The organism is Pannonibacter sp., from assembly GCF_051860505.1.
Lineage (GTDB): Bacteria > Pseudomonadota > Alphaproteobacteria > Rhizobiales > Stappiaceae > Pannonibacter.
In genome coordinates this window covers 115,344-171,667 of the sequence record NZ_JBHYDX010000003.1, presented here as the reverse complement: position 1 = coordinate 171,667, position 56,324 = coordinate 115,344, and the positions used below count along the sequence as shown (strand labels likewise).

The 56,324-nt window shown below is 64.7% G+C and carries 51 protein-coding genes (2 of these 51 cut by a window edge); 26 read left to right on the top strand and 25 right to left on the bottom strand.

Annotation, left to right across the window (positions count from 1 at the left end; genetic code table 11):
- The 6 genes in view from lpxK to ACTIFE_RS03370 are tightly spaced (at most 49 nt apart) and all read right to left on the bottom strand, a layout consistent with a single transcriptional unit that may run on beyond the window.
- A protein-coding gene (gene lpxK, locus ACTIFE_RS03395) for a tetraacyldisaccharide 4'-kinase (protein ID WP_439527756.1) crosses the window boundary here: on the bottom strand, positions 1–601 show its 5' portion. Its footprint begins 422 nt before the window's first position; only the first 601 of its 1,023 coding nucleotides appear in the window; the start codon lies at positions 599–601; its stop codon lies off the left edge, out of view.
- Positions 601–1,941, bottom strand: coding sequence for a 3-deoxy-D-manno-octulosonic acid transferase (locus tag ACTIFE_RS03390; protein WP_439527755.1), 1,341 nt, complete (start codon positions 1,939–1,941; stop codon positions 601–603). The genes lpxK and ACTIFE_RS03390 overlap by 1 nt, the downstream gene beginning before the upstream one ends.
- Entirely contained in the window at positions 1,934–2,632 is a 699-nt protein-coding gene (locus ACTIFE_RS03385) for a lysophospholipid acyltransferase family protein (protein ID WP_439527754.1), read from the bottom strand. The genes ACTIFE_RS03390 and ACTIFE_RS03385 overlap by 8 nt, the downstream gene beginning before the upstream one ends.
- A gap of 42 nt (positions 2,633–2,674) precedes the next feature.
- The gene (locus ACTIFE_RS03380; RefSeq protein ID WP_106754903.1) at positions 2,675–2,914 is read right to left on the bottom strand and encodes a DUF4170 domain-containing protein; all 240 of its coding nucleotides are present in this window, start codon (positions 2,912–2,914) and stop codon (positions 2,675–2,677) included.
- A gap of 49 nt (positions 2,915–2,963) precedes the next feature.
- Positions 2,964–3,776, bottom strand: coding sequence for a 3'(2'),5'-bisphosphate nucleotidase CysQ (locus tag ACTIFE_RS03375; protein ID WP_439527818.1), 813 nt, complete (start codon positions 3,774–3,776; stop codon positions 2,964–2,966).
- A complete protein-coding gene (locus tag ACTIFE_RS03370; protein ID WP_439527753.1) occupies positions 3,769–5,112 on the bottom strand; it encodes a TldD/PmbA family protein in 1,344 nt (447 codons plus the stop codon). Before ACTIFE_RS03370 ends, ACTIFE_RS03375 begins: the two co-directional genes overlap by 8 nt.
- A 242-nt stretch (positions 5,113–5,354) precedes the next feature.
- Here ACTIFE_RS03370 and ACTIFE_RS03365 point away from each other — a divergent pair, with 242 nt between their 5' ends.
- Both ACTIFE_RS03365 and ACTIFE_RS03360 read left to right on the top strand, forming a co-directional pair.
- Entirely contained in the window at positions 5,355–5,945 is a 591-nt protein-coding gene (locus ACTIFE_RS03365; RefSeq protein WP_439527752.1) for a DUF6101 family protein, read from the top strand.
- Positions 5,946–6,067: 122 nt separating this feature from the next.
- Positions 6,068–7,381, top strand: a complete 1,314-nt coding sequence (locus ACTIFE_RS03360) for a GGDEF domain-containing protein (protein WP_439527751.1) — start codon at positions 6,068–6,070, stop codon at positions 7,379–7,381.
- A 50-nt stretch (positions 7,382–7,431) separates the two neighbouring features.
- Here the strand turns inward: ACTIFE_RS03360 and ubiA are convergent, their stop codons facing one another.
- The 3 genes from ubiA to ACTIFE_RS03345 all read right to left on the bottom strand — a co-directional run bounded on the left by ubiA (position 7,432) and on the right by ACTIFE_RS03345 (position 10,309).
- Complete coding sequence (gene ubiA, locus ACTIFE_RS03355; RefSeq protein WP_439527750.1) at positions 7,432–8,385, bottom strand: 4-hydroxybenzoate octaprenyltransferase; 954 nt, start codon at positions 8,383–8,385, stop codon at positions 7,432–7,434.
- A 60-nt stretch (positions 8,386–8,445) separates the two neighbouring features.
- Complete coding sequence (locus ACTIFE_RS03350) at positions 8,446–9,720, bottom strand: diguanylate cyclase (RefSeq protein ID WP_439527749.1); 1,275 nt, start codon at positions 9,718–9,720, stop codon at positions 8,446–8,448.
- Between the two features lie 118 nt (positions 9,721–9,838).
- On the bottom strand, positions 9,839–10,309 hold the full coding sequence (locus ACTIFE_RS03345; RefSeq protein ID WP_439527748.1) for a GNAT family N-acetyltransferase: 471 nt from the start codon (positions 10,307–10,309) through the stop codon (positions 9,839–9,841).
- A gap of 134 nt (positions 10,310–10,443) precedes the next feature.
- Here ACTIFE_RS03345 and purD point away from each other — a divergent pair, with 134 nt between their 5' ends.
- From purD to ACTIFE_RS03325, 4 genes are all read left to right on the top strand, one after another.
- Positions 10,444–11,718, top strand: a complete 1,275-nt coding sequence (gene purD, locus ACTIFE_RS03340) for a phosphoribosylamine--glycine ligase (RefSeq protein WP_439527747.1) — start codon at positions 10,444–10,446, stop codon at positions 11,716–11,718.
- A 164-nt stretch (positions 11,719–11,882) separates the two neighbouring features.
- Positions 11,883–12,896 carry an alpha/beta fold hydrolase gene (locus ACTIFE_RS03335; protein ID WP_439527746.1) on the top strand — a complete coding sequence of 338 codons (1,014 nt, stop codon included), beginning with the start codon at positions 11,883–11,885 and terminating at the stop codon, positions 12,894–12,896.
- Positions 12,897–12,924: 28 nt separating this feature from the next.
- The gene (locus ACTIFE_RS03330) at positions 12,925–13,782 is read left to right on the top strand and encodes a patatin-like phospholipase family protein (protein ID WP_439527745.1); all 858 of its coding nucleotides are present in this window, start codon (positions 12,925–12,927) and stop codon (positions 13,780–13,782) included.
- Positions 13,783–13,927: 145 nt separating this feature from the next.
- The gene (locus ACTIFE_RS03325; protein WP_106754911.1) at positions 13,928–14,281 is read left to right on the top strand and encodes a hypothetical protein; all 354 of its coding nucleotides are present in this window, start codon (positions 13,928–13,930) and stop codon (positions 14,279–14,281) included.
- Between the two features lie 128 nt (positions 14,282–14,409).
- Here ACTIFE_RS03325 and ACTIFE_RS03320 read toward each other — a convergent pair whose 3' ends face one another.
- A complete protein-coding gene (locus ACTIFE_RS03320; RefSeq protein ID WP_439527817.1) occupies positions 14,410–14,847 on the bottom strand; it encodes a nucleoside deaminase in 438 nt (145 codons plus the stop codon).
- A 225-nt stretch (positions 14,848–15,072) separates the two neighbouring features.
- Between ACTIFE_RS03320 and ACTIFE_RS03315 the strand changes: the two genes are divergently transcribed.
- Complete coding sequence (locus ACTIFE_RS03315; RefSeq protein WP_439527744.1) at positions 15,073–17,271, top strand: pseudouridine synthase; 2,199 nt, start codon at positions 15,073–15,075, stop codon at positions 17,269–17,271.
- Between the two features lie 15 nt (positions 17,272–17,286).
- Positions 17,287–17,838, top strand: a complete 552-nt coding sequence (gene rsmD / locus ACTIFE_RS03310) for a 16S rRNA (guanine(966)-N(2))-methyltransferase RsmD (RefSeq protein WP_439527743.1) — start codon at positions 17,287–17,289, stop codon at positions 17,836–17,838.
- A gap of 50 nt (positions 17,839–17,888) precedes the next feature.
- On the opposite strand, the gene ACTIFE_RS03305 is transcribed toward rsmD, so the two are convergent.
- Entirely contained in the window at positions 17,889–18,152 is a 264-nt protein-coding gene (locus ACTIFE_RS03305) for a hypothetical protein (RefSeq protein ID WP_439527742.1), read from the bottom strand.
- 373 nt (positions 18,153–18,525) lie between these two features.
- Here ACTIFE_RS03305 and ACTIFE_RS03300 point away from each other — a divergent pair, with 373 nt between their 5' ends.
- A complete protein-coding gene (locus ACTIFE_RS03300; protein ID WP_439527741.1) occupies positions 18,526–19,704 on the top strand; it encodes a porin in 1,179 nt (392 codons plus the stop codon).
- Positions 19,705–19,783: 79 nt separating this feature from the next.
- Here the strand turns inward: ACTIFE_RS03300 and mutL are convergent, their stop codons facing one another.
- Positions 19,784–21,664: a DNA mismatch repair endonuclease MutL gene (gene mutL, locus ACTIFE_RS03295; protein WP_439527740.1), complete on the bottom strand. Its 1,881-nt coding sequence runs from the start codon at positions 21,662–21,664 to the stop codon at positions 19,784–19,786.
- A 179-nt stretch (positions 21,665–21,843) separates the two neighbouring features.
- Between mutL and ACTIFE_RS03290 the strand changes: the two genes are divergently transcribed.
- Complete coding sequence (locus ACTIFE_RS03290) at positions 21,844–22,716, top strand: TIGR01459 family HAD-type hydrolase (RefSeq protein ID WP_439527739.1); 873 nt, start codon at positions 21,844–21,846, stop codon at positions 22,714–22,716.
- Between the two features lie 265 nt (positions 22,717–22,981).
- Here ACTIFE_RS03290 and ACTIFE_RS03285 read toward each other — a convergent pair whose 3' ends face one another.
- Both ACTIFE_RS03285 and ACTIFE_RS03280 read right to left on the bottom strand, forming a co-directional pair.
- On the bottom strand, positions 22,982–23,656 hold the full coding sequence (locus tag ACTIFE_RS03285; RefSeq protein WP_208983826.1) for a protein phosphatase CheZ: 675 nt from the start codon (positions 23,654–23,656) through the stop codon (positions 22,982–22,984).
- A gap of 187 nt (positions 23,657–23,843) precedes the next feature.
- Positions 23,844–24,227: a response regulator gene (locus ACTIFE_RS03280; RefSeq protein WP_106754919.1), complete on the bottom strand. Its 384-nt coding sequence runs from the start codon at positions 24,225–24,227 to the stop codon at positions 23,844–23,846.
- A gap of 250 nt (positions 24,228–24,477) precedes the next feature.
- Between ACTIFE_RS03280 and ACTIFE_RS03275 the strand changes: the two genes are divergently transcribed.
- The 8 genes from ACTIFE_RS03275 (at position 24,478) to xseA (ending at position 34,072) form a co-directional block, all read left to right on the top strand.
- On the top strand, positions 24,478–24,924 hold the full coding sequence (locus tag ACTIFE_RS03275) for a MaoC family dehydratase (protein ID WP_439527738.1): 447 nt from the start codon (positions 24,478–24,480) through the stop codon (positions 24,922–24,924).
- 131 nt (positions 24,925–25,055) lie between these two features.
- The gene (locus tag ACTIFE_RS03270; RefSeq protein ID WP_439527737.1) at positions 25,056–26,051 is read left to right on the top strand and encodes a bifunctional riboflavin kinase/FAD synthetase; all 996 of its coding nucleotides are present in this window, start codon (positions 25,056–25,058) and stop codon (positions 26,049–26,051) included.
- Complete coding sequence (locus ACTIFE_RS03265) at positions 26,048–26,971, top strand: DMT family transporter (RefSeq protein WP_439527736.1); 924 nt, start codon at positions 26,048–26,050, stop codon at positions 26,969–26,971. The genes ACTIFE_RS03270 and ACTIFE_RS03265 overlap by 4 nt, the downstream gene beginning before the upstream one ends.
- Positions 26,972–27,130: 159 nt before the next feature.
- On the top strand, positions 27,131–27,394 hold the full coding sequence (locus tag ACTIFE_RS03260) for a hypothetical protein (RefSeq protein WP_439527735.1): 264 nt from the start codon (positions 27,131–27,133) through the stop codon (positions 27,392–27,394).
- 473 nt (positions 27,395–27,867) lie between these two features.
- Positions 27,868–30,939, top strand: coding sequence for an isoleucine--tRNA ligase (gene ileS / locus ACTIFE_RS03255; protein WP_439527734.1), 3,072 nt, complete (start codon positions 27,868–27,870; stop codon positions 30,937–30,939).
- 12 nt (positions 30,940–30,951) lie between these two features.
- Positions 30,952–31,542 (top strand): signal peptidase II, encoded by a 591-nt coding sequence (lspA, locus tag ACTIFE_RS03250; RefSeq protein WP_439527733.1) that lies wholly within the window; start codon positions 30,952–30,954, stop codon positions 31,540–31,542.
- 57 nt (positions 31,543–31,599) lie between these two features.
- Positions 31,600–32,325 carry a hypothetical protein gene (locus ACTIFE_RS03245; RefSeq protein WP_439527732.1) on the top strand — a complete coding sequence of 242 codons (726 nt, stop codon included), beginning with the start codon at positions 31,600–31,602 and terminating at the stop codon, positions 32,323–32,325.
- 148 nt (positions 32,326–32,473) lie between these two features.
- Entirely contained in the window at positions 32,474–34,072 is a 1,599-nt protein-coding gene (gene xseA, locus ACTIFE_RS03240) for an exodeoxyribonuclease VII large subunit (protein WP_439527816.1), read from the top strand.
- 286 nt (positions 34,073–34,358) lie between these two features.
- Here xseA and ACTIFE_RS03235 read toward each other — a convergent pair whose 3' ends face one another.
- Both ACTIFE_RS03235 and ACTIFE_RS03230 read right to left on the bottom strand, forming a co-directional pair.
- Positions 34,359–35,522: an alpha-hydroxy acid oxidase gene (locus ACTIFE_RS03235; protein ID WP_439527731.1), complete on the bottom strand. Its 1,164-nt coding sequence runs from the start codon at positions 35,520–35,522 to the stop codon at positions 34,359–34,361.
- Positions 35,523–35,527: 5 nt separating this feature from the next.
- Positions 35,528–36,424, bottom strand: coding sequence for an FCD domain-containing protein (locus ACTIFE_RS03230; protein WP_439527730.1), 897 nt, complete (start codon positions 36,422–36,424; stop codon positions 35,528–35,530).
- Between the two features lie 190 nt (positions 36,425–36,614).
- Here ACTIFE_RS03230 and ACTIFE_RS03225 point away from each other — a divergent pair, with 190 nt between their 5' ends.
- A complete protein-coding gene (locus tag ACTIFE_RS03225; protein WP_439527729.1) occupies positions 36,615–37,952 on the top strand; it encodes a DUF3422 family protein in 1,338 nt (445 codons plus the stop codon).
- 154 nt (positions 37,953–38,106) lie between these two features.
- Here the strand turns inward: ACTIFE_RS03225 and groL are convergent, their stop codons facing one another.
- From groL to ACTIFE_RS03200, 5 genes are all read right to left on the bottom strand, one after another.
- The gene (groL, locus tag ACTIFE_RS03220) at positions 38,107–39,747 is read right to left on the bottom strand and encodes a chaperonin GroEL (protein WP_439527728.1); all 1,641 of its coding nucleotides are present in this window, start codon (positions 39,745–39,747) and stop codon (positions 38,107–38,109) included.
- A 59-nt stretch (positions 39,748–39,806) separates the two neighbouring features.
- Complete coding sequence (groES, locus tag ACTIFE_RS03215) at positions 39,807–40,094, bottom strand: co-chaperone GroES (protein WP_439527727.1); 288 nt, start codon at positions 40,092–40,094, stop codon at positions 39,807–39,809.
- 255 nt (positions 40,095–40,349) lie between these two features.
- Positions 40,350–40,751 carry a TIGR03067 domain-containing protein gene (locus ACTIFE_RS03210; protein ID WP_439527726.1) on the bottom strand — a complete coding sequence of 134 codons (402 nt, stop codon included), beginning with the start codon at positions 40,749–40,751 and terminating at the stop codon, positions 40,350–40,352.
- Positions 40,748–42,187 (bottom strand): sigma-54-dependent transcriptional regulator, encoded by a 1,440-nt coding sequence (locus tag ACTIFE_RS03205; RefSeq protein WP_439527725.1) that lies wholly within the window; start codon positions 42,185–42,187, stop codon positions 40,748–40,750. Before ACTIFE_RS03205 ends, ACTIFE_RS03210 begins: the two co-directional genes overlap by 4 nt.
- Before the next feature lie 208 nt (positions 42,188–42,395).
- Entirely contained in the window at positions 42,396–43,328 is a 933-nt protein-coding gene (locus ACTIFE_RS03200) for a hypothetical protein (RefSeq protein WP_439527724.1), read from the bottom strand.
- Between the two features lie 277 nt (positions 43,329–43,605).
- Between ACTIFE_RS03200 and ACTIFE_RS03195 the strand changes: the two genes are divergently transcribed.
- Complete coding sequence (locus ACTIFE_RS03195) at positions 43,606–45,159, top strand: EAL domain-containing protein (RefSeq protein WP_439527723.1); 1,554 nt, start codon at positions 43,606–43,608, stop codon at positions 45,157–45,159.
- 251 nt (positions 45,160–45,410) lie between these two features.
- On the opposite strand, the gene ACTIFE_RS03190 is transcribed toward ACTIFE_RS03195, so the two are convergent.
- Positions 45,411–45,758, bottom strand: a complete 348-nt coding sequence (locus ACTIFE_RS03190; protein WP_439527722.1) for a DUF1127 domain-containing protein — start codon at positions 45,756–45,758, stop codon at positions 45,411–45,413.
- A 247-nt stretch (positions 45,759–46,005) separates the two neighbouring features.
- Between ACTIFE_RS03190 and ACTIFE_RS03185 the strand changes: the two genes are divergently transcribed.
- Positions 46,006–46,884 carry a LysR substrate-binding domain-containing protein gene (locus tag ACTIFE_RS03185; RefSeq protein ID WP_439527721.1) on the top strand — a complete coding sequence of 293 codons (879 nt, stop codon included), beginning with the start codon at positions 46,006–46,008 and terminating at the stop codon, positions 46,882–46,884.
- A 46-nt stretch (positions 46,885–46,930) separates the two neighbouring features.
- Complete coding sequence (locus ACTIFE_RS03180) at positions 46,931–47,608, top strand: glutathione S-transferase family protein (protein WP_439527720.1); 678 nt, start codon at positions 46,931–46,933, stop codon at positions 47,606–47,608.
- A gap of 54 nt (positions 47,609–47,662) precedes the next feature.
- Here the strand turns inward: ACTIFE_RS03180 and ACTIFE_RS03175 are convergent, their stop codons facing one another.
- On the bottom strand, positions 47,663–48,595 hold the full coding sequence (locus ACTIFE_RS03175) for a DMT family transporter (RefSeq protein ID WP_439527719.1): 933 nt from the start codon (positions 48,593–48,595) through the stop codon (positions 47,663–47,665).
- Between the two features lie 217 nt (positions 48,596–48,812).
- Between ACTIFE_RS03175 and ACTIFE_RS03170 the strand changes: the two genes are divergently transcribed.
- The 3 genes from ACTIFE_RS03170 (at position 48,813) to ACTIFE_RS03160 (ending at position 51,376) form a co-directional block, all read left to right on the top strand.
- Entirely contained in the window at positions 48,813–49,517 is a 705-nt protein-coding gene (locus ACTIFE_RS03170; protein WP_439527718.1) for a type 1 glutamine amidotransferase, read from the top strand.
- A 114-nt stretch (positions 49,518–49,631) separates the two neighbouring features.
- Positions 49,632–50,786 carry an acyl-CoA dehydrogenase family protein gene (locus ACTIFE_RS03165; RefSeq protein WP_439527717.1) on the top strand — a complete coding sequence of 385 codons (1,155 nt, stop codon included), beginning with the start codon at positions 49,632–49,634 and terminating at the stop codon, positions 50,784–50,786.
- A gap of 50 nt (positions 50,787–50,836) precedes the next feature.
- Positions 50,837–51,376 carry a GNAT family N-acetyltransferase gene (locus ACTIFE_RS03160; RefSeq protein WP_439527716.1) on the top strand — a complete coding sequence of 180 codons (540 nt, stop codon included), beginning with the start codon at positions 50,837–50,839 and terminating at the stop codon, positions 51,374–51,376.
- A 367-nt stretch (positions 51,377–51,743) separates the two neighbouring features.
- Here the strand turns inward: ACTIFE_RS03160 and ACTIFE_RS03155 are convergent, their stop codons facing one another.
- Entirely contained in the window at positions 51,744–52,271 is a 528-nt protein-coding gene (locus ACTIFE_RS03155; RefSeq protein WP_439527715.1) for a phasin, read from the bottom strand.
- A 370-nt stretch (positions 52,272–52,641) separates the two neighbouring features.
- Positions 52,642–53,025, bottom strand: a complete 384-nt coding sequence (locus ACTIFE_RS03150; protein WP_439527714.1) for a phasin — start codon at positions 53,023–53,025, stop codon at positions 52,642–52,644.
- Between the two features lie 498 nt (positions 53,026–53,523).
- Between ACTIFE_RS03150 and ACTIFE_RS03145 the strand changes: the two genes are divergently transcribed.
- A protein-coding gene (locus tag ACTIFE_RS03145) for an ATP-binding protein (protein WP_439527713.1) crosses the window boundary here: on the top strand, positions 53,524–56,324 show its 5' portion. The gene runs 1,582 nt beyond the window's last position; the window shows 2,801 of its 4,383 coding nt (coding positions 1–2,801); its start codon is at positions 53,524–53,526; its stop codon lies off the right edge, out of view.

Below are 56,324 nucleotides of genomic sequence, written 5' to 3'. Positions count from 1 at the left end.
CATCGGCCCTGTCTCCCTCCCCCACAACAACCAGCGCATCGGCCCGGCGAACCTGCACTGAAAGCGGCGCCCGCAAGGGGCCGGCGGGCAGGACGAAGCCATTGCCAACGCCGACAGCCGCATCCACCAGCGCCAGTGTCAGGTCCTTGGCCAGCGCAGGGTTCTGGAACCCGTCATCCATCAGGATCAGATCCGCATCGAGCGTTTCGGCAAGCCTTGCCCCGGCAGCCCTGTCGGCGGACACAATGGTCGGGGCCGAAGCGGCCAGCAGGAAGGCCTCGTCGCCGATCTGCGCGCTGGAGTGCCGTGACGGATCGACCTGCACCGGTCCCCGTTCACTGCCGCCATAGCCACGCAGCAGGAACACCGGCCTGTGACCGGCCGCCTTCAGGAGATCGGCAAGTTTCAGCGCAAAGGGCGTCTTGCCGGTGCCGCCGACAGTGAAATTTCCGATACAGATGACCGGAAGGCGGCTCTGGTAGGCCGCCGCAGCCCGCATGCGCCGGGCCGCAATGAAACCATAGACGAGAGAAATCGGAGCGAGCAGGAGCGCCTTGGGGCTGAGGCCCGGTTGCCACCAGAAGGATGGCGGGGTCTTCATCAGCTGTCTCCGGTCCTGTGTCCGGTGGTGTCTCCGGGCGCCGCGTCCGGTCCGGAAGGGTAAAGCAAGGGCGCAAGCGCGTCCAATGTCCGCTGCAAGGCCCCTGCTCCCTCACCGGCAACTGCCCTTGCCCGTTCGGCCATTGTCCTTGCTGTCTCGGGATCGGCCAGCAGGGTGCCGACAGCCTCGGCCAGCCGCTCAGGCTCGCCAACCCGTATCGATGCCTTGTTCTCCCACAAGTCCCGATAGATCGCCCGCGCATTGGCGACATGCGGACCGGTCACCAGGGGCACGGCCAGTTGCGCCGGCTCGACCGGATTGTGACCGCCAACCTGGACAAAGGAACCGCCGAGAAACACCACATTGGCCAGGCGCAGCGCCAGGCCCATTTCGCCGAGCGTGTCCATCAGATAGACAGTCTGGTCGGGCTGCGGCAAATCTTCGGCGGAGCGCCGGGCAAAACGCTCGGACCGGCTGGCGAGAAGCGAAGCGACCTCATCGCCACGGGCCGGATGGCGCGGCATGAGCAGCAGCATCAGCTCCGGATAGTGCGCTTGCAACTCGGCATGCGCCTTCAGCGCGATCTCGTCTTCGCCCGGATGCGTCGAGGCCGCAAGCCAGGCCGGACGTCCGGCCAGGTTAGCTGCAAGCTCCGCCAGAGCCGCCGGATCGGCCGCAGGCGGCTCGGCATCATATTTCAGGTTGCCGGGCGAGCGGACCTGCCCAATGCCAAGGCTGCGGTAGCGGGCGGCGTCTGCGTTGCTCTGCGCCAGGCAAAGGTCAACGCAGGAAAACAGCGCCCGCGCCGCGCGTCCGGCCTTGCGCCATCCGCTGAAGGAGCGGGCCGACATGCGGCCGTTGACGATCACCAGCGGCACGCCGCGCAGCGCCAGCAGCGAAAAGGTCGACGGCCAGAGTTCGGATTCCACCACGAGGGCCAGATCCGGTCGCCAGTGATCCAGGAAGCGGCCGACCAGTTGGGGCGCATCGAAGGGAGCAAACTGGTGCAAGGCCCCGGCGGGAAGCCGCTGCGCGGCAATCTCGGCCGACGTGCGGGTCACCGTCGTCAGGAGAACGGTCAGGCCGTCCGCCACCAGTCGCTCAACGAGCGGCAAGATCGAGTTGGTCTCGCCAACGCTGGCCGCATGCACCCACACAAGCCGGCCGTCAGGGCGCGGCAGGCTTGCCTCGCCAAAGCGCTCTCCCTGGCGCGCCGGATCCTCCTTGCCCGCTTTCAGTCGCGACGCATGAACCAGCCGCAGCAGCGGCAGAGACAAGCCGGCAAGCATGCGCCAGCAGCGCAGGGTCAAAGACCGGGCAACCTTGTCCCGGTTAGCCATCATCGCGTCCGACACGCTGATAGGCGCGGCGGGTCACCGCGTTCAGCCCGGTCTCGACCGCAAGCCGCGCCTGTTCCATCTCCTCGTCGCTCGCATCTGCGGCCACGTGGATGAGGTCACCAATGGCGACCGCCGCACGTCCGAAGGGCAGGTTGATGCTCGCCCTGTCCCAGGAATTGAGTTCGATGGAGCGGCTGGTGGCAACGGCAACCGGGACAATCGGCCGGCCCGAATGACGCGCAAGCTGAACGATGCCGGGGCCGGATACCCTTGCCGGGCCCTTCGGCACATCTGCCGTCAGCGCCATGCTGTTGCCTTCGCGCAAGACCCGCATGGCCTCGATGAACCCGCGCAAGCCGCCACGCTTGGTGATCTGGTGTGCCTTCTGGCTGCCCGAAGCCCGGATCAGGCCGACACCCAGCCTTTCGGCCGCAATGGCGTTGATCTCGCCATCGGCGGAGCGCGAGATCATGACATAGGCCGGCAAGTCGTCCGGCTTGGCAAAGGGCATCATGAAATGCTGGCCATGCCACATGGCCACGATGACCGGCAGGTCAGGCCGCAACCGGTCGTAGATGCCTGGCGGATCGATCACCATGCTGTTGGTCCGCCGGACAAAACGGAGCCAGGCCGCCAGCGTCACGCCAACGGCCTTCAGCAGCATCGGATGCCGGCCAATCTTCTTCAGCATGGAGGACCTTCCGCCGCGCTTGCAACCCACACTGCGGCAGGATCAACCCTGCGTATGCGGGTCGAGCAGCCGGTGCATATGCACGATGAAATAGCGCATATGCGCGTTGTCGACGCTGGCCTGAGCCTTGGCCTTCCAGGCCACGAAGGCGGTCGCGTAGTTCGGATAGATGCCGACGATGTCGAGCTTGTCGAGATCGCGGAACGTCAGGCCAGCCGGATCCTCCAGCTCACCGCCAAACACGAGATGCAGAAGCTGTTTGGGCTCGGTATCGGTGCTCATCGTCGGTTCTTGCTCCTCAAGGCCTGTCGGCTGGATCGGTTGCGTCCGGTCAGTGGTCTGCCCGCTCTCGGCCCTGCCGGTCGGCAAGACCGGCGAACAGGCGGACAGCCGGTTCGATCAGGGCGTCTCCGGCGGCAACCAGCTCAGGATGCCGCAGGATCTCGCGATTGTAGCGCAGGGTCGCGCCGCTCAGGTCGGTCAACCTGCCGCCCGCTTCCTGCACCAAAAGATCGGCTGCCGCAAGATCCCAGTCATGCGCGCGGGCGCGGGCGACGGCCACGTCCACATCTGCCTTGGCGACCAGCGCAATCCGATAGGCCAGCGAGCCAATGGTGCCGGCCGGAATGACCCCGGCTGCGGCGGCCGGGGTGAGCATGGCGGGCGGGCCATAGGCACGCGCACCGTCCAGCATCTGGCGCTCGCCGGTCTGGATCAGGCGCCCGTTCAGCCGGGTGCCGCCGCCCTCGACGGCCAGAAACATCTCGCCGCGCACCGGGTTGAACAGGGCGGCAGACCGTGGCCGGCCATCCTCGACCATCGCCAACGAGACGGTCCATTCATCCTTGCCGGCCAGAAAGGCCCGGGTCCCGTCAATCGGATCGACGATGAACAGCCGCCGCCGTCCGAGCCGGTCGGGCGTGTCGGCGGTTTCCTCCGACAGCCAGCCATACTGGGGCCGGGCCTTGCCCAGCGTGTCCTTCAGCCAGGCATCAACCGCCATGTCAGCCTCGGAGACCGGCGAGACCCCCTCCTTCATCCAGGTCTTGGGCCCTTTGCCGAAATACCCCAGCGCGATTTCCCCGGCCTTGCGGGCCGCAAGCTCGAGCAGGGTCAGGTCTTCGGTATGGGCGGGATCAGGCACCGGCAATGGTCAACCCCTCGATGGCAACACTCGGCGTCGCGGTCGAATACCGGGCATCGAGGTCCGATGCCGGACGCAGCCGCGCAAACATGTCCTTGAGGTTGCCGGCAATGGTGATCTCGCTCACAGGCGTGACAATCTCGCCATTCTCGAACCAGAAGCCCGAGGCCCCACGGGAGTAATCCCCCGTAATGCCGTTGACGCCATGGCCGATGAGATCGGTCACCAGCAGGCCGGAGCCGGCTGCGCGCATCATCTCCTCCAGGCTTTCATTGCCGGGATGCAGGGTCAGGTTCGTTGCGCCGGGCGAAGTTCCGGCTCCGCCGCGATGCGCCCGGCCATTGGGGCCAAGCTTCAGTTCCCGCGCTGTCGCGCTGTCCAGGAACCAGTGCCGCAACACGCCGGCGTCGATGAGGTCGAACGCTGTTGCGGCCGTCCCCTCGCCATCGAACGGACGCGTTGCCGCGCCGCGCGACTTCAACGGATCATCGGTAACGCGGATGCCTGGCGCAAACACCGGCTGGTTCATCCGGTCCTTCAAGAAGCTGGTGCCACGGGCAATCGCCGCGCCATTGACCGCTCCAGCCAGATGGCCCAGGAAGCTGCGCGCCGCACGCGCCTCGTAGAGCACCGTCGCCGTGCGCGTGGTCAGCTTTTGCGGCTTCAGCCGGCGCACGGCCCGCTCGCCAGCCCGCCGACCGATCAGGGCCGGATCCTCCATGTCCTCGAAGAAGGTCTGGTAATCGTAGTCGTAGTCCCGCTCCATCCCGGTGCCTTCGCCAGCGACAGCCGTCATCGACAGGCCATGGCGCGAGGTCGTGTAGGAGCCGATGAAGCCGTGGCTGGTGGCCAGCACCATGCCGCCGAGCCGCCAGGAGGCGCTTGCCCCGCCGGACTTCGAGACGCCGGCAACCGCGAGACCGGCAGTTTCGGCAGCCAGTGCCAGGTCCTTAAGCTCAGCAGCCGACATTTCAGTCGCGTCCAGCAGGTCCAGAGCCGGGATCTGCTTCAGGAGCAATTCGGGATCAGCAAGACCGGCGAACGGGTCTTCCGGCGTCACCCGCGCCATGGCCACCGCCCGCTCCGCCAGCGCTTTCGGATCGTCCATGGTGTTGGCCGAGACCGACGCGCTGCGGCGCCCGATGAAAACCCGCAAGGTCACATCGTCGCCTTCGGCCCGGTCGGTCTCCTCAACCTTGCCCTCGCGCACGTCGACCGACAGGGAAACACCCGTGACGGCGACCGCGTCGCAGGCATCAGCCCCCGCCTTCAGCGCCGCCTCGACAAGCCGGGCCGCCCGGGTTTCGAGTTCGCTCTTGTCGATCGCTTCGGTCATCGCGGAATCCCGTCTTGATGTGATGTTCCCTGTTTAGGCGCGCCGGGGGCGCCGAACAAGGGCCGCCTTGGGGCAAAAGACGTTTCCACTCCATTGACCAATTCGGGCAAGCCTTTCGTAACCCTCTTTGAAATCAGGCTTTTTTAACCGTGCCTGTTAAGCGGACCGGCAGAGGTCGCCCCTTAAGGTCAAGTCATCACGAGGCCCAACCCAAAAAAACCATGGGCCCGATGGAGAGGCACTTGGGACGTCAGACAGCCATTGACGGAGCACACGGAACCGGGTCGGGCAGCGCGAAGCGGCTCGACCCGGCCTCCCTGCCGGTCAAATTCGACACCACCATGAGCGCCCCGCCTGCCGGTGGCGCGGCCCGCGTCGCAGCCCGGGTCTATCTTGACCGGGACACGGCCATCATCAAGCGGCCGCTCGCCGGCCTCCCCCTGACCCTTGTGGTCCCGATCCATGTCTTCCTTGGCGTGGCGGTTGAAATTGCTCCCGGCGCGTTGCCGGGCACCCTGAATGCCCGCCTGTTTCTGCGCCATGCCGATCCCGCCCTCTGCGTCACCCTGCGTGAGGCCGACAATGCCGAGGATCTGGCCGACGACTGGGCAATGTGGGGTGAGAGCCTCAAGCTGCCGCTGCAGATGTGCGAACCGGACGGCAGCATTTCCACGATCAGCGACGCACCGGGCTCGGCCTTTCCCCCGCAGCGTCGCCGGGTCTATGCCCTCACCGCGCGTCGCCCCCGCTTTCTGAACCGGCGCAAGACCGGCACGAGGGGAGCGGCCCCCGCGGTGCATCGCGGCGAGCGCGAGATCATCGCCAGATCCTGACAGGACGAAACCATGGGCCGCCGAAAAGCGGCCTATTTTCTTGTCAAAGTACTGGAAAAATTAACGGGCTGGATTTTATCACTGCCCGGACAAGTTGCCCTTCCCCCGAGCACGAGAGATCCATGCGGCTGGACGTTGTCACCTTGAACGCAGCTCTCACCGTCATGCAAATGGTCGGTGCCGGCATGCTGTTCTTCGTGTGGCGCTTTTCCATGCACAAGAGCGGTGCGCAAAAGGACTCCATTCGTCTTTGGTCCATCGCCCTGATGATGGTTGGCTTCGGCATGCTGCTGCTGGCCCTGCGCGGCCAGATCCCGGATGTGATCAGCATCGTCATCGGCAACGCACTTGTGCTGGGAGGCATGGGTATGCGGATCGCCGCGATCGCGGCATTCTGGCGGATCGACCGCTATAATCTCGCGGCAGCGCTGCCAACCTTCGGCTGGCTTGTCCTGTGCCTCTATCCCGCGTTCTACGATTCCTTCATTGCCCGTTCAGTCTATCAGCATGGCATGCTGACGCTGACGTCGGCGGCCGCCATCTACCTGAGCTTCCGCCTCAACACCGAACGCATTCGCGCGGCGCGTTGGCTGAGCTGGGTGATGGTGCTCGAACTGCTGATGCAATGTGTGCTGTTTGTCGGCGTCTACACCAGCGGCATGACCGACTTCAAGCAGGCGCTGACTTCCCCGTTTTTCGCAGCCTACATCCTCTGGATGATCATGGCGGTGATGGCGACGATCATCTGCGCCTTTGCCATGGTGATCGAACAGGAAGAGCGCCTGCTGCGCGAACAGGCAAGGCGCGATCCCCTGACCGGCCTTGCCAATCGCAGGGATTTCTTTGAAAGCGCGGCACTCTGGCTGCAAAATGCCGCCCCCAGGACCGGCCAGTTTGCAGTTGTGCTGTTCGATCTCGACGAGTTCAAGTCCGTCAACGACCGCTTCGGTCATGCCATGGGCGACGAGATGCTGCTGGTCTTCGCGGACTGCTGCACCCAGATGCGGCGCCCCGGTGACATCACGGGTCGGCTCGGCGGGGAGGAATTCGTGGTCTTCCTTCCCGATGCCGACGAGGCGTTCGCCTATGCCTTCGCCGACCGCCTGCGCCAGCGTTTTGCCAACGCTGTCCGCGCCCGCACTGGCGGCATCCTGATCACCACCACCAGCGCCGGCGTCTATGCCGGGCGCGTGCCGACCGGAACGCTTGAAGTTGCAATCGCTAAGGCCGATGCCGCGCTCTACACGGCGAAGCGAAGCGGACGCAACAAGGTGGTTCTCAGTCAAGCTGCCGGCCTGGAGGCGCAACCCGATCCGGACTGGACGGGGTCACCGGCCGAGACGCCTTCAGCGCCAGCACAGGTCTATGACCAGTCGCTGGATCTGGTCCTGCCTATCGATCAACCACAAGATCTGCGTCGCCGCGTTGGCACCTGAAGCCGGTCGAGGGCGATGGCTTTCCGCCCCTCGCCGCGTGTCCGCTGCACTCAGACCGCCGAAATCACCGCTTCCGCGCAAAGCCCGATGAAGACGATCCAGCCATAGGTGGTGTTGGAGCGGAACAGCCGCAGGCACTGGTCCGGATCATCGATATCGAGGACTATGATCTGCCACAAGAGGTGCAAGGCACCGAGCGCCAGGCCTGCAAAGGCGAACGGCCCTGCATCCACAAGCGCTGCAGCCAACATGAACAGCCCCGTCGCCAGACCATACAGAATGCCCAGTGCCGGCTTGGTCCAGGTTCCGAACAGACGCGCCGTGGAGCGGACGCCGACCATGGCGTCATCTTCCTTGTCCTGATGCGCATAGATCGTGTCATAGCCGATGGTCCAGGCGATGCCGCCGGCGTAGAGCAGGATCGGCGCCCAGTCGAGCCGACCGAAAGCCGCCGCCCAGCCCATCAGCGCGCCCCAGGAAAAGGCAAAGCCAAGGAACAGCTGCGGCCAGTCGGTGAAACGCTTCATGAAGGGATAGATCGCCACCACCAGCAGCGACGCGAGCCCGAGCACGATGGTGAAGAGGTTGAACTGCACCAGCACCGCCGCACCAACCAGCGCCTGAACGGCCAGGAACAGCTTGGCCTGGCCCCGGCTGACCTGACCGGCCGGAATGGGCCGTGAGCGGGTGCGCTCGACTTTGGCGTCAATTTCCTCATCGACCAGATCATTGAAGGTACAGCCGGCACCGCGCATGGCGACGGCGCCGATCAGGAACAGCGCCAGATGCCAGGGGTTGGGCCAGGGCGCGCCGCTGTCGATCGCGGCAAGCGCCGCCGACCACCAGCACGGCCACAGCAGCAGCCACCAGCCGATCGGCCGTTCCCAGCGCGCCAGACGGGCGTAGGGGCGCGCCCAGGCGGGTAGACGGGTGTCCACCCAGTGGCTCTTGACCGCGTCTGCGACGGGGCCGGTGTCCTGTGTGCCGAAGATCTTGAAGCTCATGCGGTCTGGTTAGCATGAGGCGGCGCGCCTGACGAGCCCCCGGACGCATGCTGCGGCATCTCAGACCGGGACAGGGACAGGTTCGCTCAAGGGACCAACCACCCGGTTGCGCCCGCCGGCCTTGGCCGCATAGAGCCGCCGGTCGGCGATTTCGAACAAGGTGGCCAGATCGCGCCCTTCCAGGGGGGCGGCGGCAATGCCGATGCTCACGGTCACCGGCTCAAGGAAGGCATCGCGCGTGACGTCCTCGATGGCCCGGCGCAACCGGTCGGAGAAGCTCTGCGCCGCTTCCGCCCCCATCCGCTGGCTGACGATGACAAATTCTTCGCCGCCATAGCGGAAGATGTGGTCATCGGAGCGCTGGTTGTCGCGCAGCACCCGCGCCACGGTGGCCAGGACCTCATCGCCGGCCTGATGACCATAGGTATCGTTGACAGCCTTGAAGTGGTCGATATCGATCAGGATCAGGCTGGCGCAGTGACCATTGGCAGTTGTCGCAAGGATCAAGTCCTGCGCGGTCGTGTCGAACTGGCTGCGGTGGGACACCTTGGTGAGAAAGTCGAGATGCGAGGTCTTCAAGAGATCCTCGTAGCGCTCGCGGTAGGTCAGGACGTCAAACAGGTCCCGAAACCGGCGCGGTCCTGCCTTCTGTTCTCCAGCCGGGAACAAGGCAAGATAGGCCATGAAAAACAGAGCGTAGACGACAGTCGCCAGCATCTTGGCGACCCAGCCGCCGTAGAGGACCGACAAAGGCGCATCTGAAACCAGATGGAGGGCGATGTAGAACCCGAGTTGATCAAAGGTCAGCACCAATGCGCCGCAGATCAGCACGCGCAGCGCGAAATGCCGCCCAAGCCACCGCCCGAGGCGCTCATACAGCAAGATGATGGCGAGACTGTCGATATAGAGCAGGATCGTACCCCAGACCATCAACATGCCCATCTCGTCGACAAAGGCGATGTCCGGCTCGCGTCCGGCAACAACCTGAACCGTCTCGTGATTGCGCAGGATCATCACCAGGCCGACGATCAGGAAATTGCCGAACAGCAGGCCATGGATCGGCTGGCGCACCGTTGCCGCATCTTCCTTCACATAAAGAAGAAGGATCATCAGCAACTTGCCGGAAAACAGCACCGTCGAGCCCGGTGAGATGATGCCATGCGGCAGCTGCACATAGAACACGCTGGCAAGATAGGTCTCGAGGAAATGCATCACGCCCAGCGCGCACATGAACACGCCCAGCCCGATGCTTTTGCGCCGGTGCAGCAGGGTCATCATGACAGTGAAGTAGAGGGCTGCCTGGGCGACAAGCAGCAGTGAATTGGAGACGGCCATGGTTGCTTTCGTAACCTGCACACCCAACAAAACAAGTTAACTTTTGCCAAAACCGAAAAAAGTTGCAACTGCGTGAAACTATCCTCGCGGACTCAGTCAGGTTTATCGCCTGCCTTGCTCAGGCTTGCTGCTCGGAATCGAAGGGTCTCTCGAAAAGCTGCATCTGCGCTGGCAGGAATCCTTCGCTGGCATAAAGGCCAGCGGCAACCGAGTTGCGCGGGGCAAGGGCATGCACCTGCAAAAGGCCGAAGGCTTCAAGGTCCTCGCTGACCGCACGCAGCATCCGCCGGCCGAGCCCGCGACCGCGCATGCGCTCGACAAGAAAGAGATCGTCCAGCAGGGCAACCCGCCCGCCGTATCCGATGGAGTGTCGATACAGCGCCACGGCAAAGCCGACCGGCTCGTTGCGATACTGGGCAAGCCAGGCGCGGCCCAGGCTGGCATCGACCATCAGGGTCCGCAGAGCGTCTTCCTGCCGGCGCGAGAACACCTCCCCTGCCTCCGACCAGAATTGGCGTGCGAGAAGCGTGATCGTCTCACTGGTTCCCGGTCCGCCCAACAGCAGCGAAAAGCCTCCTGCCCTGCTCATCCTGTCTCCCCTGTTGCCGCCTGGCCCAGCCGTGATTGCCGTGAGGGGCGCTGCCATGCTAGAGCCCGGCCATCGCAAGGCAGGGGCATCGGCTCCTGCCGGTTCCCGTCCCCCGAACGGCCGAGACTTTGCCCATGAACATCTTCCTCATCGGATCCGGCGGCCGCGAACACGCCCTCGCCTGTGCCATTGCCGCCTCGCCGCTGACCACCCGCCTCTATGCTGCCCCGGGCAATGCCGGCATCGCGGAAGAGGCCGAGACCGTACAGGTAGACGTCAGGGATGCATCCGCCGTGATCGCGTTCTGCACGGAAAAGGCGATTGATCTTGTGGTCGTCGGACCGGAAGGCCCGCTGGTGGCCGGGATTGTCGATCACCTGACCGCCGCCGGCATCCGCGCCTTCGGACCGGACCAGGCCGCTGCCCGGCTGGAAGGCTCCAAGGGGTTCACGAAGGACCTGTGCACCGAAGCCGGCATTCCGACCGCAGCCTATGGCCGGTTCACCGACACGGACGCAGCTCTCGCCTATGTGCGACAGGTCGGCGCGCCGATCGTGGTCAAGGCGGACGGCATCGCCGCCGGCAAGGGCGTCGTCGTCGCCATGTCGCTTGAGGAGGCCGAAGAGGCCGTCCGCGCCTGTTTCGACGGCAGTTTCGGCGCTGCTGGTGCCGAGGTCGTCGTCGAGGAGTTCATGACCGGCGAGGAAGCCAGTTTCTTCGTTCTCTCCGATGGCCGCACCGGCCTCGCCCTGGCCACCGCGCAGGACCACAAGCGGGTCTTCGACGGCGACAAGGGACCGAACACCGGTGGCATGGGCGCCTATTCGCCCGCTCCCGTCATGGATGAGGCCATGATCGCCCGCACCATGGCCGAGATCATCCAGCCGACCATCGACACGATGGCGCGGCGTGGGACGCCGTTCAAGGGCGTGCTGTTCGCCGGACTGATGATCACCGACGCCGGTCCCAAACTCATCGAATACAACACCCGCTTCGGCGATCCGGAGTGTCAGGTGCTGATGATGCGGCTCGTCGACGACATCGTCCCCCTGTTGCTCGCCACCATCGACGGCACGCTCGACCAGATGACGCCGCGCTGGCGGGACGAGGTCGCGCTGACCGTGGTCCTGGCCGCCAACGGCTACCCCGGCGATTACGCGCGCGGCAGCGAGATCAGGGGGATTGCTTCGGCAAATGCGCTGGAGGGCGTCAAAGTGTTTCATGCCGGCACCCGGGGCGAGGACGGCCGGACCCTCGCCAATGGCGGCCGCGTCCTCAATGTCACGGCCCTTGGATCGACTGTGGCCGAAGCGCAGGCGCGCGCCTATGAAGCCGTAAATCGGATCGACTGGCCGGAAGGGTTCTGCCGCCGGGACATCGGCTGGCAGGCCATCGCGCGCGGCCGGTGAAAGGTCAGGGATCACGGTGAAGCCCCCGCTTCATTTGGTCCATGATGCGCCGACTTGCCGGCCGTGCAACAACATTCCTTTACGGAATGTAATTCCGGCTTGCGCCGGCCTGGCGGGCATCGCAAGCTGTCCGCCAGATTTCGCCGTCGCCGGAGCCTTGAGGCTTGCCCTCCATTCATCCCGTCACCGCTGCGGACCTCTTCCCGCAAACCTTTGAACGCTTTGAGTTTCAGGGCCCGCGCGGTCGCATCTGCGGGCGCCGGGGCGGGTCTGGCCCGGCGCTGCTGCTGCTGCATGGCTATCCGCAGACCCATGTCATGTGGCACCCGCTGGCCGGCGCGCTTGCCGCGCATTTTTCGCTGATCCTTCCCGATCTGCCCGGCTATGGCGACAGCGACCTGCCGGACGGACCGGTCGAGGCGATGAGCAAGCGCCAGCTTGCCCGCGACATGTGCGCCCTGATGGACGCGTTTGGGCACGGCACATTTGCCGTCTGTGGCCATGATCGCGGCGGGCGGGTTGCCTACCGGCTGGCCCTCGACCACCCGGACAGGGTCACCCGTCTGGCCGTGCTCGACATCCTGCCGACCCATGATTACTGGCAACGCATGGACAAGGCCTTTGCCCTGAAAGTCTACCACTGGGCCTTCCTCGCCCAGCCTGAACCGCTGCCCGAGCGGCTGATCGGCGGCGATCCCGGCTACTACCTTGAACACACCATGGCCAGTTGGACCGCGCGCAAGGACTTGAGCGCGTTTCATCCGGCTGCTCTTGCTGCCTACAGGTCGGCCTTTGCCTCCGGCAACTGTGTGCATGCCGCCTGCCAGGACTACCGTGCCGGCGCAACGGCCGATTTCGCCGACGATGCAGCTGATCTGGCCACAGGACGACGCATCTCGGCGCCCCTGCTGGCGCTCTGGGGCGGACACGGAATTGCGCCGGGCGCAGGCACGCCACTGGACGTGTGGCGCAACTGGGCCAATGACGTTCAGGGCCAGGCGATCGACGGCGGTCACTTCCTTGTCGAAGAAAACCCCACTGAAACCCTTTCCGCGCTATTTCCCTTCCTGACCGCTAAAGCGGACCGGTGGTCTCCACGCCGGTCTTCAGGAGAATGCAAGAATGCCAAGGTCCCGGACCGCTCCCCCGCCAGTTCCAGAGACAGACCTGCAGACTGATGCCCATGCTGGCGCGACAAGCGCAAAGTTGCCCGCTTCGACCGCCCTTGGAACCGGTGCCTCCATCGGCCTGGCCCTGGGCGGCGGCGGTGCGCGCGGCATGTCGCATATTCCGGTGCTGCAGGCTTTTGATGATCTGGGCATCAAGCCGGACTTCATTGCCGGTTCGTCAATCGGCGCGCTGCTTGGCGCCGGCTATGCTGCTGGCCTGTCCGGTCAGGATCTGCATGATCTGGCCGTCGAGACCTTCCGCAACCGAAATGCCCTGCTGGTGCGGCTGTGGCAATTGCGGCCCCGCCGCCTTGCCGATGTTTTCGGCAGTGGCCTCGCCCAGTTCGACCCGCTGAAGGTGCTGCACCTCTTTGCCGGGTCGCATCTGCCGGACACCTTCGAGCAACTCTCGATCCCGCTGACCGTGCTGGCGACCGATTTCTATGGCTGCGCCGAAGTCGACATTCGCAGCGGACCGCTGGCGCCCGCCATTGCAGCATCCTTTGCCATTCCCGCCGTCTTCCGCCCGGTCCGGCTGCAGGGCAAGGTGTTAATCGATGGCGGCGTTGCCAATCCCCTGCCCTTCGATGCCCTGCCGCAGCACTGCGACATCATCGTGGCGGTGGATGTTGTCGGCACCCCGGTGCCGCGCCCGGGCAAACATTTTCCGACGACACTTGATGCGCTTTTCGGTGCCTCGCAAATCCTGATGCGCTCGATCACCGCCGAGAAGGTCAAACAACGCATGCCTCATATCCTCGTGCGGCCGGATGTCGGCAACATCCGCGTGCTCGACTTCATGAAAACACGCGGTGTGCTGGATGCGGCGGCTCCGTTGCGGGAAGACGTCAAACGACAACTTGCAGATGCACTCGATAAGCAACTTTCCCGATAAATAAAGATTTTTACCCTGTGAAATGTAACAGTGACGCTATGTAATTATGCTATTCTTTTCGTCAGTTTTTTAACTTATACAGCATTTTAACTTTAGATTAACCGGAGCACCAGAGAATCGGGCTATATCCAGAAGGAGAAAGCGGATGAACCGCGTGGCCCCAGAATCCTTGAATGAGGATATATGCCCGGTCTCTGAAGAGACCTTCCAAGTCCTGATGCGGCAGAACGCGACTTCTGCGGCGTCGGTCGCTCACAGCCTGCCGGAGGACCAGCGTGCCCGGCTCGCGGTCTTCTGCTACCGCAAGGCGCATTTACGGCAGCTTGGCTTTGCCATTGCTGCCAGTTGCAGCCGCCGTGCCCTCGTCGAGGAAGCCGGCCATGCGGGCGAACTCCTGTTTCAACAATCCCGCGCGGTGTCATCCAGCACCGGCGTTGAACCCTATCTGGCCGCCCGGACGCATCGCCGGCCGGTCACGCTTTGCAGCATCAAGGGGTAGGTTCTCCTCCCACCTGCCCCCGACTGGCGCCGCCCCGTTCGTTCTCCCATGTCTTCTCCGGGGCGGCGCCAATTTTTTCCCGATCACCGGCATCCCGCGCGCGGTGCCTCTTCCATAGAACCAGTGCTTCAGCGTTCGTCGCGTCGCTCGCGGAAGAAATCGCGCAACAGGCCGGCGGCCTCCGTCTCGGCAAAACCCGAATAAACTTCCGGAGCATGATGACAGGTTGGCTGGCCATACAGCCGCACCCCGTTGTCGACCGCCCCGCCCTTCGGATCATCAGCGCCATAGTAGAGCCGGCGGATACGGGCAAAGGAGATCGCCCCGGCGCACATCGGGCAGGGCTCCAGCGTGACATAGAGATCGCATCCGGTCAGCCGCTGCGATTGCACCGCGTCGCAGGCGATGCGGATCGCCAGCACTTCGGCGTGCGCCGTCGGATCATTGAGTTCCAGCGTTCGATTTCCCGCGCAGGCAAGGACCTTGCCATCGCGCACCACCACTGCACCAACGGGAACCTCTCCGCGCAAGGCTGCCGCCCGCGCTTCTGCAAGCGCCAGATCCATGAAGCTGGAAACGGTCGACGGCGGGTCGGTTTCCTCCGGCCCCGAACGGGTGGCGCTCATACTGGCAGCAGCATCCTCTTGCGGCGGAACTGACCCGGTTCGGCATGCTGGTCCGGACCAAATGACGCCCGCGTTATAAACCATTTGACAGATCAGGCATGCATTTTGCGCAAAGGCCGCAAATGTCCGATTCCTAAAGTGGGAAACCTCTGCTATGAGGCTGGAATGACCGACAAGAAAATCCCTTCCCGGCCCCGCGGCGGCAAGCCCGGCGGACCGTCCCGTCGTACGGGCGCCTCTGACGGCGCGTCCCGTCCTCCCCGCAAACCCGGCGCGCCCAGCGGCGCCGGCCGGCCGCAGCGCGGCTTTAGCGCCCGCAGCGAAGGCGGCGAGGGCCGTCCGCAGCGCAGCTTTGGCGACCGTCCCGATCGCGGCGATGCCCGTCCGAACCGGGGCTTTGGTGGCCGCAGCGAAGGCGGCGAAGGCCGTCCGCAGCGCAGCTTTGGCGACCGCCCTGATCGCGGCGATGCCCGTCCGAACCGGGGCTTTGGTGGTCGCAGCGAAGGCGGCGAAGGCCGTCCGCAGCGCAGCTTCGGCGACCGCCCCAACCGTGGCGATGCGCCGCGTGGCCCCCGCTCCGACAAGCCCTTCGGGGCCAAGCCCTACGGCGGCAAGCCCTCGGGCGGACGCTTTGATGATGCCCGTCCGGCGCGCGGCCCGCGCAGCGGCGACCGTCCCGGTGGCAAGCCGTTCCCGCGCAAGACGCCGGCAGACCGCCCGGCCAAGGGCACAGGCGTTCCATCCGAAACGCCATCCTCCATCTCCTTTGCCGGCGAAGCCGAGCGCATCGCCAAGGTGATGGCCCGCGCTGGTCTGTGCTCACGCCGGGATGCGGAAGTCTGGATCGAAGCCGGCCGCGTCAGCGTCAATGGCACCGTGCTGACGACGCCGGCCTTTACCGTCACCGAGGACGACACGATCCTCGTCGACGGCCAGCCGATGCCGCAAAGGGAGCGCACCCGCCTGTGGCTCTACCACAAGCCGCGCGGCCTGGTGACGACCAACCACGACCCGGAAGGCCGCCCGACTGTTTTCGATGCGCTGCCGAAGGAAATGCCGCGCGTTCTCTCCGTCGGCCGACTCGACATCAACACCGAAGGCCTCTTGCTCCTGACCAATGATGGCGGTCTCGCCCGGGTCATGGAACTGCCGGCCACCGGCTGGCTGCGTCGTTACCGGGTCCGCGCCTTTGGCGAAGTCACCCAGGAGCAGCTCAACGGCCTTGCCGACGGCATCGCCATCGACGGCGTGCTCTATGCCGGCATCGAGGCGACCCTCGACAAGGTGCAGGGCGACAACGTCTGGCTCACCATGGGCCTGCGTGAAGGCAAGAACCGCGAGGTCAAGCGCGTCCTCGAGCATCTCGGCCTGTCCGTGAATCGGCTGATTCGCCTGTCCTTCGGCCCGTTCCAGTTGATGGAACTGCCGGAAGGTGAAGTGCGCGAGATCCGTGGCCGCGTCTTGCGCGACCAGCTCGGCGAAAAGCTTGCATCTGCCGCAGGCGCCGATTTCGATGCGCCCGTCCTCACCCATATTCCGGGCGAAGAGGGCGACAAGCCGAAGAAGAAAGACCGCCCGGCGCCGCAGAAGCAGGGTCGCGGGGAATGGATGACCGCCCGTGACGGCGCTGCTGCCATCGGTGGCCGCAAGCGGCCGGCCCGCGAGGGCGGCCGCGATGATCGCGGGCAGCGCGATGATCGCCGCGCCAATAGTCGTGACGGGGCCCGCGATGGGGGCCGTGACGGCGCCAGAGATGGCTATCGCGGTGGAAACCGAGACGGCGGGCGTGAGGAACGCGGCGATGCACAGCGGCCGATGAAGGTCTCGCCGCGCAGCCGTTTCCGCCTGACGCGCGAACCGCGCCCTGATGCCCGGCCGCAACAGTCGGATCGGCCCGCACGGCCCCAGCCGCAACGCCGGATCTGGAGCGAGGACGGCATTGTTGCCGACAAGCAGCAGGAATCCCGCATGGGCGCCGACCGCAAGGGTCCGCCGCGTGGCCGGGACGACGCCTACGAAGGCCCGCGCGGCTTCAGCCGTGCGGATCGCCCGGAGCGCAGTGAACGTCCCGACCGTGGTGCCCGCCCTGACCGCAACTTCAGCCGTCCGGACAGAGCCGACCGCCCGGATCGTGCAGATCGACCGAACCGGGGCGATGGCCCAAGCCGTGGCGATCGTCCGGATCGCGGCGACCGGCCAGGTCGCGGCTTCGGCGGCGGCGGTGGTGGCGGTGGCCGTGGCTTCGGTGGTCCCAAGGGTGCAGGGTCCAAAGGCGGCGCGCCGCGCGGTGGCCCGCGTGGTGCCGGTCCCAAGGGCGGCGCACCGCGCGGCAATGGCGGCTCACGCCCGCGCGGCCGCAGCTAAGGCTGGCAGCTGACGATGCGCATCATCGCCGGACGGTTCAAGGGAACCGCACTTGCAACGCCCCGGTCGGACGCCACGCGCCCGACCAGCGACCGCCTGCGTGAGACGATCTTCAACATCCTGGCGCATGGCGTCGGAGTGGATCTGGATGGCGTCCGGGTGCTTGACCTGTTCGCCGGCACCGGCGCCCTCGGCTTTGAAGCGGTCAGCCGCGGCGCCCGGCATGTGACCTTCGTGGAGGAGGCCGTCGAGCCACGCGGCCTCATCCGCCGCAACATGGAAACCATGGGCCTCAACGGCCTCGCCAAGATCCTGCGACGGGATGCAACGAAGCTTGGCCCCGCGGGGACCATCGAGCCTTTCGATCTCGTCTTTGCCGATCCCCCTTATGACAAGGGCATGGGCGAACTTGCCCTTGCTTCGGCCCGGGAAGGCGGCTGGCTGGCGTCGGGCGCCATCTGCGTTCTGGAAGAACGCGCCAACGCGGCTATCGCCATTCCGCAAGGCTTCGAGCTGATTGACCAGCGCAGCGCCGGCGACAGCCAGGTGCTGTTCCTCAAGGCCTGAAACTCCTCCCTTGAGCGTTCAGGGTGCCGCCGCTTCCGGATGCTGGCCGGTCACTTCTGCCGTGGCCGTGACCGTCCGAGGATCCGCGCAAGGCGCAGGGGCGCGCGCTGTTCCAGCCAGGTGAACCATCCGTTGAGCCATCCACTGCCGCGCCGCCGCCGCCGCAGCCACCGTGCCGCGCTCGGGCTCGTCGACAGGATCAGCATGGCACCGCCCGCCAGCAACGGCACCCCGGTCGGGATCGGCAACAGCACCGTCAGCAGACCCAGCACGATCATCACCGCCGCAGCACCCCAGATCGCGATCCGCCACACTTCCGTCTCTCCTGTTGGACGCTGAGCCATGCGACAAAAGCGCGACAATGAGATGACAGGGCATAACCGCCCCTGCCTGCAGCCCGCCACGCCTCTCCTTTTGGCATCTGCAGCATTCTGAGCCGGTGGCGCTGCTCACTGTTTTAGCAAATGCACACTCCCTTTGCATGTAAGGCTAAGTAAATTTCCCGAATGTTGCGTTCTGGCATCTCCCGGTCTGAATTCGCTGACGCGCTGCATTCTCCCATTGGCCAAAAATTATGGTTCACCTACTCTTTTATTCAGGTGGTGGGTGTTTTCACTTGTGAGTCGACAGGGCAACCCTGCGGTATTTGCAAGTGAAGATGTTTTTTGCAAGCATGGGGAACATGTGATGCGCAATATCAGGACTTTGATTGCTTCGGTCGCTGTCGCCACATCGGTTGGTACAACAGGGGCAATGGCTGCAGATTTGCCGGTTGCACCGGAACCCGTTGACTACGTTCGGGTCTGCGATGCCTTCGGCACCGGCTTCTTCTACATTCCTGGCACGGAGACCTGCCTGCGGATATCTGGCCGTGTCCGCGCTGAATACCGTTTCAACAATTACGGTGACGGCCCGAACAACTGGAAGCGCGATGCGAACGGCACATCGACCCGCGCCCGTGGGATCCTGCGCCTGGATGCGCGCACCAACAGCGAGTATGGCCTCGTCCGCTCCTACATCGACATGTACATGCAGCGCGATTCGGGCGGATCGTCCTTTGTCCTCGACCAGGCCTTCATCCAGTTCGGCAACTTCACCTTCGGCCGGACCCAGTCCATGTTCGACTTCTGGACCGGCTACTCCTACGGCAACTATCACACGGTCTACACCGACTATAAGAACTGGATCGCGGCCTACACGGCAGCCTTCGGCAATGGCATGTCGGCCACCCTGTCGGTTGAAGATGGCACCACCCGTCGCTGGAACCTGGTTGGTGGCGGTGACGCCTATGCCGGCCACCGCTATCCGGACCTGATTGCCCATCTGCGCATCGAGCAGGGCTGGGGCAGCGCCCAGATCATGGGCGCCTTGCATGATGTTCGCTATGCTGCGGCGAACACCAAGGGGGATGTGGGCTTCGCCATTGGCGCAGGCGTCCAGTTGAACGTGCCGGTCTTCGGCGCCACCGACAACATCGCATTCCAGGCCGTCTATGCCGACGGCGCGTCCGGTTATGTTCAGGACACCTGGGACGATATCTCCGCGACACCGCAGATCACCGACGCCATCTTTGCCGGTGGCAAGAGCCGCACCACCAAGACCTGGGCCATCGGCGCCGGCTTCCTGCACAATTTCTCTGACCAGCTGGAAGGCTCGATCGAAGCCAATTACGCAAGTGCGGATGCCTTCGGCTCGACGAATGACTTCAGCATGTGGGGCGGCAACATCAACCTGATCTGGAAGCCGGTCGACGGCCTCGGAATCGGCGCGGAAGTCGCCTATCGCGACTTCGACTTCCACCGCAGCTCCGTCCAGAAGGACCGCAACGAGATCTACACGACCATTCGCGTCGAGCGGACGTTCTGATCCAGACGCAGAATTGCGCATGCGAAAGGCGGCCTCGGCCGCCTTTTGTTTTTCCAGATAGCGCCCCAGACGCTTCCGCTCACTTGCGCCCGAACAGCCGCTCGATGTCGGAGAGTTTCAGCTCGATCCAGGTCGGGCGACCGTGGTTGCACTGGCCGGACAGGGGCGTTGCCTCCATGTCGCGCAAGAGGGCATCCATTTCCTCGACCCGCAGCCGGCGGCCGGCGCGGATGGAGCCGTGGCAGGCCATGGTCGCAGCAACGTGGTCCAGCCGCTCCTTCAGCCCGGTTGCGCTGTCCCATTCGGCCAGTTCATCGGCGAGATCCCGGACCAGCGCGCGGACATCAAGCCCCTTCAAGAGTGCCGGCGTCTCGCGCACGGCCACCGCGCCGGGGCCGAATGGCTCCAGCACGAGGCCGGCGCCTTCCAGGGCATCGGCGTGATCGGCCAGACGGCCGACATCCTCCTCGGGCAGTTCCACCACTTCCGGAATCAGCAGCATCTGGCGCGGCACTTCGCGGCGCGCCAGCGCCTCCTTGAGGCGTTCATAGACCAGGCGCTCATGCGCCGCGTGCTGGTCAACGATGACGACACCGTCCAGCGTCTGCGACACGATATAGGTTTCATGCATCTGCGCCCTCGCAGCCCCAAGAGGACGCGCCATCAGATCCTCGGAAATGGCCGCCCCATGCGCCCGCGCATCGGCCGAGGGCCGGGCGAGATCGGCCAGCGGCAGGCTGCCCAGCACGACTGCCATGCCGCCCGGATCCGTTCCGGTGTCGAAGCCTGGCTGGCCGGCTTCTGCAAAACCGGACATTTCGTGCAAGGGCCGATAGGGAGAGGCCTGCCAGTCCTGCACCGGGCCATTCGCCCGCGCCCAGCCCTGCCCGCTCGCGCCCGCTGCCGCCGCACCGCCGGCCCGCAGCACATCGAGAGCGCTGGCCGCATTCGACGTCGAGGAGCGATGCCCGGCCTGGACCAGCGCATGCTTGATAGCCCCCACCAAGAGCCCGCGCACCAGTTGCCCGTCGCGGAAGCGCACATCGGCTTTGGCCGGGTGCACGTTGACGTCGACAAAGGAGGGATCGAGATCGACATAGAGCACGACAACCGGATGCCGGTCGCGGGCCAGCACGTCGGCATAGGCCCCGCGCAGGCCGGACAGGAGCAGCTTGTCCTTCACCGGCCGGCCGTTGACATAAAAGAACTGCTGCTGCGCCGTGCCACGGTGATAGGTCGGCAGACCGGCGAACCCGGTCAGCCGTACGCCTTCGCGCACCGCATCGATGCGCATGGCATTCTCGAGGAAGTCATCGCCAACCACCTGCGCCAGCCGGGCCATGCGCGGGTCTTCGCCGCGCGCGGCGGGCCAGATGATCGACTGCCGGTCAGAGCCGCCAAGGCTGAAGCCCACCTCCGGGTAGGCCAGCGCAATGCGGCGCACGACTTCGGTGATCGCCGCAGCCTCGGCGCGGTCGGTCTTGAGGAACTTCAGACGGGCGGGCGTGGCAAAAAACAGGTCCCGCACCTCGACCTGGGTGCCGAGACTGCGGGCCGCCGGCTCCAGCGGGCTCTCGGTGCCGCCGGCCACCTCGATCCGCCAGGCATGGGCCTCATCCTTGTGCCGTGTGGTGATGGTCAGCCGGGCCACGGAACCGATCGACGGCAGCGCCTCGCCGCGAAAGCCGAGGGTGCGGATGTCGAACAGGTCTTCATCGCGCAGTTTCGAGGTGCAATGCCGCCGGACCGCCAACGCCAGATCGGCAGCGGTCATGCCCGCGCCATCGTCGGACACGCGGATCAGCGTCTTGCCGCCAGCCGCTGTCACGATCTCGATGTTGCGCGCGCCGGCGTCCACGGCGTTCTCGACCAGTTCCTTGACGACGCTGGCTGGACGCTCGATCACTTCACCGGCAGCGATCCGGTTGATGATCGCTTCGCCGAGCTGTCTGACTGCCATGTCCGCTCTCTACCCCTGCGCCACCCGCCGGTTGTTTGCCGAGCCGCCACACAAGGACGCAACGCCCGGCTCGCCGGTGCCGGTTCCGCCCGGCACCAGCTTCGTATATGGTCCGCCGCATCCGGATCGGACAAGAGCCGATTCCCTGCCATCATACCAGATCAGTCCGAGAGAACCCCATGAACGCCATTGCCCCGCTCCTTGTCCCCGGCCTGCGCACACTCGCTCCGGATTACAGCGGGGTCCTCAGCGATGTGTGGGGCGTCCTGCACAACGGCCTGAAGGCCTTTGATGCAGCGCATGAGGCGCTGTCACGCTACCGGGCCGAGACCGGCGGCTGCGTCATCCTCATCACCAACGCGCCGCGCCCGGCCGAGCAGATCCATGAGCAGCTGGCCAATTACGGCGTGCCGCGCGATGCTTATGACGACATCGTCACCTCCGGTGATGTCACCCGCGCCATGATCGCGTCGAAGCCCGGCGGAAAGGTGCTGCACATCGGCGCCGACCGGGATGTGCCGATCTATGACGGTCTGGGCGTTGTCCTGTCGAGCGAGGAAGACGCTGGCCTCATCAGTTGCACCGGCCTCTTCGACGATGAGGTCGAGACACCGGACGACTACCGTGACCAGCTCACCCGGCTGGTTGCGCGTGGGTTGCCGATGGTCTGCGCCAATCCGGATATTGTCGTGGAGCGCGGTGAAAAGCTGATCTGGTGCGCCGGCGCGCTGGCCCGGCTGTACGAGGACCTCGGCGGCACCGTGCATCTCCTCGGCAAGCCGCACAAGCCGATCTACGACGCAGCCCTCTCCCGTATGGCGGAAATCCAGGGCGCGGCTTACTCCCGCGACCGGGTCCTGGCCATCGGTGACGGCCTGCCGACCGACATTCGCGGCGCTGATTCGCAAGGCATTGACGTTCTGTTCGTGACCGGCGGCATTCACGCCGCCGACTTCGGTGCCAGCGACGCACCGGACGAAGCCCTCATCCGCCGCCGCCTTGCGGAAGAAGGCCTCTCCGCCCGCGCCGCCCTGCCGCGTCTCGTCTGGTGAGGGCGACGGCGGCGAAGGACAGATATGAGCGACACGGCAAAGCGCATCCCGTCGTCGCTCCTGCGCAGGCAGGAGCCCAGTAACCACCTGAGTTGATTGGGTTTACTCCGCCTGACAAGACAACCGCCGCCTCGGTTACTGGGCTCCTGCCTGCGCAGGAGCGACGAGGTTTCGGCGCCTTGGCTGACAACAGATCCCGCGATCGCCAGACAAAAAAAGCCGGTGCAGCAACTGCACCGGCCTTTTTGTTGAATCGTGGCAGCTCTCAGGCGAACAGCTTGTCGATGTCGTCCTGACTGTCGCCGAGCATGGCATCGATGTCGGACTGCGACACGCCTTCGCCAGCCATTTGCGGGCCGTGGAGGATCAGCTCGCGCTTGCGGCGCTCCTCGTCGGTTTCCTCAAGCTCGGGTTCCATGTTCTCGATGATGCGCAGCTTCTCGACGAAATTGGTCACCCGCTGATCGATGTAGTTCAGCGTCGACACAACCTTCGAAATACGCTGGCCGGTGATGTCCTGGAACGCGCAGGCTTCGAAGATCTCGATCATCTTGGTGTTGACCAGATCCTGGTAAGCTGCGGCATCCGAGGTGTCCGCACCCATGATTTCTTCGGCGGCCGTCATGATCGTGTGCGTCGCCGATTCGGTCGATTCGACGATGGCATCCAGTTCACGGCCAGCTTCCGGGATCCGCTGCGACTTCATGTCGTTGGCGCGAAGGGAGACGATCTCTTCCTTCATGCGCGTAATCTCGATCGCGATGGCCTTCAACTCGCCGGTCACCGCCGGCTGAACCGCATGCAGAAACTCATGCAGCGATCCGGTCATCACTTCCGCCAGTTGCATGACGTCAGAAAGTCCGACGTCACCGCCGCGATCCCGGTTCTGCTCGAGGAACTCGATCACGCGAACCACGTTCTCACGTGTCATTGTGGCCATTTGTTCAGCCCTCCTGTTTGTATCCGGAGACCGAAAGCCTTGCCCATCTGCCTTGGACGAGGTCGCGTGGTGTAGCTCCCTGCCGGTTATGTGCCATCCGGCTTGCAGGCGCTCGCGAGGTCTTCGAAATCCGGATTTGGCACTCGGGCGGGCGCGCATTTGCGTCCCGCCTGGGTGCAAACACGCATCAGTCCGCGAAAACCGCCTCGATCTTGCCCTTCAGCGTCTGCGCGTTGAACGGCTTCACGATGTAGTTGTTCACGCCAGCCTTCTTCGCCGCGATCACGTTCTCGGTCTTGGATTCTGCCGTAACCATGATGAACGGGGTCTTGGAGAGGCTTGCATCGGCACGAACCTGCTTGAGCAGTTCGTAGCCGGTCATCGGCTCCATGTTCCAGTCCGAAATAACCAGACCGTACTTGCGCTGCTTCATCTTCTCCAGCGCCTCGGTGCCGTCTGCGGCATCGTCGATATCTTCGAAACCCAGCTGCTTGAGCAGGTTCCGAATAATCCGGATCATAGTCTTGTAATCATCGACCACGAGGACCGGCATCTGAAGATCAAGGGCCATCGTCTACTCCATACTGTCAATACGCGACCCCGCACGAGGTCTTATTTGACGCGATCTGACCAATCAGGAGAGAGACACGTTCCTGTGTCCCCGCCTCCCCATACTCTGGTCAATTTAAACGGTGGCCCTGAAAAGAGCGTTAATGACGCGCGGCTTTTTTCTTGGCCGAAAGCCGTATTGAAGCGCACGCGTCTCCCGCCTAGGTTCCGGATACTGCCTGACAGGCTTGCCGGACACAGGACACACCAACATGCTCGAATTACGACGACTGTGTTACGAAGACCTTGCGGTAGGCTTGTCGGAGACATTGACCAAACATGTCAGCTCCTCGGATGTTGTGGGATTTGCCGAGGTGTCGGGGGATCGAAACCCGATCCATCTGTCGGAACATTTTGCTGCCCGCACGCCGTTTCGGACCCGCATCGCCCATGGTCTCTACACCGCCAGCCTGATCTCCGCCGTGCTTGGCACACGTCTTCCCGGACCGGGCGCGATCTATCTGTCGCAGACGCTGAACTTCAAGGCCCCGGTGCGCATCGGCGATGATGTCACCGTCACAGTCACGGTCACCGAACTGCTGGAGCGCGGCAACCGGGCGAAACTGAGCTGTGTCTGCAGTGTCGGCGAGACCGTGGTCCTGGAAGGCGAGGCGATGGTCAAGGTGCCCTCGCGCGACGATGAGGCGCTGCGCATCTGACCCGGACTGGCCCTGCCAAGCTTGACCTTTGGATGTGAAACCGGCAGGGTCCGCGCGCTGCCTGATGTCATGTGTCGCCGCCTGTCGCGGTGCAATCAGGCCGATCCCGTCCCGCCAGGTTTGCATCGCCCATGTCCGACATCCGTCTGCCTTTCGCCCATGCCGAAGACCTCGACCGGTTTCCGCAGCATCTGAAAGGCGGCGTGGTCGCGATCGGCAATTTTGACGGGGTGCACCGGGGGCACCGGGTGGTGCTGCAGCATGCCATCGACATCGCCCATGCTGCCGATGCCCCGGTCTATGCCATGACCTTCGAGCCGCATCCGCGCACGGTGTTCAATCCGGACAAGCCCGTCTTCCGCCTGACGCCGCAGCAGGCAAGAGCGGAAGTGCTGGAAGCCTTCGGGCTCGACGGGGTGCTGGTGCTGCCCTTCTCGCGGGAGTTCGCAGGCCTGGAGGCGGCTGACTTCGTCCGCCGGATCCTGATCGGATCGCTGGGCATTCGCCACGCGGTGACGGGGCATGATTTTCATTTCGGCCGTGGCCGCGCCGGCACTCCGGACTTCCTGAAAGCCGCCGGATCCGAACATGGCTTCGGCGTCACCATCGTCGCGGCGGAAGTCTACGAGGGCCGCGAAGTGATCTCCTCCTCGCGCATCCGCGAAGCGTTGGCGGAAGGCGACATTGCGCTTGCCAATGGGCTCCTCGGCTATCGCTGGTTCGTCGAGGCCGAGGTCCGCCATGGCGAGAAGCGTGGCCGGGAGCTGGGCTACCCCACCGCCAACCTGCGCCTTGCCGATGAGTGCACCCTGCGCCACGGCATCTATGCCGTTCGTGTGCTGGTCGATGGCAAGCCGGTTGATGGCGTCGCCAGCTATGGCCGCCGGCCGACTTTCGACAATGGCGCGCCGCTGCTGGAGGTGTTCCTGTTCGATTTTTCCGGCGATCTCTATGGCAAGAGGCTGCGGGTCAGCTTTGTCTCCTACCTGCGGCCGGAGGAAAAATTCACCTCGCTGGATGCCCTGATTGCGCAGATGGACCGGGACAGCGCCGAAGCGCGGGCCGCACTCGCGTCCCTTTCGCCGCTGTCGCCACTCGACCTTGCGCTCGGCAACGTGCCGTTATGAGCCCGCCGGATCACCGCACCGACAGCCCGCGCGACATTTTTCACGGCATCCTGTTCATGATCGCCGGCATGGGCGTCGTGCCGGTGATGGATGTCCTCGCCAAAGTACTGGCCGGACATATTCCGGCGCTTGAAGTCTCGTTTGCCCGGTTCTTCTTCCAGGCGCTGATCACGATGATCATCGCCCTCGTGTGGACCCGCAGCCTTTCCACGCTGCGGCCGCAGCGCTGGGGCGTCAACCTGCTGCGCGGCGCCCTCCTCTCCGGCGCCACGCTCGCCTTCTTCACCGCCCTCAAAGTGATGCCGGTGGCGGATGCCATCGCCATTTTCTTTGTCGAACCAATGATCCTGACGGCCCTGTCCGCAGTGATCCTCAAGGAAACGGTGGGCCCCCGTCGCTGGGCCGCCGTTGGCGTTGGCCTTGTCGGGGCCATGCTGATCGTGCGGCCGAGCTTTGCGGCCTTCGGCGCCTCGGCGCTGCTGCCGCTGGTCACGGCGACGCTGTTTGCGTTCTACCTCATCATCACCCGCAAACTGGCCGGCGAGGACAGCCTGCTGTCGATGCAGTTCACCACGGCGCTCGGCGGCGGAGCAACCCTGGGCGTGGTGCTGCTGGTCGCCGCAACGACCGGCATCGGCGGCTTTGCGCTGGTGGTTCCGGGCAGTCTTGATCTCCTGATGATGGTCGCAATCGGCCTCATTTCCTTCATCAGCCACGGTTTCATCGTCCGCGCCTTCGCGCTCGCCCCGGCCTCGGTCCTTGCCCCGTTCAACTATCTCGAGATCGTCAGCGCCACCCTGCTCGGCTATCTCGTCTTCCGCGATTTCCCTGATCTGCCCACCTGGGGCGGCATCGCCCTCATCGTTGCCAGCGGCCTCTACATCGCCCACCGCGAACGGCTCCGCGCGGCGCAAAGCTGACACCTCCGCCTAAAAGCGGCATTTCCGAACAGTTCAACCGAGAATTGATCTGGCAATTTGATCCAGATCAACCCAATCTCGCGCAATCTCCCCTTCAATAATTTCCGCAGGGTTAATTCAATAAAAAGAACATACCTGCGAGCAACCAGGGAGATGAACATGAGCAACAACAGCAACACATCTGGGGAATCGGCAAAGGGACTTGTCAGCGACGCCGTAGATGGCGCCCTTCAGGCTGGCGAGAAAGTCGGTGAAAAGATCAACGAGGTCATTGAGGCCTATCAGGGGATGCGGGAAGCGCAGGCAGAACAGGCCCGTGCCGAACGCGAAGCCGAACTCCAGGACCGCGTGGTTGAGGAAAAGCGCCGCAATCCGGACCGCAGCGTGCAGGAGATCCGGGACGAGGTGAACCGGGGCGGCTGAGCCATAGGCCGCGACGGCCAACGCCATCCTGACACCAGAAACCAGGGCCCGGGATTTGACGCGCTTCGCGCGGCTGATGTCTGGATCCCGGCTCGGCGCTTCGCTAACGCTCAGCTGGGCCGGGATGACAGTGAGTAGGTTTGTCAGCAGTCTGAAGCAGGTCCGCCCTACGGCGGACCTGCTTTCTTTTGCTGCAAGACGTTCCCCCCTCGCGGTCCCTGGCCGCAATTGCCGCTTTATTCAGGCCGGCCGGACTGGTAGTAGAGCCAGCATGAGTTTTCCTGCGCTGACCGGCCGCTTCGTGCGCCCCGGTGTCTCACGAATTAGCTGCCCGGCCTTCGGCTGACGCATCCTGCGGCGCCGAGGGACCGGGAGACCTGCCGTGAATTCTCCCGGCCAGCGCCCTCCTGGCGAACCGGGATCCTCCTTGCGATACGGGCGCGGCCAGCGCCCCTTTTCTGCGGATTGCCGTCATGAGCGAAACCACATCCCGCGACTATTCCGAGACCCTCTATCTGCCCGTCACCGATTTTCCGATGCGCGCCGGCCTGCCGCAGAAGGAACCCGAGCTGATCAGCCGCTGGCAGGAGATGGACCTCTACAAGCGCCTGCGTGAGGCCGCTGACGGCCGGCCGAAGTTTCTGCTGCACGATGGCCCCCCCTATGCCAACGGCAACATCCACATCGGCCATGCGCTGAACAAGACGCTGAAGGACATCGTCACGCGCTCGATGCAGATGATGGGCTTCGACAGCAATTACGTTCCCGGCTGGGACTGCCACGGCCTGCCGATCGAGTGGAAGATCGAGGAAGAGAACTACCGCTCCAAGGGCAAGCAGAAGCCGGACCTGAAGAACTCGGTCGCCATGATCGCGTTCCGCCAGGAATGCCGCGCCTATGCCGAGAAGTGGGTGGCCATCCAGCGCGATGAGTTCCGCCGCCTCGGCATTGAAGGCGACTGGGACAATCCGTACCTGACCATGAACTACGACGCCGAGGCGGTCATCGCCGAGGAGCTGATGAAGTTTGCCATGTCCGGCCAGCTCTATCGCGGCTCCAAGCCGGTGATGTGGTCCGTGGTGGAGAACACGGCGCTGGCCGAGGCCGAGATCGAGTATCAGGACTACCAGTCCGACATGATCTGGGTGAAGTTCCCGGTTGTCGAAGCCGGCGGCCAGGACGAGGCCGCCGCCGAGGAACTGCTCGATGCGGCCGTGATCATCTGGACCACCACCCCCTGGACCATCCCGGGCAACCGCGCGATCTCCTATTCCTCTGCCATCTCCTACGGCCTTTATGAGGTGACGCAGGACGGTCTTTCCGACGACAACTGGGTGCAGAAGGGCGACAAGCTCATCCTCGCCGACAAGCTGGCCGAAGAGGTGTTCAGGAACGCCCGCATCACCGATTTCGTGAAGCGGCGCACTGTCACCGCCGACGAACTCGGCGCGCTCACCTGCGCCCATCCCTACAGGGATCTGGATCTGGGCGGCTACCAGTTCGATGTGCCATTGCTCGACGGCGACCATGTCACCGACGACACCGGCACCGGCTTCGTCCACACCGCGCCCAGCCACGGAACAGACGACTTTGAAGTCTGGAACGAGCATGCGAAGCTTGATCTAGAGATTGCTGCAAGCATGGATCGGGAGAATGGGACTACGACAGAATACGATGCAGCTTTGAAGCGTTGGGAGATCCCCTTCACCGTTGCCGACGACGGTTTCTACACCAAGGATGCGCCGGGCTTTGACAGCCACCAGGTCATCACGCACAAGGGCGAGAAGGGCACGGCCAACAAGGCCAACATCGAGAAGCTGAAGGAAGCTGGCGCGCTGATCGGGCTTGCCCGTCTCAAGCACCAGTATCCGCATTCCTGGCGCTCGAAGAAGCCGGTGATCTTCCGCAACACGCCGCAGTGGTTTGTCTACATGGACAAACAGCTGTCTTCTGACCAAATTGAATTCGCTCTTGAGGGCGGGAATCAAGTTCGGACGCCGGACACACTGCGCAACCGAGCCCTAATGGCGATTGCGAACACCCGCTTCGTGCCGGCCACCGGCCAGAACCGCCTGCGCTCGATGATCGCCGGCCGTCCGGACTGGGTGCTGTCGCGCCAGCGGGCCTGGGGCGTGCCGATCACCGTGTTCATTCACAAGGACACCGCCGAAGTGCTGAAGGATCCGGCTGTCAACGCCCGGATCGCCGAGGCCTTCCGGGCGGAAGGCGCCGATGTCTGGTTCGCCGAAGGCGCCAAGGAACGGTTCCTCGGGTCGGACTACGCGGCAGGTGACTGGATCAAGATCGACGACATCCTCGACGTCTGGTTCGACAGCGGCTCGACCCACGCCTTCTGCCTGGAAAAGCGCGCCGACCTCAAGCCGAAGCGCAAGGTCGATGGCGGCAACGACTACGTGCTCTATCTGGAAGGCTCGGACCAGCATCGCGGCTGGTTCCATTCCTCGCTGCTGGAAAGCTGCGGCACGCGCGGCCATGCGCCCTATGACGCGGTCCTGACCCACGGCTTCACCATGGCCGAGGACGGCCGCAAGATGTCGAAGTCCTTGGGCAACCAGGTGTTCCCGCAGGACGTCATCAAGCAGTATGGCGCCGACATCCTGCGCCTGTGGGTGGCCTCCGGCGACTATGCCGAAGACCAGCGCATCGGGCCGGAGATCCTGAAGACCTCCGTCGACAGCTACCGCAAGCTGCGCAACACCTTGCGCTGGATGCTGGGCTCGCTCGCCCACGCCACCGGCGAGACGGTGGCGCTTGCCGACATGCCCGAGCTGGAGCGGCTGATGCTGCACCGGCTGGCCGATCTGGACACGCTGGTGCGCGAGGGCTACGCCGCCTTCGACTACAAGAAGGTGTTCCACCACCTCTTCACCTTCATGACGGTGGACCTATCCGCCTTCTACTTCGATATCCGCAAGGACACGCTCTACTGCGACCCGGCCTCGTCCGTGCGCCGCAAGGCCTCGCTGCAGGTCATCGAGGAGCTGTTCACCTGCCTGGTCGTGTGGATGGCGCCGATGCTGCCCTTCACCATGGAGGAAAGCTGGATCGCGCGGCATCCGGGCGCGGACAGTTCCGTGCACCTGCAGCAGTTCCCGGTGCTGCAGGCGGACTGGCGTGACGAGGCGCTGGCCGCCAAGTGGGACAAGGTGCGCGAAGTGCGCCGCGTCATCACCGGCGCGCTGGAAATCGAGCGCCGCGAAAAGCGCATCGGCTCGTCGCTGGAAGCCCATCCGGTGGTGCATGTGACCGACCCGGAGCTGATGGCAGCGCTCGCCGGCATCGACATGGCCGACATCTCGATCACCAGCCAGCTGACCTTGAGCGATGCCACAGCTCCGGTCGGTGCCTTCACGCTGGACGACGTCAAGGGCGTCGCGGTTGTGCCGGGGCTCGCCGAGGGGCAGAAATGTGCCCGCTCCTGGAAGATCCTGCCGGAAGTCGGCAGCGATCCGGCTTATCCGGACGTGACCCCGCGCGATGCGGCGGCCCTGCGCGAGTGGGATGCGGCGCACAAGGCGGCCTGAGGATACGCGAACATGACCGAGCAGCCGGCCCCCGAGACTGACACGCGCGAAACTCCTCAGCCCGCAACCGGGCCGCAGGGCTTTCGCGAGCGCTGGCTTTGGGGTCCGGCCAGCCGGGGCATTGCCTGGCTTGCCGGCCTGATCTTTCTGCTCGACCAGGCCAGCAAGCTGTGGCTGCTGTTCGTCTATGACCTGCCGGCCCGCCCGCCGGTCGACCTCTTGCCATTCCTGCAGCTTGTCACCGTCTGGAACCGCGGCATTTCCTACGGGTTGATGCAGCAGGAGACGGATTTCGGTCGCTGGGCACTGGCGATCTTCACCATTGTTGCCGCCATCGGCCTCTGGGTCTGGTCGGTCCGTGGTGCGACGCGGGTCGGCGCGATCTGTTTTGGCCTCCTCATCGGCGGCGCGCTCGGCAATGGTGTCGACCGCTTCGCCTATGGCGCGGTCTATGACTTCCTGCATCTCCATTGGGGAGACTTTTCCTGGTACGTCTTCAACGTGGCCGATGCGGCCATCGTTGCCGGCGTCGTCGGTCTCCTGTATGACGGGTTTGCCAGTGGTCCAAATAATGCCTCAAAATCCGTGTCTAAGGCGGATTGACTGGGGCGTGACCGCCCGGCGGCCTTCCGGCCTTTCAGCAACACGGGATATGGCGACGTGCGCTTGATGTATATTGAGAGTGTTTCACGGCTTGGCAGCAAGTCCGCGCGTCGCGCCAGCCTTGCCGTAGTGGCCCTGGCCATCGCCCTTGCCGGTTGCGTGACCGACCCGAACGGCCATGAGGAAGGCGTCGACCAGGCGGCCGTGCGCAAGCTTATGGAAGGCCTTGGCGCCGTTGATCCCAAGCAGCAGCCGATCGACTACAAGCCGCGCGCCCCGCTCGCCATGCCGGCCAAGCTGACCGAACTGCCGCAGCCGGAAACCGCGACCGCCGAACAGGCTGCGAACTGGCCGAAGCCGCAGAACCAGGAACTCAAGGACCTGAAGGCACTCTATGCCAAGGGCAATGGCACCGATCTTTTGTCGCCGGAGCAGATGCGCGGCATTCAGGTCGGCACGTCCAAGCCGCGTGACATCGCTGCGGAAAAGCGCGACGAGGAGATCACGCGCGGCGAGCTGCTGACCCCGGCCGAGATGAAGCAGCAGCACGAAGGCGCCGGCCAGATCGACACCTCGAAGCTGTTCGGCCCCGATGGCCAGCCGGTGCGACGCTATCTCGTCGAGCCGCCGGTGGCCTACTCGACGCCGGCCGCCAATGCCCCGCTCAACAAGCCGAGCGACACCCGTGACGTCCAGCGCCGCGAAACGCTCGAGATGGAAGGCGCGCAGATCAAGATGAACTGCACCCCCTCCCCGACCGAAGACTGCATCCAGCGCCGCTGATCGGGACTTTGCTTTGCTCCTCCTGACGACCGGGCGACCTCACTGGCCGCCTGTCAGGTGCACGCCGGACGGTCTTGTCAGGCACCTGGACCAGGCTTGACCGCCCGGCCTGCGCGGGTCACCTTGACGCTGTTTTCCAGGAACCGGAATCGCACGCGTGGCCGAACCGACTGCCCCCTCGAATGTTGCCGAATACTCGGTCTCCGACATCTCGTTTTCCATCAAGCGGACGCTTGAGGAATCCTTTGGCTATGTGCGGGTGCGAGGCGAGCTGGGACGAATTTCGCGGCCGGGCTCCGGGCATATCTATCTGGACCTCAAGGATGACCGGTCGGTGCTGGCCGCCGTCATCTGGAAGGGCGCGGTTTCCAAGCTGAAGATCCAGCCCGAGCAAGGGCTTGAGGTGATTGCCACAGGCAAGGTGACGACCTTCCCCGGCCAGTCGAAGTACCAGATGGTCATCGATGCGCTGGAGCCGGCAGGCGCCGGGGCGCTGATGGCCTTGCTGGAAGAGCGCAAGCGCAAGCTGGCCGCTGAAGGGCTGTTTGCAGCAGAGCGCAAACGCCCGCTGCCGGCGCTGCCGCGCGTGATCGGCGTTGTCACCTCACCGACCGGTGCCGTGATCCGCGACATCCTGCACCGCCTTGCCGACCGGTTTCCGCTGCATGTGCTGGTCTGGCCCGTGCGCGTGCAGGGCGAGACGAGCGGCGCGGAAGTCGCCAATGGCATTCGCGGCTTCAACGCCCTGACCGAAGGGGGCGCGATCCCGCGCCCGGATCTCATCATCGTGGCGCGCGGGGGCGGCAGCCTTGAGGACCTGTGGGGCTTCAACGACGAACAGGTGGTGCGGGCCGCTGCCGAAAGCGCCATTCCGCTGATCTCGGCCGTTGGCCACGAAACCGACTGGACCTTGATCGATCTGGCCGCCGATCTGCGCGCGCCGACGCCGACGGGTGCCGCTGAACTGGCCGTGCCGGTGAAGGCGGAGCTGATGGCGGCCGTCGATGACCTGTCGCGCCGGCTCAACTCCGGCCTTGTGCGGCTGGTTGGCGCGCGCCGCACCGAATTGCGGGCGGCTGCGGCAGCCCTTCCGGTGCCGCGTGATCTTCTGGCCCTGCCTCGGCAGAGGTTTGACTTTGTCAGCGGCAATCTCGAACGGGCACTGACGGTCAACACACGGGCGCTGCGCACGCGGCTGGTGCGGGCCGAGACGCTCTTGACGCCGGCAACCCTGTCACGCCGCACGCTGCAGGCACGCGACAGGCTGACCGGCCTTGGCGAACGCCAGAGCCGGGCGCTGAGTGTTGCCGTTCAGGCTCAGAAGCAGAAACTGACTGCCGCCGCAAACCGCCTGTCGCCCCAGCCCCTGACCCGGCAGATCCGGCTTGGCGCCGAGCGGCTGGACAATCTGTTTGCCCGGCTGACCCGCGCCGCGGCCCAGGCCAACCAGGACCGCCGGCAACGGCTGGAAGCCCAGGAAAAGCTGCTGAAGTCCCTGTCCTACAAGGATGTTCTGGCGCGCGGCTATGCGCTGGTGCGCGGTCCCGATGGCCAGCCCTTGCGCGATCCGGCGGATGCGCCGGCCGGCACCGAACTGAGCATCGAGGTGGCCGCCGGCCGCCTCAGCGCCATTGTCAGCGATGGCGGTGACGGGGCGCCGGAAGCCGCTCCCACCCCGCGCAAGGCGAAGCCAGTGAGGCCCAAGGCAGAGCCGGGACCGCAAGGCAACCAGGGCTCGCTGTTCTGAAGAGGGTATGTTCCCACCCTCTTCGCCGCTCCTGCGCCTCTCCCGCGTCGCTCCTGCGAAGGCAGGAGCCCAGTAATCGAGGCGGCCAGTTGCAGCGCGTTGGCATCGATGCTCGCGCTGGCATGTGAGCACGGCCGCACCATGCGATCATAAAGACCGGGGATACTGGGCTCCTGCCTGCGCAGGAGCGACGCGTGATTGTGGCCTCTCCGCCCCCCACCCCTCCCCCCTCCCCACGAGGGGGAGGGGAACTGAGAGGCCTAAAAAGCCGGCTGCCAGCCCCCCCTCAGCTCCAGCGCGTGGCAAAATTTTCCGGCAGGAGGACGTTGTGGCGGCCGAGGTCGGCGACGTTGCGTTCGCCGCAGAGGGCCATGGTGACGTCCAGCTCCTTGTGGATCACTTCCAGCGCCCGGGTGACGCCGGCCTCGCCCATGGCACCCAGCCCATAGACAAAGGCGCGGCCGATCATCGTGCCTTTGGCGCCGAGGGCCAGCGCCTTCAGCACGTCCTGGCCCGAGCGGATGCCGCTGTCCAGATGCACCTCGATCTTGTCGCCGACGGCATCCATGATCTGCGGCAGCATGCGGATGGAACTCAGCGCGCCGTCGAGCTGGCGGCCGCCGTGGTTGGAGACGACGATGGCATCGGCCCCGACATCGAGCGCGCGTTTGGCGTCTTCGGCGTCAAGGATACCCTTGAGGATGACCGGGCCGTCCCACCAGCTGCGGAATTCGCGGATGCGGTTCCAGTCGAGCGAGGGGTCGAAGGATTCTGCCGTCCAACTGCCGAGCGACGACGGGTCGGTGACGCCCTTGGCATGGCCGACGATGTTGCCGAAGAAGCGCCGCTTGGTCTGCAGCATTTCAAGGCCCCACGGCACCTTGGTGGCAAGGTTCAGGATCGAGGCGGGCGTCAGCTTCGGGGGGGCGCTGAGGCCGTTCTTCAGGTCCTTGTGCCGCTGCCCCATGACCTGCAGGTCAACCGTGATAACCAGGGCCGAGCACTTCGCGTCCTTTGCCCGGGCAAAGAGGCGCTTCATGAAGTCATCGTCCTTCAGCGTGTAGACCTGGAACCAGAACGGCGCGCTGGTGTGGCTGGCGACATCCTCGATCGAGCAGATCGACATGGTCGACAGGGTGAAGGGCACCCCGAACTTCTCGGCAGCGCGCGCCGCCTTGATCTCGCCGTCCGCCGACTGCATGCCGCACAGGCCAACCGGAGCCAGCGCCACCGGCATGGCGCAGTCCTGGCCAACCATCTTTGACGCGGTGGAGCGGCCGGCCATGTCGACGGCGACGCGCTGGCGCAGGCGGATCTCGTCAAAGTCGGACGAGTTCTCGCGGAACGTCTGCTCGGTCCAGCTGCCGGTCTCCGCGTAGTCGTAGAACATCTTCGGCACGCGGCGCTTGTACAGCCGCTTGAGATCCTCGATCTCCGTGATGATGGGCATGTGGTTCACTCCTCCCCGGATGCGTGGTGCCAGGTGCCTGGCGATGGTTTCAGGTCTTGCTGCTGTGCTGACGGCGCGGCGTCAGCCAGCTGATCTGATACGGGCTGCGGCCTGGTCCGGCTGCGCCGTGGCTTGGGCAGGCCGGCCAGCCGCTGGGTCAGGCGCAGGCTGGAGACAGCGGCGCGGGCGCTGTCCCGTTCTGCCTCCGCCAGCGCATGGCGCACGAACTCGATATGCGCCTCGGCGGCGTCGCGGGCGCTGGCAGCATCGCCAGCGAGGATACCGGCGAGGATACTGCGGTGCTGGGCCAGCAGCGCTTCGCGCGCGCCGGGATGGCCAAACAGCTTCTGCTGGCTGAAATAGACGCCGGTTTCCAGGAGACGATAGCAGGCGCGCAGGGTGTGCAGCAGGACGATGTTGTGCGCCGCCTCGCCGATGGCCTGGTGGAACTCCACGTCGAGCCGGGCTTCGGTGACGCTGTCCTCGGCGGCATAGGCCTCGGCCATGGCCTCGACGATGCGGCTGAGCAGGTCCCGGTCGGCTGTGCTGGCGCGCTCGGCGGCGCGGGCGGCGGCAAGGCCCTCGATGTCGCGGCGGAAGTCGAGATAGTCCTCGATGGCAGCGGGATGGCGGGCAATCAGCGCGACCACGGGCTCGGAGAACACCGTGCCGATGAGATCGGCGACAAAGGTGCCGCCGCCCTGGCGGCTGACGATCAAGCCCCGGGCCTCGAGCGTCTTCAGCGCCTCGCGCAGGATCGGGCGGGAGACATCGACAAGCGCACCAAGCTCGCGTTCGGCCGGCAGACGGTCCCCCGGGCGCAGGACGCCGGCGAGAATCAGACCTTCGATTTGATCCACCACCGCGTCGGCGGTGCGGGCATGATTGATCTTCGTGAACATGCGCGGCTCTCCCTTTCCATAATTGGTCAAATTTTTTGTCCAATTGCAAGGGGTATTGTTCCAACACAGGCGCGCAGAGCCTTCCGCAGCTGGGGCGTGGTGTCGCGGAAGCGGGCCATGGTGATTTCCTGCATGACAGGCAGGGGGTCGCTGCGTCACCTTGTTAAACCACGCGAGGGGGCGGGACGACATGAGCGAAATCTGGGACGCAAACGGCGGCACGCGGCTGCCGGCCTTCGAGCGGCATCCGCTCAGGGCCGCCGTGCTGGGGGAAATGCATGCAAGGCCGTTCCGGTCGGTCGGCTCACCACGGCTGATGCTGCATTATGCCTTCACAGTCGACGCAGCGGCGGCACGTCAGGACCGGTTGTGGTTTGCCGAGCTCTGTGCCAGCCATGGAGCGACGGGACCGGGGGAAAGCGACCGCTCGCATGTGCTGCCGATTGCCGGCGGCACGCTGCGCTGGGAGCAGCATGCCGAATTCATCACCTACACGTTTGATGCGGCCCCCATCGGGGAGCAGCCATTCGGTCCGGTGCCGGCGGGACATCCCTTCGGTGCCAGCTTCCGCGCGCCCGGCCCCATGCTGGCGGCTGCCCGACTTGACGTAATCGAGGCAGGGACGCTTGGTTCAGATCCCGTAGATCCGGCTTCGCTCGCACGCTGGTTCGATGCCGCCAGCCTCACAGCGCTGCAATCCGAAGAAGGCCAGGCGGTTGCCGTGACAGATTTCCGCCAGGACGGCGATGGCCTCACCCGCATCCTGCTCATAAATCGCGGCATGGGCGACAGCCAGACCGGGGCGCTGGCACAGCGGCTGATCGAGGTGGAGACCTATCGCACTCTGGCGCTTCTCGGCCTGCCAACGGCGATCGGCCTGTCGCCGGACGTGCGCCGGATCGAGGAGGAGCTTGTCGCCCTGACCAATCGGATGGCCGGGGCGACCGACCTTGAGGGCAACCGGGACCTGCTGCAGCGCCTGTCGGATCTTGCCGCTGCCCTTGAGGCCGGCGCCGCCTCCAGCGCCTATCGCTTCGGGGCGAGCCGCGCCTACCATGACATCGTTCAGGCCCGGCTTGGCACAATCGACGAGGCGCCGGTTGCCGGTTTGCTGGCCACCTCCGCCTTCCTTGCGCGTCGGCTTGCCCCCGCAATGCGGACGATCCAGTCGGTGGAGGAGCGGCAAATCAACCTGTCGCGCAAGCTCGCCCGCGCCACGACCCTCCTGCGCACCCGCATTGACGTCGACATGGAGCGCCAGAACCGGGATCTGCTCGATTCCATGAACCGACGCGCAAGAATGCAGCTGCGGCTGCAGCAGACCGTCGAAGGCCTGTCCGTCGCCGCCGTCAGCTACTACGTCGTCGGTCTTGTGGGGTATCTCGCCAAAGGCCTGAAGGAAACCGGCCTGCCCATGCCGGATCCAGGCCTTGTGGCAGGTAGCGCCGTTCCCCTGGTGGTCCTCGCCATCTGGTGGACCGTCCGCCGCATCCGCGCCCATCACGCCGAGCCGGATGACAAGCACTGACGGGACAAATCGAACAAAAAGGGCGGCCCGAGGGCCGCCCTTTCCGTAACCAAAGCTAATGGTCGGCTTTATGGACTTCTTAGAAGTCCATGCTGCACCCCGTGCCCGCATGGCGGGCACAGGACTTAAGCTAATGGTCGGCTTTATGGACTTCTTAGAAGTCCATGCCGCCCATACCGCCCATGCCGCCGCCCGGCATTGCCGGAGCGTCCTTCTTGGGCAGCTCGGCAACCATCGCGCCGGTGGTGATCAGCAGGCCTGCGACAGAGGCAGCATCCTGCAGCGCGGTGCGCACGACCTTGGTCGGGTCGATGATGCCGGCTTCGATCATGTTGACATAGGTCTCGGACTGAGCGTCGAAGCCGTAGGAAACATCGCTGCTTTCCTGGATCTTGCCAACGACGATCGAGCCTTCAACGCCAGCGTTCTCGACGATCTGACGGATCGGGGCTTCGAGAGCGCGCAGGACGATCTTGATACCGGCCTGGATGTCGGCGTTGTCGGAAGTCAGCTTCTCGACAGCCTGCTTGGAACGCAGCAGAGCCGTGCCGCCGCCCGGGACGATGCCTTCTTCGACGGCCGCGCGGGTCGCGTTCAGGGCGTCATCGACGCGGTCCTTCTTTTCCTTCACTTCGATCTCGGTCGCACCGCCGACGCGGATGACGGCAACACCGCCAGCCAGCTTGGCAAGACGCTCCTGCAGCTTCTCACGGTCGTAGTCCGAGGTGGTTTCCTCGATCTGCGCCTTGATCTGTGCAACGCGGCCCTGGATGTCGTCCTTGGAACCCGCGCCATCGACGATGGTGGTGTTTTCCTTGGAGATCGAGACCTTCTCGGCCTTGCCGAGCATGTCGAGCGTGACGCTCTCCAGCTTGATGCCGAGGTCTTCGGAGATGACGGTGCCGCCGGTCAGGATGGCGATGTCTTCCAGCATGGCCTTGCGACGATCGCCGAAGCCCGGTGCCTTGACAGCAGCGATCTTGAGGCCGCCACGCAGCTTGTTGACCACGAGGGTCGCCAGGGCTTCGCCTTCAACGTCTTCTGCGATGATCAGCAGCGGACGGCTGGACTGCACGACGGCTTCCAGGATCGGCAGCATGGCCTGCAGGTTGGAGAGCTTCTTCTCGTGCAGGAGAATGTACGGCTTCTCCAGCTCGGCGAGCATCTTCTCTGCGTTGGTGACGAAATACGGCGACAGGTAGCCACGATCGAACTGCATGCCTTCGACGACTTCGAGTTCGGTCTCGAGCGACTTGGCTTCCTCGACGGTGATGACGCCTTCGTTGCCGACGCGCTGCATGGCTTCGGCAATGTCCTTGCCGACCTGGATGTCGCCGTTAGACGAGATCGTGCCGACCTGGGCCACTTCTTCCGAAGTGGTGATCTTCTTGGAGACCGAAACCAGGTACTTGACGGCTTCAGCAGCAGCCATGTCGATGCCGCGCTTCAGGTCCATCGGGTTCATGCCGGCGGCAACAGCCTTGGCACCTTCCTTGACGATGGACTGAGCCAGCACGGTGGCGGTGGTGGTGCCGTCACCGGCGATGTCGTTGGTCTTCGAGGCCACTTCGCGCACCATCTGGGCGCCCATGTTCTCGAACTTGTCTTCCAGCTCGATTTCCTTGGCGACGGACACGCCGTCCTTGGTGATGCGCGGAGCACCGAAGGCCTTGTCGAGCACGACGTTGCGGCCCTTCGGGCCGAGGGTCACCTTCACGGCGTTGGCGAGGATATCCACGCCGCGCAGCATCTTTTCACGGGCGTCAGCGCCGAACTTTACGTCCTTAGCAGCCATTTTCACGTCTCACTTTTAATTGGGTTGATGTCAGAAGAATCCGGATGTCCGCCAGAAAATCAGGCGATCACACCCATGATGTCGGATTCCTTCATGATCAGCAGGTCTTCGCCGTTGATCTTGACTTCGGTGCCGGACCACTTGCCGAACAGCACGCGGTCGCCAGCCTTCACGTCAACCGGGATCAGATCGCCGTTGTCCTTGCGAGCGCCAGCGCCAACGGAGACGACTTCGCCTTCCTGCGGCTTTTCCTTGGCGGTGTCCGGAATGATGATCCCGCCGGCAGTCTTCTCTTCCGAAGTTACGCGGCGAACAACGACACGGTCGTGAAGCGGACGAAACGTCATTTGGCTTTTTCCTCTCATGCGGCGTGCCCCCATATGAAGCAGCACGCAATCCACTATGTTGATGGCTCGAGAGAGCACGGGTTTAATCCCGCGTCCTGTTAGCACTCCTCAACAGCGAGTGCTAACGCGACCACGATGTAGGTTCGGTCCCTTGCCTTGTCAATGGATCGATGGCGCAAAAAAATGGCCGCGCTGGGTGCACGGCCATTCACGACAGATCAGGGTTAAGGGAACCGGCGGGCGTGAGATCGGCCCCTAGAGACGAAGGAAGCCCCGCAGCGTCAGGCCCGGCCCGGACCGAAAGGCTGCCGGTCGCTCCATGCCTTCATCGGCTGCCACGAAGACAAACTGGGTGTCGGTGAGGTCGTAGATGGCCGGAAGGCTCTTGCCGGCGTCCTCGCCGATGGCATCAACCCAGGTTATCGATTTCGGCACTGTCGCGGGATCCAGGGTGAAGCTGCCTTCCAGCAACGTCGGTCCGTCCGGAACACCGACAAGGAACCGCGTCCCCGTGATGGTGGTGATCGCCTCCGGCGCGCCATGGGTGTCGGGCGGATTGACGACGCCGTTTTCCTCGAAACGAACCTGCCGCCATTGGCCTTGCAGCTTGTCCAGCTCCGCTGTCAGGCCATTGCCAGCGTCTTCCGGCTTGCTCATTGCAGCCGCTCGGACCAGGACTGGCGCTTGCGATAGATGGTCGACGGACTGATTTCCAGCGCGGCCGCAGCCAGGGCGATGTTGCCGTCAAAGGCATCGAGGGCATCCTCGATGATGCGCCGCTCCTGTGCCCACAGCGGCTCGATGCTGGAATGCGGGCGCAGTGGACGCACAGGCCTATGCCGGTCGCGCAGGTCCTCGACCGGCAGGCGGGCACGGCTGAACGTGTCGCGGATCATCAGCGGCAGCATGTCATAGCCGACGGTCACTGCCTCATTCATGACGACAATCTGGCGGATGGTGTTTTCCAGCTGGCGCACATTGCCCGGCCAGGCATAGCTCAGGAGCCGGGCTTCGGCATCGGCATCAAAGCTGCGGAACGAGCGCCCCTCCTCGGCGGCAAACCGCGCCAGGAACCCGAGCGCCAACGGCAGGATGTCGTCGCGACGGTCGCGCAGCGGCGGCACCTGCACCGGCAGGACATGCAGGCGGTAATATAGATCCTCGCGCAGCCGCCCGGCGGCGATCTCCGCCAGCGGATCGCGGCTGGTGGTGCTGACGACCCGGACATCGACATCCAGATCCTTGCCCGTCGCGGGCGAAGGCACCGTGCCGGTCTGCAGCACGCGCAGGAGGCGGCTCTGCAGGGCCGGTTCCATGTCGCAGATCTCGTCCAGATGCAGCGTGCCACCATCGCAGGCGCTGAGCAGGTCGGACTGCCCGCTACGGCCGGCGGCAAGTCCGCCGAACAGTTCGGCCTCGAGTTCATCGGCGCTGAGGCTGGCGCAATTGATGCTGACAAGACGCGCGCCGCTGCGGCCGGACTGGCCGTGGATCGCCTCCGCGCACAGGGTCTTGCCGGTGCCGGCCTCACCGGTAATGAAAACAGGGGCATCGGACGGTGCAAGCCGCCGGATCGTCGCATAGAGCTGGCGCATGGCCTGCGACTGGCTGCTGAAGCGGCCCAGCGGCTGGCCCGTTTCCGGTGCAGGCGCAGCCGCCTGATCCGGGGATCTGCGCGGACCCGACGAATGGAAACGGCCACGCTGCATGTCGAGCTGCGCCTGGACCTTCTGTGTCAAGGTCTCGAGCGAATAGGGCTTGGCGAGAAAATCATGCGCGCCGGCCCGCATTGCGTTCAGCGCCCGGGTCATCGAGCCTTCTGCGCTGACGGCAATGATGACCGCGCTCGGACAGCGCACGGCAAAGCGGGACAGGGCGTCGTCGCCGCCAATCGTCTCGATGTCCAGCACCAACACATCGGTCGGCTGGAGCGCAAGATCCTCCAGACACTGGCGCGCATCGGCATAAAGGATGGGCTCGGCGACGGCTCCGGGCAATTTCGCGCAAACCGTGGCCGCGCGCATTGCATCAGCCGTCGTCGCGTCAAGGACACGAACTTGGAGGGACCCATGCAGGTCCGGTATGCTCCCCATGCCCGGGTTACTCCCGTTATTGTGGTGATCCATGCGGCAGGATTGTCGATGTTTGTGCTCCAACATTCATCGAACAGGGTAAACAAAGCGTTGTCGGCCCTTCACTTTGCAGGCTGGCCGGCTTTGTCGCGGAAACCGGCGGGCGGACGCACGGCGCCGCCCGTCCCCCGCTTGCATGACAGGGTGAAAACTGGCGAGGCGCCAGGGCTCAGAACCGGCCGATCACCAGCCCGGCCGCGAAAGACACCACGGCGACCACGCCGACCAGATCGGGACGTTCAGAGAGCAAACGGGCCAGTGTCATCGAGCTGGATCTGTCCGCCGCCGCCTGGGTCCAGCCCGTCCCGGGCACGGCAGACGGCCGGCCAAGCGGCCGGAAGGGCCCCCGTTCCTCGCCGCGCCGGGCCGCCCCCCTGATGCCAGGGGCTGCGGCCTGCGTCGGCTCTTCCGCCCGTTCATCGACGGGTTGCTCGCTTAGCGGCAGCACGAACTGCGGGGCATAGGAGCCCTTCGGGATGTCGATGCGGATCGGATCGTCACGCCCGGTGCCGGCATAATACTCCTGCAGCCGCTTGCGCAGACGGGCTGCCTCGACGCGGACGATCGGATCCGTCGTCGGATTGAAATCCGCCCCGCGCCCCAGCGCCTCCGTCGCTATCGTGTAGCCTTTGAGGGCCACGGTCTGCCCAGGTCCCTGTCCATGCCCCTGTCCGGCCCCCTGTCCCAGTCCATGTCCCTGTCCATTTCCATGTCCGGGCCCCTGCCCTTGCGCGTTCACAGCCGCCTCGACCACATAGCGCAGAAAGGCGCGCAACTGGTCGGCAGAAGCAAATTCGGGGCTGGTGAGGATCTTGTGCAGGGCAAGGCGGACAAGATCGGCTTCGGGCGCAGGGTCCGGCCCCGCACTGATCGCAACATTGGGGCTCTGTTCGTCCGCGTCCCCCGCAGTCGCGTCAAGGTCCTGTCCGGCAAGGCCCTGTCGGGTAAGATCCTGTCCGGCGAGGTCCTGTCCGGGCGGCCGAACAGGACGTCCAGTTCCCCGATGACCTTGCATAACCCTGCCGGAAGTGGCCTCGGCTGCCCGGCGTCCATGCGCCGCTTCAGCGGGCCTTGTGCCGTCCTGCACACCCGTTTCTTCCATGCCGCCGTCCCCCGTTCTTGCGGTTGAGATCGAGCGGGGTGAAGTCCTCCCCAGAATTCCCCCAGGGGAAGGCTAGAACCGAGGCGGCAAAATGAAAAGCGGAAATCGTTAACCTGTGCCATGCTGGGCCGTATGGCCAGAGCGCCAGCATCGTGCGTTAACCGGGGACAATAGGCAAAAATTGCCTTGTGCTGCAGCAGGAAGGCTCGGAAGCCGCAGCCCGTTGGGGCAAAATCGTTAACACAATCTTGATTCGGGGCGGGTTCGACAAAACAATATGGGGCGCGGGACAACCCTTCTCATTCTGATCTGCATGGGCGTCATTGCCCTGTCGTCGGCGGCTGTCCTGGTGTTCCAGTTTGGCCGCCCGCCCGGCGAGGCGTTGTCCCTGTCGCTCGCGCTTTTGTGCACCATGATCTTGGTACAGGTCCTGCTCAGCCGCTCGCGGGAGCGCGGCGAAGTGGCTGAAGCGGTGGACCGTCTCGAGGACCGTCTCGCCGAGATCGATGACGATGTCACCAATCTCGAGGGACGTCTGACCGGCGTTGAACACACCGTGCCGCGCCGCACCCGGGAGGCCATTGACCCGCTGTTTGCCGAGATCGAGGTGCTCGGCACCCTGGTCAAGCAGATGGCCGAGGCCATGTCCGACATGGAAACCCGGATCGAGGACCAGCAAGCTCTGGCTGCGCCGCAGCAGATGGCCGAACTGGCGTATCACCCCAATGCGCCCTATGGCCAGCCGATGCCGCAGCAGTCCCTGCCCCAGGCCGGCTACCAACCGCATCCACAGATGTACCAGCAGCCGGCTCCCGGCTACATGCCGCAGCCGGCCGGCTATGCACCGGACCCGCAGCCGATGATGCAGCATCCCGGTCTGCAGAATTCCGGCCAGCAGCATGCCGGTCATCAGCCGTACCAGCCTCACCCCCAGCAGCAGGCCCCGTACCAGAATCAGCCCCAGTCCTATGAAATTGGCGGTGTTTCGCGGATGGAGCCGGTTCTGGGCGACCTTCCGCCAATGCAGCAGGAACCGCAGTCCGATCCGGCGATGCGCGAACTGATCCGGGCGGCGCTCAATGCCAACCGGGTTGACCTGTTCCTGCAGCCGATCGTGACGCTGCCGCAGCGCCGGGTAAAATACTACGAGAGCCTGACCCGCATCCGCGACACCAATGGCGAGATGCTCGAAGCCTCGGTGTTCCTGCCGGAAGCGCTGCGCGCCGGCCTCGTGCCGCGCATCGACAACCTGTTGCTGTTCCGCTCGGTGCAGGTCGTTCGCCGGCTGGCAACCCGCAACCGCGATGTTGCCCTGTTCTGCAACATCTCTTCTTTGTCGCTGGTGGACGAGACATTCTTCCCCGGCTTCCTTGAGTTTGTCCGCGCCAACAAGAATTTCGGCGAGTTGCTGATATTCGAGTTCACGCAGGACGATGTCGCCCAGATGGGCGTCGTCGAGATGGAAAGCCTGGCCGCCCTGGCCGAACTCGGGTTCCGCTTCTCGGTTGACCAGATCCACGACCTGAAGATGGACTTCCGGGCTCTGGCCGAGCGCGGCTTCCGCTTTGCCAAGCTGAATGCCGACTATCTCATTGGCCGCCGCCCAACCGATCACGGTCATATTCATCCGGCCGATTTCGGCGATCTCCTCGGCCGCTACGGCATGGAACTGATCGGCGACCATGTCGAGACCGAGTCCCAGGTGCTCGAACTCCTGGATGCCGACCTGAAGCTCGCCCAAGGCTTCCTGTTCTCCCCGCCGCGCCCTGTCCGCGCCGAAGTCCTGCAAGGCGCTCCGGCACCCGCGCCGCGCAAGCGCGCAGCAGGATAAAGCCGCCGCGCAAGCGCGCAGCAGGATAAAGCCCTAACCTCCCTTCCCGCGCCGCCCCGGCCTTGTGCCGGGACCTGTCAGGATGGCGATTGGGGTAGTCCCCTCTCATCCAACACCTGCGTAAAAAAAGGCCCGCCGGTAAAGGCGGGCCAGGCAATGTCGGCAAGGCAATCGCCGACGGGGCTGCAGGTTTGGTCGCTGCCGGCCGGCTGCGGGGGAAACGGGCCGGCAACATCCGGGAGAAACAGGGGTTACACGGCGAGACGCACCGGCGCCGAAGGCGCAGTCCGGGTGGCTGAGATCGCACCGAGGTCGATGATCACGGCACCGCCGAGTTCGCCGCGCGGTTCGGGCTTACCATAGGCTTTGGCAAAGTCTTTCGACGAACGGCCATCTACCAGGACTGCCGATGGATCCGCGAACAACGGTGTTCCCATCGCTGCTCGAACATCCCCCCGGGTCAGGCCGATGTCGCGCAGTTGCTCATCGGTCCAGGTGGTCAGTTCGGCAATCTGACGGCGATTGCGGAATGCACGCCACCCGTTCGCGACGAAACCGGAGAGCCGGCTGATCAGCGGGGCAAGGGCAAGGGCGTACATGACACAAATCTCCTTCGTCTTCGGAAAACGCTTTTCCGAACAAACAGTTCTTCATCTTTGGAACCGGCGGCGGCTGGGAGTCCGTTGCCGATGTCGCGACAATGCCGATCTTGAATGAATTGATCCAACGAATGTTTCTTATGGGTTCAATCACGTTTTGTGATACTCTGAAGTCAGTCTCAATTGCCCTCGCGTCGCCAGTTCCTTGCCAGGATTGCTGTTGCATGCGGGCGCTCGGGAGAGAATGATGCTGGATCTCGATCAGCTGCGGACTTTTGTCGCCATCGCCGAATATGGCAGTTTCACCCGCGCCGCCGAGGTCGTGCACAAGACCCAGTCCGCCGTCTCCATGCAGATGCGACGGCTGGAAGAGCGCATCGGCCGGCCGATCTTTGTCCGCGAAGGGCGCATGTCGCGCCTGACCGAAGATGGCGAGAAGCTGCTGCATTATGCCCGCCGCCTCGTGCAGCTGAATGACGAGACCCTCGCCGTCTTCGACGAAACCGAGGTGCAGGGCTGCGTCCGGCTCGGCACGCCGGACGACTATGCCGACCGGTTCCTGCCCGAAATTCTGGCCCGGTTCTCACGCTCCAATCCCAAGGCCGAGGTCAGTGTGGTCTGTGCGCCGACCTCCAACCTGATCGATCTGGTCTCGGCCAACGAGCTGGATGTCGCCATCATCACCCACGTCGAAAAGCCGGACCGGCCACAGCGGGACGAGGTCATCCGGCGTGAACCCTTGCTGTGGGTCGTCTCGGCGCGCCATGCGGTCGAGAACGAGGACGTGCTGCCGCTGGCGCTTGGCCGGGGCACCTGCAACTGGCGCCGCGCTGCCCTGTCCGCGCTCACCTCGATCCAGCGCGAGCACCGATTGCTGTACTCAAGCTGGAACTCGACCGCCGTCGGCGCGGCGGTTCTGGCCGGTCTTGCGGTGTCCGTGCTGCCGGAATCGGCCCTGCGCCCCGGCATGCGCGTTCTCAGCGAGGCCGATGGTTTCCCCAAGCTGCCTGAATGCGAGATCGCCGTGATGCGCTCCTGGCATCAGCGCTCGCGGGTCACCGAGGCCCTGGTCGAACACATCATTTCTTCACTCGACAATCTGTCTGTGCCCCTGGCCGCCGAGTAATCTAACACCGCTCGCTCGCCGTTTGTCTTTCTAGGAGATCCCTGCCATGCGCCTGTTCATTGGCAACAAGAACTATTCCTCCTGGTCGCTGCGGCCCTGGCTGCTGATGCGCGAACTCGGCATTCCCTTCGAGGAACAGCTCGTCCCCTTCGGCAGCGATGCCTGGAAGAGCGTCGCTGCCGTCTCGCCGACAGGCAAGGTTCCCTGCCTTGTGGATGGCGAGATCATCGTCTGGGATTCGCTCGCCATCAGCGAGTATCTGGCCGAGGGGCATCCGACGGTCTGGCCGGCAGACCGCGAAGCTCGCGCCTTTGCCCGCTCGATCGCCGCTGAAATGCATTCCGGTTTCCAGGCCCTTCGTTCCATGTGCAGCATGAACTGCGGCCTGAAGGTGCAGCTGAATGAGGTCAGCCCAGAGGTGGCGCGGGACTGGTCCCGGATCGATGCGATCTGGCAGGAAGGTCTTTCCCGCTTTGGCGGGCCGTTCCTGGCCGGTGACCGCTTCACCGCCGCCGACGCCTTTTATGCGCCTGTGGTTTTCCGCGCCCGCACCTACTCCCCCAGTCTCTCCGCCGCTGCCAGCGGCTATATCGCCGCCATGCTGGCTTTGGCCGGCATGACTTCCTGGTTCGAGGCCGCCCTTGCTGAACCCTGGCGCGATGCACCGCACGAAGACGAAGTCCGCGCCGCCGGCACCATCCTGGAAGACCTGCGCAAGGCGTGAGCCGGATCAATCAGTCAAGACGCGTCCCGGACCGGTCAGGGACGCGTCTGATGCTTATTTCGCCTTCAGCATCATGATGTTGCCGGCAAGGACCAGCCCCAGGCCGATCAGCGCGGCCGGGGTCCAGTGGTAATTCTCCACCACGGTCGAAACCGTCAGTGCCACGACCGGAAAGATCACGGTCGAATAGCCCGCCCGCGCCGACCCGATGCGGCCGAGCAGGGTCAGGTAGGAGGCAAAGGCCACCACCGAGGCGATCACCGCCAGATAGGCCAGGCTGCCAAGATAGACCGGCGTCAGCGGTACGCTGAAGCTGTCGCCGCGCAGGAGGCAGAACAGCCCGAGGAAACAGGCGCCATAGATCATGCCCCAGGTTGTTGCCGGCCGCACGGCGATCCCGGACTTCTGGTTCGAGGCCGACACCATGTTGCCCATGCAGAAGGACAACGTTCCAGCAATGCAGAGGCCCAGTCCCTTGGCGGCATCGACATTCAGTTCCGCCCCGACAATCTGCGGCCAGAACATCAGCGCGATGCCGGCAAAGCCGGTCAGCCCGGCCAGCAGCATGACCAGCTTCGGCCGCTGCGCGAACAGCAGGAAGCCGAGGATCAGGTTGAACACCGACGCCAGCGAGAACACCACCGCCAGTAGTCCCGAGGGCAGATACTGCGCGCCGTAATAGAACAGGGTGAAGTTGGTCGAGAAGATGAACGCCCCAAGCCCGGCGAAGCGCAGATGCGCCCTCAACGGAAAGGCCAGCAGCCGGTCCCGGGCGGCAAGGCTCCAGGCCAGCATGACGAGTGCCGCCAGCACGAAGCGCCAGAACACCGACACCTCCGGCACCACGCCCGCCACCTGCCCCTTCATGGCGATCCAGCTGAAGCCCCAGGCGAAAATCGTCATGCCGTAAAGGCCGAGATCGGTCGAGGTCAGGCGCGCCGCGCCCGGATTGGCAGTCTGGGCGGACATTGGGGTCGTCAGGGACATGGATTCTCCCGAAAGGGCATGAGTTTGTCAGCGTGCCGGCACAATCCTCCGGGCGCCAGCGAAACACAAATGAGAGTTCGTGAACTCATCCATTCACAACGCTGAAGCATTGTCGCCACACCCGGTTGCGATAGCTCATCCACCTGTCCCCTGTTGACGAGCCCGAGGATATTGCCGATTTAAACCCCACACCACACGGAAGCGGAGCCTTGCCGTCATGCGCGTTCTTGCCATCGAGAATTTTCAGGACACGCCTTATGGCAATGTCGGCCGCGCGCTGGACACGGCCGGGGTCGAGGTGGTCAAGATCCGCGCCTTCGAGGGCGAACCTGTCCCCGCCTCCGTCGACGGTTATGCCGGACTGGTCGTGTTCGGCGGCGGGCAAAACGCCCTCGACGATGAGGGTTCTCCTTTCCTGCCAAGGGTTTGTGACCTTATCCGCGGTTTCCACCAGGCCGAGCGCCCGGTCATGGGCATCTGCCTCGGCTCACAGCTGATCGCCCGAACCTTCGGCGGCCACAACATCATCGGCCGACCAATCGAGTTCGGCTGGCACGACGTGACCCCGACCGATGCCGGCCGCGCGGACCCGGTTTTTTCGGCTCTTGGCGATGGCGCGCCGCTGTTTCACTGGCACAATGACACGTTTGATCTGCCTCCCGAAGCCGTGCACCTGGCGACCAGCCGGCAGACGGTCAACCAGGGGTTCCGGCTCGGCCGCAGCACCTATGCCTTCCAGTTTCACTTCGAGGCGGCGCTGCCCGAAGTGCTTGACTGGTCAGAGACTTTTGCGGACATGATCGCGTCTGACACACCGGATTGGCCGGAGCGTCTGCCCCTGGAAGCCGAGCGTCATGCCACCCGTGCTGACGCAACCGGCAAGGCACTGGCCGAAGCCTGGACCCGTTTACTCTGCGCCTGACAGGCCGCTCTCCTCCCTTTGGAGGGCGGCTTCCGACCCGCTTCCCCCTGCCCTTTCGCCGCCGTCCGCGCCATATTGCGCGACAACAGCCACAGGACCGGCACCGGAGGCATCATGCATTTCGACCTGACCGAAGAACAGCAGCTCATCGCCGACACCGCCCGCAAATTGGCGGAAGACAGGATCGCGCCGCTGGCCGAAACGCTGGACCGGGGCGAAGGCCGCGCGGAATTTCTGAGCAATCTCAGCCTTCTGGCCGAGAACGGCTTCATGGGGCTGAACGTCCGGGCCGAGTATGGCGGCACGGAAGCCGGCACGGTTGCCTTTGCGCTCGCCATCGAGGCGCTTGCCCGTGCCTGTGCCTCCACCGCTGTCACCTGCTCTGTCAGCAACATGGTCGGCGAGGTCATCCAGGCCGTCGGCAGCGATGCCCAGCGCGCCGCCTACCTGCCCAGGCTCTGCGACGGCACCTATCCCGCCGGCGGCTTCTGCCTGACCGAGGCGGGCGCCGGATCTGACCCGGCCGGCATGCGGACGCGGGCGGTGAAGGATGGCGACAGCTATGTCCTGAGCGGGGCGAAACTCTACATCACCTCGGCCGAATATGCCGGCGTTTTCGTGGTCTGGGCGGTGACAGACCCGCAAGCCCCTAAGGGCAAAGGCATTTCCTGTTTCCTCGTGGAAGCTGGAACGCCTGGCCTCGTCATCGGCAAGGCGGAGAAGAAGATGGGCCAGACCGGCTCGGCCACCAACGAGGTGCTGTTCCAGGACTGCCGCGTTCCGGCCAGCGCCCTGATGGGGGCTGAGAACGGCGGCTTCCGCACCGCCGTCGGCGAACTGGCGGGCGGACGCATCGGCGTTGCCTCGCTGGCTCTCGGCATTGCCCGGGCCGCGATGGACGCGGCCAAGGCCTATGCCCGCGAACGGCACCAGTTCGGCCAGTCGCTGGCCGACATGCAGGGCATCCAGTGGATGATTGCCGACCGGGAAACCGAGCTGGAGGCGGCGCGTCTCCTGATCCTGCAAGCCGCCTGGGCCAAGGACCAGGGTAGGCCCTTCGGCAAGGAGGCTTCCATGGCCAAGCTCTTTGCCTCAGAAGCGGCGCAGAAGGCGACCTATACCGCGCTGCAGATCCATGGCGGTGCAGGCTACATCAAGGACTACCCGCTCGAACGTCACGCCCGCGACGCACGCATCACCACGATCTACGAAGGCACCAGCGAGATCCAGCGGTTGATCATCGCCCGCGAGGTACTGAAATCAATCTGACACAGGACTGCGTCATAGAGCGCTCCTGTTCCAATGCGAGCGCGACCTCCATGACCTTTCCCGCTCTGACGGGCACACCTGTGCTTGAAACCGAACGCCTGATCCTGCGGACATTCATCGCGGCTGACCTGCCGACTTTCCGCGCGTATGCGACGTCGTCCGACCGGACCCGATACACCGGCGGCCCCAAGCCGGAATACGCGGTTCAGGAAAAGTTCGCTTCCATGATCGGGCATTGGTGCCTGCGGGGGTTCGGGCGGTTTGCGATCACCTGCCGGGAAACAGGCCGCGCGATGGGTCATGTCGGTCCTTTTCAGCTCACCGACTCGGTCGGCCCTGAACTGACCTGGACCCTGTGGAGCGCAGAGTTCGAAGGTCGCGGCTTCGCTCTTGAGGCGGCTCGGCGGGTCAATATCTGGCTGGCTAAGGACCTGGGCTGGCATCATGCGCACTGCGAAATCGACGCCGACAACGCGCCCTCCCGCCAGCTCGCCGAAAAGCTCGGCGGAGAACTGGACGCAAGCGCTGCCCCTGGCTGGATGGCCAATGGCGTGACCTACCGGTTTGATCTTGCTTCGGTCGAGGCCTGAGACTTCGGCGTCTGGACTGCTCTTACGTCAGACAAGACGCGTCGGCGCATGGGCACCAGGGATCAGACTGCGGACACATCCTGCGTTGTTCGCCATTCTCTCGGCGTCACCCCGGCCGAGCAACGCGAGAGCCGGGGCCCACTCGCTTCCAGAGCAGAGATGGCTGGCATTGCACTGTATCCACCTACGTTCCGCTGGCGCAGCGCCCCTCTGACCCACCTTGATCATCTCTGCCGCTCTACGAGCGAGTAGGTCCCGGATCTCCGCTTCGCTGCGTCCGGGGTGACGCAAACAGCCACACCAACAAAAAGCCCCGGCGCTTGCGCACCGGGGCTGATGTCATGATCGTTCAGCGGTGCTGGACAGATCAGGCGGCCTTGATGTCCTTGATGGACTTCTCGACAGCTTCCTTGACCGGCGAGGTGACGTCAGAAGTCAGCTTGGTGGCGAACTCCTGCATGTCCTTGGCCTGGGTGCTCAGCGCGTCAAACTGCTGGCGGGCGAAGGTCGACTGCAGCTCGATGGCTTCAGCAACGGTCTTGACGCTCATCAGGTCCTTGAAGAACGAGAAGGTGGCGTCGGTGTTCACCTTGGCAGCGTCGAGCGCCTTCATGTTGAACTCGACAACGCCCTGACGCGAGGTCTCGAAGGTGTCTTCGAGCATGTCGGTTGCTTCTTCAGCGGCGGTCTTGACCTTGGCGTAGGCATCACGTGCCTGCTCGATGCCTTTTTCGGTCATTTCACGAACCATTGCGGGAACTTCGATCTTCGGCATGGAAAAAGCCTCAAATTCAGAGAAAGGGGATGCGGCGGTTGCCGACTTGGTGGTCTTGGTGGCGCGCGGCTTCGGCGCGGCCTTCGGTGCCGGAACTTCCGGCGAAATCTCTACGCTCATGTGTCATCTCCTGCTGGGGCCAGAGCCGATCACGTGGCAATCGTCCGGCTGGGGGACGTGGGCAGCGTTGCCGCCCGTCCCTCCGTCATTCGCAGGGTTAATATAGGGGAGAATATATTGCATTGCAACATTATTTTGCAGTGCACAATAAACGCGAACAGGGGTTCATCCCGCGCAGCCTGATGCCACCGGATTTTACGTTTAATATCAATAGCATCTCTCACCCAGCAGCGAACCGGACATCGCTCGGCGCGAGACCCGGCACCTGACGGCGCGGACCGGATCACCTAAAAAGATCCGTCCGCGCCCTGAATGTGTTCAGCACCCCAGGCCAAGACCGACGAGGAAGCTTGTCAACGAACGGAAGAGGTCAGTCCTTGGCGGCCCGGGCAGCATCCTGCGCGGTGCGGGTGGCGGCATCGCCGATATCGCGTGCCTGTTCGCCAAGCTGCTCCATCTGGCGGCGCAGATACTCCTGCTGCAGTTTCATCATTTCTTCCATGTCCTTGGCCCGGACCATCTGCTGGGCAAAGCGGAAGGCAGCGTCGACATGTTCCTCGGCATAGCCGAAGGCCTTGCGGTTGATGTCCGCCGTTCCCGACTGAACGGCAGAAGTGGAGCCTTCTACATTGGCTACGGCCTTCTGGGTAACCGTCATGAAATCATCGAATGCCTTGCGCGCCTGATCAACGCTCTTTTCAGCGAAGTCACGCATCTGCTCCGGAATTTCGAAACCGTTCTTGTCTGTAGCCATTTCAGCACTCCCCGTACTTGTTTCCCCGGCGGGGCCGCCACGCGAGAGAAACCCGCGAACCGCCTGCGCCCACAGACAGCAGCTTCCACGCAGGGGATGACCGGCCCATGACAGCCGGATCTCTCTGCACGTATCAGTTGCCTTGTCAAAATTCGTAGCATGGGGCCTGGCATCCGGCAATTGCCGCCGGGCAATCCGCGTAGGCCCCTTCCCGCAGCGGCAGCCGGCCGATGGCAAAAAGACCGCCACGAACAGCGGGAACAAACGCCAGATGAATAGAAAAAACCCTTTCAGATTAACCACAAGGCAAGGCGTCGTCTGGCAAGGCAGCCCCAGTCATGGACGCCTTCGGGCTTTGACGGTATTAACTTGATGTTTACCGGATTGACCGCCGCCAGGAACGGCTGCGGCCAGTGCGGACGGATGCCTCCTCAGACACCGCGTCAGACCGGTGCGGTGGCGGCAAGGCAGCTTTTCGCGGACGGCAGAGGGAACCCGATGGACCAGAACCTGACGACTTTCCTGGCGCTCAGCGCCCATGCCGACCTCGCGCCCCTGATCCCGGCGGACCGCCCGGCCTGGCTCTGGGCCGCCAGTGGCGACCGCATCCTGTGGGCCAATGCGGCCGGCGCCGCCTTCTTCGATGCGAAGTCGCCGCAGGCGCTGGCAAACCTGTCCGGCCTCGACCGGGCACAGGCACGGCCACATCTTGCCCGAATTGCCGCAACCGGGCCAGTGGACCGGCCAAGCCTCGAACGCCTGCGCTTCTACAAGGGCCTGAAGGTGGTCCTGTTCACCTGCCAGTGCCGCCGGCTGGAACTGGGGACGGGCGAAACCGCCGCGCTGATCATGGCTGCCGACGGTCCGGTCCGGGCCGCCCGGCCGGATGCCGAGTTTCTGAGCCTCGTGGCTGCCGGCGCATCCGGCATGACGCTGGCGCTGGCCGATGCCGACGGCATGCTCATCGCACGCGAAGGCGATGACGCTGCCGCCCTGCCCCAACGAATTGCGCCGAACGAGGACACGGTCTTGCTTGCGGGTGTGGCGCACCACCTCATCCGGTTGCCGCTCGGAACAGAGCACTGTCTGATGCTGGTCGATGGGGACCCCGCCGAAGACGACAGCGATGACGACCTGGTTCCTGAAGTCCTGCCCGGCGGGACAGCGGATACGCCCGTCGCAGCGGCGCCAGCCCCCGGCCCGAACGATGACTTTGAGGCGGACACGATCAGCCTCGCAGGGCAGGCAACAGACAGGCCCGTCGCGGAGGCGCCGGATCTTCAAGCGTTGGCGCCCGTCGCGGCGATCGACACCGCCCAGCCAGATGACGCAGCAACTGTTGCTATGCCGATTGCGGCGATGCCGGAGAACACGGTCCCGGGCACCATGCCGGAGCTGGCCGCACCCGACCCGGTGGAGACGCCTGCGGATCCGGCAGATGCGGTCGAAGCGGGCAGTTTTGCCTTGCGCGGTCGCCCCGTGCGTTTTGCGTGGAAGATGGACGTCGACCAGCGCTTCACCTTCCTGTCCCCGGAATTTGCCGATGTGCTCGGCAGCAAGGCCGCTGATATCGTCGGCCTGACCTGGGCCGATGTGGCAAGCCGCTTCGGCCTCGATCCGCGCGGAACCATCGCCAAGGCATTGGCGCGGCGGGATACCTGGAGCGGCAAGACCGTGGACTGGCCCGTGCCGGGCTCAGGCGTCCGCGTACCGGTGGACATGGCCGCCCTGCCGGCCTTTGATCGCCGCCGGGTGTTCGAGGGCTATCGCGGGTTTGGCGTGCTGCGCCCCGGCGACGCGCTGGAGGACACCGCCCCGCCGTTGGAAGCCAGATCTGCCGACGCGCTGGCCGACACCCCTTCAGCCGTTCCAGAAACCAGCCTAGCCAGCGACGCAACGGTGGACACGCTCGCCATCGACCCGGCAACCATCCAGACCATCGACCCGTCCGGTGCCGCCGCCGAGGAGCCGACCGTTGCCGAACGTCCCGCCAGCGTGGACGCAGAGACAACCCGGCCGCCGATACCGGCCGCCCCTGAAGACGGACCTGTCGCAGTTGTTCTGACCACCCTGGAGACTGCGGCCGATCTGGTCGACACCACCGGTCCGACCCATGATGCTGAGGCACTGGCCGAGAGCATTCCGCTGCCGGAAGTCGCAGGAGACCCGTCTGACGTCGGCCAGATGTCGACTGAAACTGGTATGGATTTTGGCCCGCATCCTGGTCCGCATCCTGGCCCAGAATCGGAAACCGGCATCCCGCTGCCGGCGCCGCTGTCCGAACTACCCAACGACGAGGTGACGGATCCGACAGCAGCCCTGCACCAGGACAAGCCCCTCGGCCTGTTTGAAGTCCCTGTTCGCCCGGCGGACCCGGAACGGGTCGGAATTGCCGGCGACAAGCCGCTGCCGCCCAAGGAAATCGAAAAGGCCGTGCGCACTCTGGCGCGCGAGTTCGACGCCGCACTTGAACGCCGGGCGGCCCGCCAGGCCGCTGACAGTGCTCCGGCACGGGCCTATCGCCAGTCACCGACCGAAACCGCATCCTCGTCCTCGACCGCAAGCCCCGACGCCGTGGAACCTGCAGTCCCGCAGGATCCGCCGAGCGCTTCCTCCGTGCCCGAGCTTCCGGCACCCGCTGTTTCCGAGCCGACCCCGGCCGAGGCTTTCGTGTCTGCGCTGGTTGCTGACGAGGCGAAACCAGAACCGACCGAGCCGGCGGAGGCAGATCCCGTCGACGTGCTCGCCAAGGCCTTGTCCGCGTCCTCTGAAGCCATGGAACCACAGCAAGCGGCCGATCTTCCGGCAAGCTCATCTCTGCCTGCGGACCTTGCCGAACCCGGGCGGGAAGTCAGCACGATCATGCCTCAGCCGGAAGCTGTCACCGAGGCTGAGGTTGAGGTTGAGGCTGAGGCCGAGTTTGAGGCTGAGTTTGAGACTGAGACGGAAACTGAGGCTGACATCGAGGCACCGGACGGGCCTGTCGCGACTGAGAGCTTGCCCGCGGACCCTCAAGGCGACGCCACTGCCGACCGTCAGGCGTCCCCCGGGACCGGAGACACGCCGACGACCCCGGCGGACGCTCCGTCCGGACCAGCGGCAGCGCCTGATCGCGCGGACAATCGCGTGGTTCCGTTCACGGCCCCCGGCGGAACACGGGTGCCACGCATGGTGCCGGTCGATACCTCGCGCCTCACCAAGCCGGAACGCGCCGCCTTCCGCAAGATCGCCGAAGCGCTCGGCGCGCGGCTGGAAGGGGACTTCGAAGAGGAGGACGACGAGACTGCGGCCACCGTTCA

What these genes read in the sequence shown, in the direction of transcription:
- ACTIFE_RS03210 (WP_439527726.1), bottom strand. Translation starts at nt 40,751, where the DNA reads ATGAGCAAGCCGGAAGACGCTGGCAATGGCCTGACAGCGGAGCTGGAC.
- ACTIFE_RS03320 (WP_439527817.1), bottom strand. Translation starts at nt 14,847, where the DNA reads ATGGATCTGGCGCTTGCAGAAGCGCGGGCGGCAGCCTTGCGCGGAGAG.
- ACTIFE_RS03360 (WP_439527751.1), top strand. Translation starts at nt 6,068, where the DNA reads ATGCGGCTGGACGTTGTCACCTTGAACGCAGCTCTCACCGTCATGCAA.
- lspA (WP_439527733.1), top strand. Translation starts at nt 30,952, where the DNA reads ATGACCGAGCAGCCGGCCCCCGAGACTGACACGCGCGAAACTCCTCAG.
- ACTIFE_RS03165 (WP_439527717.1), top strand. Translation starts at nt 49,632, where the DNA reads ATGCATTTCGACCTGACCGAAGAACAGCAGCTCATCGCCGACACCGCC.
- ACTIFE_RS03225 (WP_439527729.1), top strand. Translation starts at nt 36,615, where the DNA reads ATGAGCGAAATCTGGGACGCAAACGGCGGCACGCGGCTGCCGGCCTTC.
- ACTIFE_RS03155 (WP_439527715.1), bottom strand. Translation starts at nt 52,271, where the DNA reads ATGAGCGTAGAGATTTCGCCGGAAGTTCCGGCACCGAAGGCCGCGCCG.
- ACTIFE_RS03195 (WP_439527723.1), top strand. Translation starts at nt 43,606, where the DNA reads ATGGGGCGCGGGACAACCCTTCTCATTCTGATCTGCATGGGCGTCATT.
- ACTIFE_RS03370 (WP_439527753.1), bottom strand. Translation starts at nt 5,112, where the DNA reads ATGACCGAAGCGATCGACAAGAGCGAACTCGAAACCCGGGCGGCCCGG.
- ACTIFE_RS03280 (WP_106754919.1), bottom strand. Translation starts at nt 24,227, where the DNA reads ATGGCCCTTGATCTTCAGATGCCGGTCCTCGTGGTCGATGATTACAAG.
- ACTIFE_RS03160 (WP_439527716.1), top strand. Translation starts at nt 50,837, where the DNA reads ATGACCTTTCCCGCTCTGACGGGCACACCTGTGCTTGAAACCGAACGC.
- ACTIFE_RS03230 (WP_439527730.1), bottom strand. Translation starts at nt 36,424, where the DNA reads ATGTTCACGAAGATCAATCATGCCCGCACCGCCGACGCGGTGGTGGAT.
- ACTIFE_RS03170 (WP_439527718.1), top strand. Translation starts at nt 48,813, where the DNA reads ATGCGCGTTCTTGCCATCGAGAATTTTCAGGACACGCCTTATGGCAAT.
- ACTIFE_RS03390 (WP_439527755.1), bottom strand. Translation starts at nt 1,941, where the DNA reads ATGGCTAACCGGGACAAGGTTGCCCGGTCTTTGACCCTGCGCTGCTGG.
- ACTIFE_RS03205 (WP_439527725.1), bottom strand. Translation starts at nt 42,187, where the DNA reads ATGGGGAGCATACCGGACCTGCATGGGTCCCTCCAAGTTCGTGTCCTT.
- groES (WP_439527727.1), bottom strand. Translation starts at nt 40,094, where the DNA reads ATGACGTTTCGTCCGCTTCACGACCGTGTCGTTGTTCGCCGCGTAACT.
- ACTIFE_RS03260 (WP_439527735.1), top strand. Translation starts at nt 27,131, where the DNA reads ATGAGCAACAACAGCAACACATCTGGGGAATCGGCAAAGGGACTTGTC.
- rsmD (WP_439527743.1), top strand. Translation starts at nt 17,287, where the DNA reads ATGCGCATCATCGCCGGACGGTTCAAGGGAACCGCACTTGCAACGCCC.
- ACTIFE_RS03190 (WP_439527722.1), bottom strand. Translation starts at nt 45,758, where the DNA reads ATGTACGCCCTTGCCCTTGCCCCGCTGATCAGCCGGCTCTCCGGTTTC.
- ACTIFE_RS03150 (WP_439527714.1), bottom strand. Translation starts at nt 53,025, where the DNA reads ATGGCTACAGACAAGAACGGTTTCGAAATTCCGGAGCAGATGCGTGAC.
- ACTIFE_RS03345 (WP_439527748.1), bottom strand. Translation starts at nt 10,309, where the DNA reads ATGAGCAGGGCAGGAGGCTTTTCGCTGCTGTTGGGCGGACCGGGAACC.
- ACTIFE_RS03200 (WP_439527724.1), bottom strand. Translation starts at nt 43,328, where the DNA reads ATGGAAGAAACGGGTGTGCAGGACGGCACAAGGCCCGCTGAAGCGGCG.
- ACTIFE_RS03285 (WP_208983826.1), bottom strand. Translation starts at nt 23,656, where the DNA reads ATGGCCACAATGACACGTGAGAACGTGGTTCGCGTGATCGAGTTCCTC.
- ACTIFE_RS03185 (WP_439527721.1), top strand. Translation starts at nt 46,006, where the DNA reads ATGCTGGATCTCGATCAGCTGCGGACTTTTGTCGCCATCGCCGAATAT.
- purD (WP_439527747.1), top strand. Translation starts at nt 10,444, where the DNA reads ATGAACATCTTCCTCATCGGATCCGGCGGCCGCGAACACGCCCTCGCC.
- ACTIFE_RS03290 (WP_439527739.1), top strand. Translation starts at nt 21,844, where the DNA reads ATGAACGCCATTGCCCCGCTCCTTGTCCCCGGCCTGCGCACACTCGCT.
- ACTIFE_RS03275 (WP_439527738.1), top strand. Translation starts at nt 24,478, where the DNA reads ATGCTCGAATTACGACGACTGTGTTACGAAGACCTTGCGGTAGGCTTG.
- ubiA (WP_439527750.1), bottom strand. Translation starts at nt 8,385, where the DNA reads ATGAGCTTCAAGATCTTCGGCACACAGGACACCGGCCCCGTCGCAGAC.
- ACTIFE_RS03300 (WP_439527741.1), top strand. Translation starts at nt 18,526, where the DNA reads ATGCGCAATATCAGGACTTTGATTGCTTCGGTCGCTGTCGCCACATCG.
- groL (WP_439527728.1), bottom strand. Translation starts at nt 39,747, where the DNA reads ATGGCTGCTAAGGACGTAAAGTTCGGCGCTGACGCCCGTGAAAAGATG.
- ACTIFE_RS03235 (WP_439527731.1), bottom strand. Translation starts at nt 35,522, where the DNA reads ATGCCCATCATCACGGAGATCGAGGATCTCAAGCGGCTGTACAAGCGC.
- ileS (WP_439527734.1), top strand. Translation starts at nt 27,868, where the DNA reads ATGAGCGAAACCACATCCCGCGACTATTCCGAGACCCTCTATCTGCCC.
- ACTIFE_RS03265 (WP_439527736.1), top strand. Translation starts at nt 26,048, where the DNA reads ATGAGCCCGCCGGATCACCGCACCGACAGCCCGCGCGACATTTTTCAC.
- ACTIFE_RS03350 (WP_439527749.1), bottom strand. Translation starts at nt 9,720, where the DNA reads ATGGCCGTCTCCAATTCACTGCTGCTTGTCGCCCAGGCAGCCCTCTAC.
- ACTIFE_RS03380 (WP_106754903.1), bottom strand. Translation starts at nt 2,914, where the DNA reads ATGAGCACCGATACCGAGCCCAAACAGCTTCTGCATCTCGTGTTTGGC.
- ACTIFE_RS03315 (WP_439527744.1), top strand. Translation starts at nt 15,073, where the DNA reads ATGACCGACAAGAAAATCCCTTCCCGGCCCCGCGGCGGCAAGCCCGGC.
- mutL (WP_439527740.1), bottom strand. Translation starts at nt 21,664, where the DNA reads ATGGCAGTCAGACAGCTCGGCGAAGCGATCATCAACCGGATCGCTGCC.
- ACTIFE_RS03175 (WP_439527719.1), bottom strand. Translation starts at nt 48,595, where the DNA reads ATGTCCCTGACGACCCCAATGTCCGCCCAGACTGCCAATCCGGGCGCG.
- ACTIFE_RS03325 (WP_106754911.1), top strand. Translation starts at nt 13,928, where the DNA reads ATGAACCGCGTGGCCCCAGAATCCTTGAATGAGGATATATGCCCGGTC.
- ACTIFE_RS03385 (WP_439527754.1), bottom strand. Translation starts at nt 2,632, where the DNA reads ATGCTGAAGAAGATTGGCCGGCATCCGATGCTGCTGAAGGCCGTTGGC.
- ACTIFE_RS03270 (WP_439527737.1), top strand. Translation starts at nt 25,056, where the DNA reads ATGTCCGACATCCGTCTGCCTTTCGCCCATGCCGAAGACCTCGACCGG.
- ACTIFE_RS03180 (WP_439527720.1), top strand. Translation starts at nt 46,931, where the DNA reads ATGCGCCTGTTCATTGGCAACAAGAACTATTCCTCCTGGTCGCTGCGG.